Raw genomic sequence first — 56,638 nt, forward strand, 5'->3', positions numbered from 1 at the left:
TTCCCTCCTCCACTTTTGCCCTTCTCTCTTTTGTAAAAAACCTACACCTGTGAGATCCCCCCTGCTCCCCTGCTCCTCATCCCCCCTGCACCCCTGCTCCGCCGCACCCCTGCACCCCTGCACCCCCACACCCCTGCACCCCCGCCTTTATTAACTCCTGCGATTACGGGCAGAAAGTAGCAACTTCACCTGATAGGGGTCAGCATCTTTGCGCCAGTAGACGCGATGACCCCGGAGTTCGGCGCAGTGTTCTCGCAGACACTTCTGCCAGCCAAGATGGGTGCCAATAGTATGAGTGTTGTCGAAAAGCCCCCAGTTTTCTTCTTGGTGTGTGAGTTTTGCAAACTTCTCATACAAGGGATAATCTGGCATCACAAAGGTTTCTTTGCGGTGCAGAATCGGCGGATTAGGGGAGATGTCGTAGTTGTGGTAAACCACCTGTAAGTCCCTCAAATCAACTTGCATACTAGTGTGCAAGGCAGGATGGGGGGAATCGTCAAAGTCGGGATAAAACAGGTAAGAGATTTTTGGCTGATTAAAGTGGAACTTAATCAACGTCGCACCATCCAATCGTCCGATGGTACGGCTGGCGCAACCTTCGTAGAGCCGCAGGAGGGGATTAAGGGCTTCAAGGGCAGAAACATGGACATAGAGGGCTTGCGGTAAAAGTTTGCCCACAGCACTGCTTTTGCAGCACTTGGCAATCAATCGCAAATCTCCCACACTAAACAGCATCAAATCGGCAGCAGCACAGGCTTGTTTGTAGCTACCAAAAAGGGCTTTGATGTCGTTTTGGACGATGCTTGCCAAATGGCTGAATTTGGGGCGACGGCTGAATTGGGTCAGGGCGAGGTAAACCAGGAGGTCTTGACGGCGCTTTTCAGAAATTGCCTCCCACTCTGTGGGGTTTGTGGCTTGCAAAATGACTTGAAAGGCGCGGCGGAGGCTGCCAAATTCTGCCAGAAGGTCGGAGGTGCTGGTGAGTTCCGTTGCTACGGGGAGGCGTCCGCGTTCGGTGACAAAGGCTATTAAGGGAGCAAGAAGTTCCTGGTAGTCTTCAAAACGCTTAATGCTGAGGCGGATTCTGGGGGTAGTGGTGCGAGAGCGGAAGCGGGAGGCGCGGAAGCTCTCCGATTGAGCGGCGTCGCGGAAGACAAAGTAAATCCCTAAGGCAACGGGAACCGCATCAACGCCGAGAACCTGGTCAATATAGACTTTGAGTTCTTCTTGTTCGTAGTATTTTTGGAAGGTATTGCGGCGGGTGACAATGCCGTCACCGTAGGCAATTTGTCCGCTGCGGCGATCGTCAATCAGCACTTGGGCGGAGACGATAAGGACTGTTTGAGTGAGTTCCCAGGCATTGAGCAGGGCTTGACGGCGTTCAACGGGGTCTTCGATAACGTTGATCACGTAACCGAGGTTGACGATATCGGCGGGTTGTTGTTCGACGTCGGGATGGTAGTAGGGGTCCCAGCCTGCTGAGGTGTAGCCTTGTTTGGCAAGACGTTGGATATCGCCACCGTGACCGCAGCCGTAATCGAAAAAGGTTGTGTTTTGAGTGAGGAGGGCGCTCAATTGTGCCAATCGTACCGGCTTGGAAAGGTCTGTGCGGACGATCGCGGCTCTGTGACGCTCGATTTCAGGGGCTTCTGGGAGTGGAGCAACCATAGCTGAATCAAGATCATTTCAGTTACTATACTCCGCCGAGAAGGATTTCTCCCTTCCCTACATAAATAATTAGGTTGTCAACACACACAGAGGTGGACAGTCGCACTTAGATATCGGCTAGAAGTTGGTACTACGAGGGGGGTAATGCCAAAGCGATCAGGTCTTCGATTTTTTTAATATTAGGATCACCCGCCAAGTAGCCGATACCACGATGGAGGTGGAGGCGAAATTGGTGGGCGAGGGTTTCTTTATCGAGGCTGAAGCCGTCTTTGTGGCAGCGTTGTTTAAGAGCGATGAGGAGAATGTCTGACATTTCTCCCCCAAAGGTGCGCCAGGTGAGTTCGACGTTGCTATCGGCGGGTATGGGTACGGGTGAGGGAGGGGTGGGTTCGGCGAGGGAACGACAAAACGCCCAGCGACAGAGGATGTTCCACTGCTCAATTTTGGTACTACGTTTGAGTTTAGAAAGCTGGTCTTTGGCGGTTTGGGAAAGTTTGATGCGGTCGATGGGGGATTCCATAGGGTTTGATTGATGTGAGTTTTTTGAAGCTTTCCAGGAAGTCTTTCTCACCCTTACCAGAAATAGCCCTGTTCTACCACTGTCTGACGCTTTGAGGGATCGTACTTGAGCAGATATTCTCGCGCGATCGCTTTACTCTCTCTCAACTGTTCTACCTCCAAGGCACCAATTTCAGTATCTGTTGATAGCAAGATCACTTGGTGACTCGCATCAGGGAAGTAACGTTCAACGAGGTTCTGACGGTGAGAGGAATCAAGGCGTCCGAGGGGTGTATCAATCGCTACAGGTAACTTCCGTCCGGAAATACGGGCAAGTCCCCAAAGGAACGCGATCGCTAGTAACTGTTTTTCCCCCGCTGAGAGGCGATGTTTCGGGACTGGTGCCGATTGTAAGTTGTACAGGGAGAGGCTGTAGGTTTGACTATCAATAGCGACTCGATGAACTAAATCTGATTTGTGCAGGAGAAAGCGGAAACATTCCGTAACTTCTAGTTCTAATTTGTTGAGTTTGTGAAGGGTCAATCGCTCCCGGAATAATTTCAAGGTGTCTTGAACTGACGCCGCACGATTGATGATGTGTTCGTCACTTTTTCGGTCAATTGTCTGCTTACCGTACTGTTCTAGCTCTTTTTTAATTTTGGCGATCGCGTTATCTAAATCCTCACAGTGCCTCCTAATCGCCTCATAAGCCGCTTGCGCTTGGGCGAGTTCGGTTTGGGCTTTACTTAGGGCAACTTTCAACAGTTCAAACGCTTCCGGTGAAGCTGCTGTTAATAGCTGTTTTTCGGTAGAGGCGGTCTCTTCTTCTATATTTTTGAGTTTGTCCAGTTGCTCGGTTGTCACTTTTATCTGATTGAGTAACTGTGACCCAAGCAAACTAGCTAACTGATGAAGAGTTTCTGTATCTGCCCCTAACCAAGATTCTTCAGTCGATGCGATTTCTTTTTCTAGCTGGCGATTTTCAATAGCTAAAAAAGACTTTATTTTATCAATTTGTGCTGGCTTTAACGATAGCTCTGTGATGTAATCTATCAATCGCCCGTCTCGGGCTTTCAAGACATCCCGTGCCATTTCTGCTTGTTGACGTTTTAGCTCTTTTTCGCCTTGGGTTTGGGCTTCGGTAAGCAGGGGTTGAATGAGTACCAGAGGCAATACATCAGCCGCCAACCCGCGCAGGCGATCGCGGTTAGCTTCACCCTCCTCAGCCAAAGCCTGCCGAGTCTGCTCTAATTGAGAACTTTCTGCCGCAATTTTTCCCCCTTCGGAGGTGTATTTATCCAAGGTTTTTTGCAGATTATCTTGGGCAGTTTTTAAATCAACTTGCCGAGAAGCTAGCTCTTTATTTGCAGCTTTTTTCTTATCCTTGTGTTCCTGCAGCTTGGCTTCGATTGCTTCTATAGTCGCAAGTTCGCTTTTGCTAGCTAGAAGTTTCCGCTTACGATTAACAATAATTTCTAAATCTGTTGAAAGTCGTTGAGCAAGTTCTAGCCCCAAAAGAGATTGAATCGCATCGACAACCGAGGCAGGTGGGGCATCGAGTTCTGCTAATTCTTTAACCTGTTCTCCATCAAAAAGGAACAGATTAGAAATTCCCAAAGGCAGCACATCTTCTATCCGTTCTTCCCAAGTTTTAGTTAGCGCATCATCAAGCCATGTATCAATTGAAACTTCTAAATGGTCTTTGCCATTTTGAGGATTTTTTGTCCAGGTTCGTTTGATGCGACATACTACCTGGACGTTGTTTAAAACATGCTCAAAGGCGAGTTCAACGGCGGTTTCTTCGGTGGGTTTGGCATAGCTGTTAACACACTGAGCCAGAAAGTCGCTATAGCTCAAATTACCACGAGTAGAACATTGGGCACGAGGGCCATAAAAAGCCAGACGAATGGCATCCATTAATGTAGTTTTGCCCCCACCATTCATCCCGCCCAGGAGGATAATTGGGCGAAGACTACCATTCTCTTCTGGGCTGAGATTGATTACTTGACGTCCCTGATAGGGGCCAAAATTTTGTAATACAAGTTCTAGGAAAATCACGGAGATATTAGAGTTAATTGATAATATATGGCAACCTGATCAGGGTACGATATGCCGTACCCCTAACTATATAGGTTGTGTGTGGTGTGGGCATTACCCACCTAAATTATCTCTTCTTCGGTGTCGGAAGCATCTTTGGCTTGATACTTCATCTCCGCCCAGGTTAACTGTTTAACCTTGTCAACATTGCCATCACCAGCGGCATTTTTCAAATCTCGCATCTGGTGAGCTGCGGCGATCGCTTCTTCTTTTGAGCGGGAACTCGTCTCAAAGCACTTCTCTAGGGCTTCATAAATCCCGATGCGGCGAGATTTGGTGTGATACTGACGTTCGGTATCGAGGAGCTTTGCCATCAACTCCAGATGCATAGCATCGTCTTGGCAGATCTCTTCTAACACGTTCCACTCATCAGCACCGAGGAGGGTATTATCAGCACCAGGGCGAATGTCAATGAATTGTTCTCCCGTCACTTCTTGATAGATCCGGGGCAAACTATCATCAAATTCATGTTTTTCTTCCAACCAAATTCTCCGAATTTCACTCAATTCTTCTGGAGTAATTAAGGTGATATCGCGCACCATTTCTGGGCCTATTTTACGAATTTTAGTTTGTGCGCTGAGAACTTTTCTAAGCCAGGTTTCTCGCCATTCTTTAATATAGGGGCCAGGAATCGGTTCAACGGAGATTTCACCATCTACGTTACGCTCAAAGAGTTGAACGTTGCCCCACAGGCGGCGGAAGTCTCTCCTGTCCCGATCGTTTTCAACATCTAATTCATTGCGAATATTAAGCAGAGGCTGCATCCATTCCTTTTCTTCATCATTCTGAATCATTGCCTCCATTGATTTATCTTTATTAACTATTGTGCAAACCCAGCACCCAAAACGAGAATCACCGCAGCTAGGGGTGGAAGTATCAACTACGAGGGGACACTCGCTGTCTGCTGTTGCCCCTCGATACATAGCGAACAGCTCTTTATTACTTTGTCCCCAAGGGTTTTGCCACTGATTTAAATAAATCCAAACTTCATCTGTGCACCAGTCTTCAATAGGAAGGTAGATTAGAGAATTAGGTCGGCTAGGGTTAGTGTTCAAACGATCCCTCACTCGCCACTCTCTGTGTTTAGCCATATTTGCTGCCCGTTTAGCACTTTCAGCCTTGCGAGTACCTAGAATTAGAATTACTTCACCGCTAGTTCTAATCACTTCGCGAATAAAAGAGTCAGCAGGTTTAATTTTTAGACGTTCAGTACACCACCTAAAGCGATTTCTGGGGGTTGGGTAGCCTTTGCCAATTAAACACACCCAAAACGTATCTTTAATCGCGGGATAAGTTAAATAAGGTTTTATTGGCATTTCTTGCTCTTGGGCAGCAGCCTTCATTTGTTCTAGAGACTTGCGTACCCAGGCAGAGACGACAGGATTTTCGACAAGCGTATCATTTGTAATAACGTGGATCGTCTTGGTTCGTTTTTCTGGTGGAAGCGCCGCGATCGCATTCCATACTAGTTGCAATATTGCTGTGCTGTCTTTTCCTCCACTCCAGCCAACAACGAATGGTATCTCGTCTTGAGAATATAATTCTTGAATTTCTTCAGTTAAAACTTGTATATTTTCTACTAATTCAGCCACAGTACGCGGCGGGAACAGGGATATCTGGTTTTCTATCATGCTTGAAAATTTATATACTTTTCTAAGTTAGTAATAATAGTTGCCTAATCTTTGCAACTATTATACGCCCATTCTATAGTATCTTTAGGGAATAAATATATTTTTGCGATGCCACTGGAGTGATTCAATTCTAGGATGGTATTTTATTTCGTTTGGTAAGCTAATGATTTTTTTTTCAAAACTCTTCATCGGCTTAGCATGTGGTGATTCTTCCGTTAGTTGGCTCGAAATTATAATTTCGTAGCGATCATCTATACAAAACCATCCTCTATCAAATGCCCAATGATGATTTTTACAGAAGGATATTCCATTATCAATTCTACTGTCATAAAACCTTGAAAATGGTTTTATGTGTGCGCCATCTATTATACTTTGAGTAAGTGACATCATTACTTTCAAATTGCAAAAGGCACATTTGTAATCATAAAGATGCACAACTGCTTTACGGAAAAAAGAATTTCTAATAACTGATTTTTTTAAATAAAACTTTGGATCTTCGTTTAGAGTAGGTTGGTCATTAGTAACTTCTTCTTTAACTCCTACAGGATTATTTTGAGAAATCTGATTAACTTCTAAAATATCTTCTATATTTTTATTGCCAGATGCAAACCAAGCTGCTATCAGAGCATCAGTTAGCTCTTGTCTATAAATTTGATCTTGTAACAAGTGGAATAGTTCACCATCTAAATATGCGTAGTCAACGTCATTTCTTAATTTAGGAATTGACTGAGGACGCCCTCCATCATATTTAGAGCTGTACTGGAGATGCCAAAATTTACCATCCTCATTTTTGAGATGGAAAAATGGAAGGGCTAAATCACTACCTTTGAAAGTCTCAGAACCGAGTACATCCCAATACCTTTTAAAGGTATTTATCAACTCATCGGAAATAGGAATATGATTAGTTTGAATTAAACCTTGTGCAATTAGCTCAATTACAGATAAAAGTAATATAGGTTTATTAAGCGCTTCACCTCGTTTTTTGTTTCTGTTTACCTTGAGCTGAGAAAAAAGTTTACAGTATTCAGCTAGGTTTTGCCTGGATTTTTGCTGTTGTCTTTTCATCTCAATTTAGCGAAAATAGAAATTGTTTATAAATTTAGTAGTTGCCTATAATGTTTAGTAACTACTAGTGAAGAAACCGACTTAAATCAAAATCCTTTTCTTCAAAATTTCCCTTGAGTTTTTCAGAACTAAGAAACAACACAATTTGCTCAGAATAATCTACTGAACCACGTAATTCCTTCCGTAATATTTCAAGTCCAGCGTTTGCGTACTCTTCAAAAAGAAGAGTTTTTTTATCTTCGCGTTCATCATCATAAGATGAGAGAACATACTTATCTTTAGTTTCAGCAAGTGCTAAAAGTTTAATAATTAAATCATACCCTTTGGCGACAAAAGTCTCTTTATGAATTGGAGCTGGATCTCTTTTAGATACCTCCCCCAAAGGCAGCCGCTTCTTATGCTTTGCTCCTAATACCGCCGCAAACACCATCACATCAGCATAAGTTTGGAAAGCTCCCGTTGTGCCTTCTGATGCTGTTAATGCTTTGACTAAATCAGCCTTGTCTTTGGCAACCCTAATTCTTTTGGTATCGAACATTGTATGAATAATATTTAGTATCTAAGAGTTGAACTAAACGTTTAAAGCCACAAGCGATCGCCTTTAACTAAAACCTGATTACTTATAAACGACGCAGCCATACATAAAAACCTGCTCCCGCCCTTGGGCTGGTTTCTCCAACGCGTCAGCCTGCCACGCTGAAACTGGCACAATGCCCGGTTGCGTCAACTGCCATCGTCCCAGCAACGGTCGAATTGTTGTGGGATTACGCATATGTAGGGGCGCGCCCATGGAATTGAGTAGTTCTAACACTCTTTGATACTGCGCCAGTGCTTCACCATCAAAATCCAGTGCCAGGAAACTCCCCGCAGGTGCCCAATCATAGAGTTGATCGAGCATCTGGGCTAAAGTATCATCTGGGATAAAGGCTGAGACACCAACAAAGACCATCCCTAAGCGTTGGATCGTTCCCAACACTCGATCGATAACCGAGCGATCGAGGGTATCGAGGTTTGTTGCATCGCAAAATATGTAGTCGGCATGAGGATTATCCCTGAGGATTTTTTGTCCCAGTTCGATGTTCGCCGCATCGATATCCGTGTAGAGTACCTTAGCTTGCGGCACCGCTTCATGTACATTGCCACAAGTGGGCAATCCAGAACCAAAAACAACAAACTGCTCGATTCCCTGGGATTCGATGTAGCGAGTGACGCGACTAATATAGTCTCGTAAAGTACGAAAAACCATTGGAAAGTTGGGGTATAGCGATTCAAAAACTTTGGCGGCTTCTACATCAACTGGGTAGTGATGAAAACCACCAAGCCAATAATCAAGAATGCGGGCAGTGTTGGGAACAGGCGAAACAACCATAAAACTCCTTTTCTGCAATTAGTTTGAGCAATCGGCGATTATTCCGTCATCATCCTCAGTTTCACTCTTTTTGAGGGCTGCTTCTACAAACGCGATCGCCTCCATAACCTCAACACCTTCAAAATAACCACTACCAAACCCTCTCTTATCCCTTTGTATCAACCTCCCTTGCCCTCTGGGTTAAAAAATTATCCCTCAACCTTGGCTAAACATCTTCAACAGCCAAAGATTGATCTTCGTATCATCCTCCGTCTGGCTACGGCTCAGGGCTGATTCTACCGTCGCTATTTCCAAACCGGGTAAAACCCTCGACTGCTGAATCCGTCCGCTTTGCCCATCAGCAATTTTAAACGCAATCACTTCTCCAGAATTGAGGTCGTCCACCCAGTACTCCTGCACCCCTGATTGTTCGTACAGCAACCGCTTGCGCCCCAAATCATCCCCCACAGACTCCGCCCCAACTTCCACAATCAGCGTGGGTGGATCGGATAAGTCTAGCGCGATCGCTTCATCAATTAGCGGCGGTACTCTTAACCCAGAACCGATGTAGAACGCCAAGTCCGGTTGAAATTCCCCTACACCGAATTGCCGAAAGCTAGTATTAGCAAACTCAATAATGGGAATCTTCCTAACAGTTGCAAAAAAACTGACGGTCTTAGAAATAATTGAATTGTGACGACCATGACGAGAACCAAGGGGCGACATCTCAATTCTTACGAGTCCTTGATGATAGTAAAATCTGCCGTCGGCGTAGGCAGGATTTTCTACCAGTGCAATAAACTCTTCCCAGCTAGCCTCTGCCCACCAGGTATCTATGGCAAAATTTTCTATAAAAGATGAATCAAAAACCGTCATCCACCTCGATAATTTCTGTATATTCAAAGTCATTCGGGCTAGGCTTCACTAAGGAATAGCGATTCCCAGCTATCTCAATGGCATCTTCTTCACAATTTGGCTTCGGAGAGTTGTAAACCAACACATACTCTCTGCCAATATGATTGTCCATCTCCCTGGCAACTTCTCCTAGCCACTGGGTTTTCGTTACCAAAACCACTAATTGATTCGCTAACTGCGGCAGCGTCTTAGCAATTTGTCGGCGGTACACTTCATCTAAACTGCCGAAAGGTGAATCCATTACCACCGGGAAAGTGCTGCTATCGGGGCCGAGTAAAGTATTTTCTTGACTCCACTCCCGCACTCGGTCAATAATGCCGCCAATAAATGAGAGGCTTAGAATCTGATTTTCCCCTGTGGAAGCAGCAACCGTTGCCTCTTTTCCTGCCGTAGTTTCAATTAAAGATAGTTCGTATTTATCGCTCAGTTTGGGGAGATAAGGAGTAAAGGAAATTTCAGCAAATAGTTCCTGTACCCGTTTTTCTAGAGAGGAGCGAAACTGGGTATCGAGGCGGTTTCTTACTTTTTGTAATCGCGCGATCGCCTCCTCAGTGGCGCTAATCCTCCGTTGCGCTAACACTTGCTTTTCCTCATTCATTTTATGTTTAGCAACTTGCTTAACTTTTGCCTCAATATCTCCTTGCAAGCGCTCAATACTTTGCTGATTTGCTCCTTTTTCTAAAATCAAATCCTTGATTTTTAACTCCGTCTCATCCAGTCGCTTTTGTAATTGCTGAATATCTTCACTGGGAAAGCTTCGCAGCCTTTTTTTAATATCATCTAACTGCGTTTCAATCCGCGAAAGTTCAGCTCTCCCCTGAGCAAGAATTGCTTGTTGCCGATCAACTTCCTCCCAAAACTCCGGCACTTGCTTGTCAATTTCATCCACCTGGGCACTCATCCGAATTGCCGTTTCTTCCACATCCGCAATTCCTGCCTTATCCATCCAGGAAGACACCTGCTGATGAGCATGAGTTCCCTCAACTAACTTCTCTCCACAGATGCAGCATCCTTGATTGAGCAAATCACCGACAAATTGCCGTTTGATGCCTACGGGTAGCTCTCCTCTAGAGCGCATGTCATCGACAATTTCTCGAAATTCCACCGTCACATCAGAGAGCAAGACAGTATAGCCACGGGTAGAAATTGCCCGTTTCAGCGCCTCTTTCGATTGTTTGAGCTGTTCTCGAATCAGCGCTTCTTGAGTTTCCAACTCATCCCGCAGTCGCTGCAATTCCTCAGCCCCACTAAATTCTAGTAAGCGACTACCGAGGGTTTTCTTTAACTCCTCTTGGTGAGATACTTCTCGATCGATTTCTTTTTGACGATTTTTAAGGTAATAAATTTCCTGCTCTAGAGTTTGCTGCTCTTTTAAAAGCTTTTTAGTTTCCGAATCTCCAATAAAGGCTAATTCTGATTCTAAGATTTTCTTCGCATCTTTTAAATGAGTAATAGCCCGGTCTAAAACCTTAACGCCTAGTAAAGTTTTTGTAGCTTCAGCAATTTCTAACTTTTTATCAGAACGAACAAGTTGCTCAATGCGTTCGCCATCAAAGAAAAAGTATTGATGTAACGAAATCGGTAAAATTTGTCCGATGATATCATCAGGATGTTGCTGGGGCAGTGACCAGCGTCCATCATCTCCAGCGATTTGCAGGAGCAACTCACTTTTCGAGTGTTCCACTCCCGATTCGGTTTTATAGCCCCGACAGCGACGCTTCACCTGATAAAGTTTGTTGTAATGCTCAAAGCCGATTTCTACCCAACAGTCCACGGCTACTCCGGGGGAAGATTCAGCGATCGCCCGTTTATTTACTAACTGATCTTCTGAAGCAAAAGCGGGACTAAATTTTTCATATAACACCCAAGTAAAAGCATTTAATAGAGTGGTTTTACCCGCGCCATTATTACCATGAATAATAGTGGCATTGCGCTTTCCTATTGAAAATAAAATTTCGGGAGTTTTGCCATAAAACTGACGAAAGTTGCAAAGCCGGAGCGAGCGCAGCTTCATTGCACTTCTTCCTTAATAATTTTCACAATATCATCCTTAATGTTGCTTGGTCTTGTCATATATAGCTTGTCTTTTTCCGCCTGCAAGACTCGTTCAATAATTTGGCGGACTTCTGGTGGAGCGCTGGTAATTGGCTCCTGGACATCCTGAATACCCGGTTCTTCTGTCATAGCTAGAGATGCAAGTTGTGGCGTTTGAGCAATGCTGGCTAAATTTTATCGAGGTTCCCTTAGTCAGCTATCTGTAGGTTTTGGGGAGTAAAGAGGGAATGCCCTTTTTAAGATACGTTTATTCTAATTAGGCGATCGCTTTGAGGATGGAATAATGGCGGCAGTCTCAGGATTGCTTAGTCCCAGGTTTGACGCGGTTTTATCGGGGCGCTTTTAGGGGAGGTATAGCGGCGTACTCGCCCAAGTATTATCCCAGCTTCAGCCTACAAATCTAGCAATCCATAGCGCTGCTGCAATTCCAGTAACGCGATTCTGGCTTCTCCCGCATTGTCGGCTAAGTCGGCAAACTCTAAAAATCGCCTCAACTCTTTTCGCAATAGATTGCGTTCCACTTCCAGGGTTTCTCTCCCTAAATCTGGCGGTAAAACAATCATGTCAAATAGGGTTGCTCGTTCTTTACCGGGGTGGGGGCGCAAAATTCGTCCTCGTCGCTGAATAAACTGACGGGGATTGCCGCTACTGGCGAGAATTACGGCTGTTTGCACGGCGGGGATGTCAACACCTTCATCCAGACAGCGAATCGCGACTAAACCTTGCAGTTCCCCCGTTTCAAATTGTCGCCGCAAGTCTTCCCGTTCTGTTAAGGGTGTCTCGGCGGTGTAGGTGTTGACGCGATAACCCAGTTCGGCACCGAGTAAGCGAGTAACGGCGGCAATTTGATGGCGGCTTTCTTTACTTAGTGCTGTTTCTACAGAACCATCGCCGCAATAAAACAGGGTGTGGCTCGTCTCTAAACGCTTTGCCATCAACCGCTGCAAGGCTGGGAGTTTGTTGCTGGCTGCACCAATTAACCGGGCGCGTTGCATAAGTAAAGAGGTTAGAGTGTCATTGCTTTCAAAGTCTTCCTGATCCATTAACGCCCAGCCAATGCGTTTGGTTAATTTGGCGTAGGACTTTGCCTCTGTTTCGGTAAGTTCTACCAGAACGGGATAGTACAGGTAGCGAACAAGCGCCCCTTGACGAATCGCATCGGCGAGGGTGAGTTCTGGGGGTAAGACTGAACCAAAGTAGTCAAATAAGGCTTCCGTACCCTGTTCGTCAAAGTAGCGTTCTGGTGTGGCGGAGAGGGCGAGGCGCAAGCCGATGTTGCGCGGTAGGCTTTGTTCTAAGCGGGTGGAGCCTAAGTTGTGGGCTTCGTCACCAATAATTAGGGTTCGTTCCGGGAAATATTTGAGTTGCGATCGCAAACTCTCTGACATTAGTGTCGCATTCGTCGCGATGACGGTAAGAAAGGGCTGACTGCCAGAACGGACGTTATAAAGCTGCGTGGATAACTGACTTTGCCAGTTGCGGACATTCTCAAAGGCTAAGACAGGTTCGAGGTTAAATCGTTGGCATTCTCGCGCCCATTGAGTAACGAGATGGCGATAGGGGCAGATAACCAGTAAGACTTGCAGGTGAATTTTTTGATACAGCTCCGTGGCGATCGCTAATGCTGTAATCGTCTTCCCACTCCCGGTTGCCATCTTCAGCGTTCCCCGCCCCTGATTAGCAAACCAGTTCGCCACGGCTTCTTGTTGGTACTGCCGCAACTGCACCTCTGGCGGTACCCTAGGACATCCAGCTACCGGGGGTTCTGGTGGGGTGAGATGGTAGCTTCCTTTCGATGCGGCTACCGCCAGCAGTTTGTTGATCGGGTGATAGTCATCCCGTAAAGGCGATCGCTTTACATCGACACGTTGTTTTTCGACTTTGTAAGCATTCTTTGAACCCGTCACAGCACCCACCACCTCTGCCATTCAAGTTGTATCGAGTATAGTGGCAGTTTTAGGGTAGGTCGCCTTTAGAGTAGCTCTTATTAAGTTACCTTCATACCCGCTCTATTTAATTTATGAAAACTTTTTAAACGAACCACGCAGGCGAGATCCCCAACTCAGCACGTTGCTATCAGGATCAGTGTGGGAGCGATCGCCAAAAAATAAGCACTCCCTCTCCTTAGAAGCGAGTGCTCTCTACAAAATGTTGGTCTAGAAACGCGCTTTGGCACGTCTCTACATTAATAAGCGTCCTGTAACTCGTAAAAGTCAGGCGAGATGTAATCCTTCCGCAACGGCCAACCCACCCAATCTTCCGGCATCAACAGCCGCTTCAAATTCGGGTGTCCTTCATACACAATGCCATACATGTCGTAGGTTTCCCGCTCTTGCCAGTCGGCAGCTTTCCAAATCCAGTACACCGAAGGCACTTTGGGATCTTCTCGCGGCAAGAATACTTTCACCCGGACTTCTTCCGGTCGGTCAGCGTCGTCACTCAGTTTAATTAAGTGGTAGAAGCTGACTAGTTCTTGACCAGCACCCACATCATAGCCACCTTGACATTGCAGGTAGTTGAACCCGTAGGCATAAAGTGCAGTAGCGATCGGAATTAATACTTGCGGGTCAACCTTAATAATTTCTACGCCCAGGTGGTCAGCCTCTAAGGACTCTGGCTCAAAGCCATTTTCTTTTAACCACCCAGCGACTTTACCCACTTCTACAATTTGGGAAGCTTCCGAGTTTTCTTCTTCTTTTTCTTCTTCTTTTTCTTCTTCTACTTCTGGCGCTTGGGATTCTTCTTCAGCCACGACGCACCTCCTCCGTTTCTGAGGACTTCAATGCTGGGGGAACGGGCATACCAAAGGCTTCCATTAGTTCCTTCGGCGGCTGCTCGCGAGTCCCTGATTGCAGGTATTTTCCGGTCAAGATTTCCGGTACCGCATTCATCTTGTGAGGGCTGCTGTAGTAGCGGTGAGTTTGGGTAAAATTTGACCGCTCTTGGATAGACTCGTTACCCATTCTCTTGCGAAGCTTAATAATTGCATCAATAATCGCTTCTGGGCGAGGAGGGCAGCCAGGGATGTAGACATCTACAGGAATCAACTTATCTACTCCCCTAACAGAAGTCGTGGAATCGACGCTGAACATACCACCAGTGATGGTACAAGCCCCCATTGCTATGACGTACTTCGGTTCGGGCATTTGCTCATAAAGACGCACCAGTGCAGGTGCCATCTTCATCGTAATTGTTCCGGCAGTGATGATTAGGTCAGCTTGCCGAGGACTAGAACGAGGGACTAAACCAAAGCGGTCAAAGTCAAACCGCGAACCAATCAAGGCAGCAAATTCAATAAAGCAACAGGCTGTGCCGTACAAAAGAGGCCAAAGGCTAGACAGCCGTGCCCAGTTATAAAGGTCATCTACTGTTGTCAAAATCACGTTTTCTGACAACTCTTGAGTAACCGAAGACCGCTCCATTGGGTTGAGAATTCGTTCTTTTAGTTCTTGCTCTGTAGCAATATTTTCATTTGCCATATTAGGTTTCATGACCATTCAAGAGCTCCTTTGCGCCAAGCGTAAACAAGAGCAATCACAAGAATTGCAATAAAAATGAGGGCTTCTACAAATGCGAGTAGTCCTAGGCGATTGAAAGCAACTGCCCAAGGATAGAGGAAAACCGTTTCAACATCGAAAACCACAAAGACTAAGGCAAACATGTAGTAACGGATGTTGAACTGAATCCATGCGCCTCCGATGGGTTCCATACCTGATTCGTAAGTCGTACGCCGCTCTGGACTGCCTGTACTAGGTCGCAGAAGCTTGGATGCAGTCAGCGCCAACAGAGGGACTAAACTGCAAGCCAGTAAGAAGCCTAATAGATACTCGTAGCCGCTGAGGACAAACACAATTGGTAACTACCGCTATAAACTTGTGTATCACTTCTTAACATTATAAGGGCTAAGGGCTTTACACTGATTGCAGTTCCTCTATCTCAGGTATGACCCCCATCAAGTGGGAGCGATCGCCTTTAAAGGGGTGCTTTCTGGCGGGGCTAGCTAGATTTCCAGTAGTCCGAATCTGACTCAGGGAGGAAAGCTGTTCATTTATGCGATAATTTTTAACAGTTATTTTAAGATTTGCTGATTAATGCTTTTTTGTAGGAAGCGATGAGCGACCCAGCCAACGAACAAACCCTTGCGGAACAAGCGCCCGCTTGCTACGAATGCCGCGTTTGTGGCTATGTCTACGAGCCAAGTCGGGGGGATAGCAACAGTGGTGTTCCCTCAGGGACGCGATTTGAAGAGCTGCCAACTGACTGGCGTTGTCCAGTTTGTGGTGTTAGAACATCCCAGTTTGAAAATGTTGGTTCCAAAGGCACCCCATCAGGTTTTCAGTCAAACTTATCCTATGGCTTAGGGGTGAATCGGTTGACGCCAGGACAGAAAAATCTCTTGATTTTTGGTGCCTTAGCGATCGCCGTTTTATTTTTCTTAAGTCTTTACAGTCTGCACTAATTGCTGCGTACTTGGATTAGTGGAGTTCTTGTTGGTGTCCGGCGAGAGTGGCGGCGTCAGCAGGGCGTTATCTAAGCGGCTTAATCAGTACCCGACAATCGGGGAATTTACTGAATATAGGTTGAGTCGCTTTCACCAGTTCTGGACATTATGAGTATGAGAGTGAAAACGCTGAAACAAATCGTAACATTGTTGGCGATCGCCTTCTTTTGTGTCAGCTGCAGTCAGGTTTCTTCCTTGGAATCTAACCCCTGGCAGGTCGTTAAGGTGCCGACAGAATCCACCCTACAAGATATTGGTTTTACAGACGATCCCAACCATGGCTGGATCGTTGGTAGCGATTCTACCCTGCTAGAAACCACCGATGGCGGCAATACTTGGCAACCTAGAGAACTGGATTTAGGGAAGCAAGCCTATCGCTTTACTAGTGTCAGCTTTGCTGGCGCTGAAGGATGGATTGGGGGAGAACCTGGTATTTTGCTCCACACCACAGATGGCGGAGAGTCTTGGTCTCGCATTCCCCTGAGCGAGAAGTTACCCGGTTCGCCCAACACAATCGTCGCACTGGGGTCTCAACAAGCAGAGATGACGACCACGGTGGGGGCAATTTATCGGACGCAAGACGATGGCAAGACTTGGAAAGCTATGGTGGAAGAGGCTGTAGGCGTCGTTCGTAATATTTCCCGCTCTGAGGATGGTAAATACGTTGCCGTTTCCGCCCGAGGTAACTTCTACTCCACCTGGGAACCAGGACAAACCTCTTGGGTGCAACATAATCGCAACAGTTCTCAACGCCTCCAGAACATGGGATTTGGGAAAGACGGACGGATTTGGGTGTTAGCGCGAGGAGGAAAAATCCAATTTAGCGATGCTAACGACACTGATGTCTGGGAAGACCCTCAATATCCAGAGTTGTCTACAAGTTGGGGATTTCTGGATATTGCCTATCGAACACCCCAGGAAATTTGGCTGGCAGGTGGCAGTGCTAATCTTTTGGTTAGTCAGGATGGTGGAGAAACTTGGAGGAAAGACCGGGAGGTTGAAAACATTCCTTCAAACTTCTACAAAATTATCTTTGTCAAACCAGAACAGGGATTTATTATTGGTCAGAAGGGGATTTTGCTAAAGTACGAGCAGCCCAAAGAAACTGCTTAATACTATTGAAAATTGCTTGTATCAACACAAGCAGGTTTCGTATGATAGGTATTAGGTTTTCAACTATTGTCAAGAGGAGAAACCAACAATGTCAGGTACAACTGGAGAGCGTCCGTTTGGGGACATTATTACTAGCATTCGTTACTGGGTAATTCATAGCATTACTATCCCAGCGTTATTTATCGCCGGTTGGCTGTTTGTTCAGACAGGTCTTGCCTATGATGCGTTTGGAACCCCCCGTCCTGATGAGTATTTTACCCAACAACGGCAGGAAGTTCCCCTCGTGACAGACCGCTACGCAGGTAAGCAACAAATCGAGCAATTTACCAAGTAAGTGTTGTAAAACAGGTTAAAAATCATGACAAGTAATACCCCCAATCAACCAATTTCTTACCCAATTTTTACGGTAAGATGGTTGGCTGTTCATACGCTCGCTGTCCCATCAGTTTTTTTCTTGGGTGCGATCGCGGCAATGCAATTTATTCAACGATAGGACAAGATTATGCCAGAGCGTATTCCTAATCCCAATAAGCAGCCGGTTGAATTAAACCGGACTTCTCTTTACTTAGGTCTGCTACTTGTTTTTGTACTCGGCATTCTATTTTCCAGTTATTTCTTTAACTAACTGGCTCGAAAGACATCACATCATTGGATTGAATTAGGAGGTATAAGCTGTGTCTGGAAGTGGAAAAATTCCTTTGTGGATTGTTGCGACCATCGCGGGTACGGGTCTACTCGTTGTTTTGGGTATCTTCTTCTATGGTGCCTACGCTGGTCTAGGTTCCTCAATCTAAGCTCTGCACCTGCTGAAGCATTCAAACATGATTAGCGCTTGATTTGATAAGTTTGGCGCTGACAAAAGCAAGACCGCCTAAGACATTAACTCAGGCGGTCTTTTCGTTAGCATTTGTTAACGTTACATTTCAGTGGAGTCTTCGGACTCAATATAGAGGAACAAAAACGCCATGGCGATCGCGGGAAAGACCAAACCCGTTAAAGGGACGAGAATTGAAGGAAGAAATGAAGCTGGCATATCAAGATTCCTATTTAAACCACACAACAGATTTTACCTGACTTAGCTGCTCTGCCTGGGAATTGTTGCAAACTGTGAATCCCTAAATAACTAACGGCGGCGTCCTCATCTCACCCGACTAGACCAATAGATACGCCGCACTCCTTGCTCAACTGTCCAAATCATCTAAAAAGTTGGGTGACTCCGGCGGCAAAACCACACAATCTACAGCGACCTTACGACTCTCCTGTTGGGTGTCAGGAGCAACCGCGATCGCTTCTAGGCGAATTTCTACACTGCCAAACGGCACAATCATCTGCGTCAGCATCTCCCACTCCCCAGAAACATTTGACGTAAAATCGACCAACCAGCGGGGGCCATCCAACAATGCCCGACTCTGTCGGTCTTGCATCCACAGCTTGACATAAATAGAACCCGCCTCTGGTGGTAACTTCACCCGCACGATCAAGGTGTCGCCCGCCGTCAGTTCCCGCGTCGGGACAAAGAGGATTGGTTCTGGAATTGGCTCCTCTGACTCCAGAGGCGCGATCGCCAATGCTTCAGGTTGAGACGTAGTGAATGCCCTTGACTGAGAGATCTTTGTGACCTGGCGCTTGCTCGAAATAGCTTCAGGGACGCTTGCATCATCGTCTTCCACAACAATCTCTCGATTGACCCAGTTGTCCTCAACCTGTCTAACGGGAGCCAGGGAAATAGTATTATCCTCTGTCAGGGAATGACTTTCTTGAATTAACGTCCGCTCGTTATCAGCACCGTCAAACAAGTCACCGCTAAACTCTGCCGTTGCTTCCTCAATCGCAGGGGCGGTAGATGGCTCCCCTTTGCTATCCCACACTTCTTCTAACTCTACTGCCGACTGAGCTGCCACTGAGTCTTCAGAAACGGCGTTAGTATCTGAAAAAGACCGATCTTCAACCATCCCGCTCTCTACAACTGCCTCCGCCTCTGAAAAGTCCATCTCTTCCCATGAATCTTCAATCACCTCCTCCGTCTCTGAGAAGTCTGTCTCTGCAAATGTCTCTTCAATCACCTCCTCCGTCTCATCAGGAGTGTCCCAAGCCGTTAAATCAGTCCTGAGCCATTCCGACAACTCAGCATCTGTTGCCAAGGAATTCAACCGTGTCCAGAAACGATCTTGAATATTGAGGGCTTGAAAGGCATCATCTATTGGAGATGTCTCACTATTTGTTGGCGGTGTAAGTGAACTTTCTCCTGATTCGAGGGCGGGTTCAAGGGTTTCAGGCAAAGCCTCCGCCGTCGCGACAGTTGGCTGATCAATCTGGAGGTGAGCATCATCGGCATCAGGTGCCCCTTGAGTGACCTCTGGCTGCAATTGTGTCTGTGATGTTGCCGAGTGAGACTGTTCGCTGGGCACAGTATCGTCGGGTGTTGTCTCCGGAACCTTCTGATCTCCTTTCAAAGAACGGAGTGGCTTAGGAGTGTCTGCTACTGAGTCATCAGCCGCAACAACGGACTTAAATGTTGGCAGTTCGGGCAATTTGAGAGATATTGCCCTTGTCTGACTTAGAGCAGATTGATTAATTTGCGGCGGTAAAAGTTGACCGCGTGCGGGTTGTAGGGGCAGAGGTGGGCGCTTTTCCACTGCCTCAATTGCCTCAAGAAATGCCCCACTTAGCAGGGATGCCCGTTGTGATTCTGGCTCCTCTGCGGCGATGTTTTGAGGGGAATCAGTGGTTGGTTCTAGTGACCCTGACGTCGCTTCTGCCTCACTGCTGCCACGGGAAATGATACCGAGCAGCTGGCTTAAGTCAGCAGTAATGCTAAAGGGTTGAGTGGCTAAGGCAGTTTTGGTGCTGCTGTACAGCGCGATCGTGCCTAGAATCAGACGAGTTTCGCAGTTTGGAGGAATTTCTAGGTCATAGCTAAAGGTAAAAGGCAGTACCTGTTCTGGTAAGGGCTGTTGGACATCGAGTAAAACCCTGGAGGTCTGCGGATCGCGCAGCTCATAGCGTAGACTGCCTTGGAAAGTCGGGTCAGCACTATCGGCACTGATTGAGCCGTCAAGCTGATTGACATCCAATATGTCGATCTGCCCCGTAATCGTCAGAGGCTCTCCTGGAAGACTGATAAAGGCTTCTTCGTCGAGGGTCAGCATTAACCCGTGAGGCTCTGTCTCCAGCTCCAGCAAGGCTGGGGAGTGTGGGGGAGCCGTTGTGTCTTCAATTCCTACTTCTAGCTCCTGCAAGACAGGCTCAACGACCTGCTGCAAGACTTGCTCCAACATTTGCAGAGAGTGTTCTAGCAAGGGATTAACGGCGGTTGTCTCTGCTAAGTTGCCGATGGAGGGCGGCGCTGGCGGCTCTTCCCACTCAGTTACCTGAACATCTACGACCTCAGCCGTGACTGGTTCTGTTGCTGTCTCGCTGTTTTCCTCGGCGGGTGCAAAGTCAGCATGAAGAGAGGGTTCCAGCGTTTCCTCTGGCTGCGGCTCGTCGTGAGGGCTGGGGTGCTGGAGGTCAGGGGATGAGGGTGCAAAGTCAGTATGAAGAGAGGCTTTTAGCGCTTCCTCGTGAGGACTGAGGTGCTGGAGGTCAGGAGATGAGGGTGCAAAGTCAGTATGAAGAGAGGCTTTTAGCGCTTCTTCTGGTTGCGGCTCATCGCTGTGAAGGCTGGGGTGCTGGAGGTCAGGAGATGAGGGTGCAAAAGTTTCACTGTCTGATGGTTCTACCAAAGACGCAGAAACGGCAGGTTCGTTGTCTGCCGCTGATGCTTCTATGGGATGAGAGTCGATGCTGGGAATTGGAGGGGCTGTGGCAACGAAATCTGATGGCTCAGGAATAGCTGTCGTGTCGGATACGGGTAATGTCTGTTCTGCTGCTGGCTCAACGGCGATGGGAGAGATTTGGAACTGAACCTCTTGCTGCCACGATTCACCGAGGAAATCGGACATGACATCTCCACTACAGCGCAATTCCCATTCACCGGGATTGAGGTAGGTGAAGGGAATCACAACCATCAGCCCCTCTGGATTAGTGCGGCGCGATCGCTTTTGAAAACGGCGCTTGGGGGGTGTCTCTGTGGTGCTCTTATGAGTGACGCAAATTTCTACGTCAGTATTCGCTCGCGACGAGTGAGCAACCACCCGATACCGACCTTCTTGAAGGATGAGGCTTGGTTCTTTGAGCGGAAGCCAAGAGCGATCGCCTTCTTTTTGTAGTAGAAATTCCCAGTATTCCATAGGAGCGCTTCGGATCGTTGTTCGTTGTTGTTGTTATACCCCTTCAACCCCTCAAAAACCAGCTACTCCGCTACTTTATCTTTGTCATCGATCAGGACTTGGGACTGGCAAAGGGATAAGAGTCTTGACTAGATGGCATTTGCAAGATGATCGAGCTGCTGTCTGAGTTCGTCTGTTTTTGCCAGGAGTTCCGTTTGCGCGATCGCCTGCTGTTCTCCAGACTGGAGCCACTTGAGATTTACCGTGCCATTTTCAGCTTCGGCATCTCCCAATACTAAGCAAGCTGCCGCCCCACTGCGATCGCCTCGCTTAAATTGTTTACCAAACGCACTGCCGCTCAGATCGAGTTCCACGCTAAACCCGCATCGCCGTAATTTCGTCGCTAGTTCCAGAGCTTGGGCTTCTGCTCTTTCACCACGCGACACCATATAAAAATCCCGTTTTGGCACTGAGGGGGTCTGTAGCTGTTGGAGCAGCAAAATCAACCGCTCCAAACCAATTGCCCAACCAATGGCTGGGGTATCAGGGCCGCCCAATTCTGCTACTAGAACGTCATAGCGACCGCCACCACATACCGTTGCCTGTGACCCTAAATCATCCGATTGAATTTCAAACGCTGTATGGGTGTAGTAATCCAAACCACGCACCAAACGCGGATTAAGGTGGTAGCTAATGCCAATAGCCGTCAGGAGCTGCTGTACCGTCTCAAAGTGGGCCTTTGATTGGGAACTAAGATAGTCCAGAATACTGGGAGCATCCTCGGCAATTTCTTGCGTACGTTTGTCTTTACTATCAAGAATCCTCAAGGGGTTGCGGCTTAAGCGTTCTTGAGAATCAGCGTCTAACTCATCTTTATAAGGAGTTAGATACTCTACCAACGCCTCTCGATACTGCTGTCGGTCTTCATTATTACCGACTGAATTGAGGTCTAGCCTAAGATTTTTTAAGCCTAGGGTTTGCAGCAAATCCGTCGCTATAGCGATCGCTTCTACATCCGCTCTAGGACTATTGCTGCCCATCACCTCCAGCCCAATTTGATGAAATTGTCGCTGCCGTCCAGCCTGAGGATTTTCATAGCGAAACATCGGCCCGATGTACCACAGGCGTTGTACGCCCCCTTGGGCATAAAGGCTGTTTTCTATCAGCGCCCGCACCACCCCCGCTGTTCCTTCTGGACGTAAGGTAACAGAACGGGGTGGTGTCGCCCGGTCGTTGAAGGTATACATCTCCTTCCCAACTACATCGGTAGCTTCACCGATTCCCCGCTCAAACAATTCAGTGCGCTCAAAGATTGGCGTACGAATTTCCTGATAGGCAGCACGACTTAAAATCTCTCGCGCGACTGACTCTACCTGTTGCCAATAGCCAATTTCCGACGGCAGAATGTCTCGCGTTCCCCGTAAGGTTTTGATCGCTCCCATCAGTTTTTTTTGTCTCTCTACTTACTGCTTAGTGCGGAGAATTATCTTCCTGCCAAGCACCATAGCGATTCTGATAATACGCCAAAATCTCAGCGACTTGTTGTCGTTCTGCCTCCGCCACTTCTGAGCCATACTGAATCCATAAGCTGCCAATCTGACTTTGGCTGTAGTCAAACTGCCGCGATGTTTGGGGAACTAGACCCGTTTCCACCCCCGGCACTTGCCGCAAATGGGCAGCGACCTCTCGATATACAGCTAGGGGCAATCCAGCGCAACGGATTTGATTTTGTTGCTGTTGACTAACTGACTCCTGTACCACTGAACGTCCTTTTACCTAGCTTATGGAGATAGATTCGCGCTCACTAGCTGGGGAGCATTCAGCGCGGCTGTTGGTGAGTCAGCTTCGGGCGCATCGACAGGTAGCTCTCCTACGCGTCGGGCGACTTCAATGCCATATTGCTCCAAAATCACCACTGGAGTTGGGCCTTGGTTCATGTCAATCCGCTTGACCAGCACCTGTCCGTTGGATAAGCGCTCTCCTACCCGGACGTAGCGACTAGCCGATTCATTCGGGGCATCAACAATTGCACTCGGTACACCACCGACTTGTACGACTCCACTCACCCTGACATTCTTTGCCAAGGTGGGTTCTGGTAGCTGCGGCAGTTGCGGAATAAAGGGCGGTGGTAGAGCCGCACCAGAACCTTGAGCACCAGAACCGGGAATAGGTAAGCGTGTTGCTGTACCACCAGGACGGGCTGTTGTCGTTCCCGGACGAGCTGCTGTTGTCGTTCCCGGACGAGCTGCTGTGGTTGTTCCCGGACGGGCTGTGGGCAAGACATTTGCCCTTGCTCTTGACACGCCTTGAGGTGCTGTTGGTCTTGCGGCTCTCTGCGGTGCGACAGGAATCCTCGGCAATACGGGAACGGATCGGGTGGGAGCCGTCCCCGTAGCGGCAGGAGTTCCAGGCGAAATCACCACTTGTGGCTGGGTGGGAATTAGGGCAAACGGATCAACCCGTCCTCTGGGGATTTGATTGAGCCGCTCTCCTGGCGGGGGAACATTGAGAATACCAGGAGCGGCTGCAGATCCTCTGGGCTGTGAGGGCTGAACGGGATTTTGAAATGCTGTGGCAGCAGGAGGCGGTGAGGGTTTGGGTTGGACTGGGGAGACAATAGGAGAGGGAGAAGGACTTTCTTCTACTACAGCTTGCTCATCACTGGAGTCGCAGCCTCCCATCAAAAGAGCAAGTATCCCTACAAACGCAATCCATGAAGTTCGACGCATGACCAATCCCCCTACGCTTTACTAGCAGATACTGTAGAAATTACCCAAATCAAGCCTTAAGGACACTCAATACGCGGGTAGGTTCCCTAGTATATTTAATCCGTTTCTTTTATTGAGTTGTTAGTGAAGCTGTCGCCTTGCTGGTTAGTCAACCGGACTCGGCTTCAGTTCTCTGTTGGCAATATAGTCCTAAAGAGTTTAGGCGTACCTATCCCTAACAGTATCTTAGCTGACGGAGTATTGAATATACCGTTCGTCAAATGTTCGTAAGGGTGAAATCCTCTCCAGTTACACCTTTTCCTGACCGCGTTTAATCTTCTGTCCCACTCATTAACGTTTTGAGTAGGTTTAGCCCTTTTTTGACCCGACGGGAGACGGTTACCACACTAATGTCTAAGCGTTCGGCAACTTCTTTTTGCGTCAAGTCGTATAGAAAAACAAATTCTAAGACTTCGCGAGTGCGTTTTTCGAGGTGAACTAACGCCTGTTGCAGGCGAATTTGGTCTTCTTGGGCTAATTGAAAGCTGCGATAGCCGGGATCGGGGACAAGATCGCCTAAGCTAGTTGTTCCTTCTTCGGTATCCCGTACTGGGGTATCCAAACTTAGGGGTTCGCGATTTTGGTGAGCGAGTTTAATTTCTTGCCATTCCGAGAGGGGAATATCTAAGGCGACGGCGATTTGAGCATCAGTTGGTTGACGATTGTAGCGCGATCGCCATTCTTCAGTCACAATCACAGCCTGTTGTCGGAGTTCTAACCAACGGCGGGGAATACGGACACAGCCGCCTTTATCTCTAAGGTAATGCTGAATTTCACCGCGAATGTAAGGAATCGCAAAGGAGCTAAACGCGTGTCCCTTGGTCAAATCAAAGCGTTCGGTGGCTCTAATTAATCCAATACAGCCAACTTGAATTAGATCTTCATAACTTTCGTTGCACTGATTAACCCAATGGTGGGCTTCTTTTCTAACCAGTCCGAAGTTGAGTTGTACTAACCGATTACGAGTTTCTGCGCTGGAGAGTTGTTTGTATTCTCGTAAGAGTTGCAGGCTCTCCTGCTTCAAATCGTTAGTGGCATTAATAGGCATAGCTGATTGAGTCCGGTAGAGCAATCTAATTGCAGAAGAGCCAACTTAGTTTAATTCCCGCCTTTAGAAGATTGCTGTGACTTGGGACATAGGCATTGATTTGCCACTAAGCTTGCTGTGTGGGGAAAGATAGACACCTCTTGCCCGACAAACAGCTGGAATTTTTTCGTCCGTCTCAAGTCTGTGCTTGTGAATCTCCCAGGCATACTAGTTTAGTTTAGGTTTAACAATTGCTATTTACTACCGAGAATCCACTAGAAAATTGACTGTGACGCGATTAGACTACGTAATTTTAGCCCAGTCATCCCTGACCGCGCCTTAATTTGTCAAAAATTCCGGAGAAAGTACTATTTTTTTAGCTCAGAAGAGCCAAATAAAAAGGGGCATATGCCCCTTTTAACAACTAGTTTTCAGCAAAGAAACTCTTGGCTTGATATTGTGTTACCGAACTATATAGATTCAGGCTCAATGCGACTGTAAAAGATGCCGCGAATTTTAACTTCTTCTGGATCGTCAGCGCCTAAGTCGGTATCCGAAGGCTGTTCGCTCTCAAATGTCCCGGCAATTTCACCCGTGCGACTATCTACCTTCGCAACTTGGAGAGAGATTGTGCCAAAGCGAGTTTCCACGCGCTTTACGTTAGCACGAGTTAGATCTGCTCGGTCAGCTTGGGAGGGAAGAGCGATCGCGTTGTCGTAGCCAGACGCTACACCACGACCTTTCGGGTCTAGGAAAACTGCACCCCGGTAGGAGGGGACTTTGAACTCACCTTCAAAGTCAGTAGAGGTGTTAATGCTATCCAATCCAGGCTGAGACTTGGCAACTAAGCTCTTAATTGTGAAGAGGAACGGGACTTGCTCGCCTCCAGGTAACTGAACAGTGATTGCTTGAAAGTCGATCCCATCTTCTTCAATGAAGGTGAGGCTACCATCTTCCCCAACTTTCAACGGCCCACGTATTTGGTCAAGGCTAGATGTGTACCGTGTCAACAACTTACCGGGAACATACTCGGCTTCTTGACGCTTATTAACGGGTTCTTCCTTGACAAAAAATGTAGTTGGCTGTAGGCAGAGATCAGTCAGTCGGTAAGACTGGTTGGAATCGATGGCAAGAAAACCGCGACTTGTTTCTGCCAGTTGCGGACAGTTGTTTGCCAGACCGGTGTTTCTGATTTGGTCATAAGTTAATTGATCGCTGCTAGCTGCGCTAGCTGGACCCTCACTACAAGCTGTTAGTACCCCCAGGCATAAAGCCAGGAAGGCAACAATAAAACTGCGATACCTCATGGTCAACCTCAATTCAAAAAGAGCGGATATGAAAATGCTTGCGAGGGTGAAACTTGAATTGGGCTTCGGTCATAGAAGTGAAACCGCTGTTGTCCTTAAACCTTCAAAAGGAATGCCCACAAGTTGATTGCCACCCATGCTATATTTTGGGGCACAAGAGCGCTTGCCGTCGTGCGAAATCTTTTGAACCGCTGCGGTGGTTGAGCAAAGTTCGTCGGATGGCACCGAAGGCACAAGCCCCAGATCTCATAGAGCATTGTACACGGGCTTGTCCCCTCTTTTTCCTGAATCAAGCGGGCAAAAGAATCCCCCCTCGCTGTAACCCGAAGCGAATTTTTAGATAATTGGATAGCATGAACCACGACCCAGAGCTAGAGGAAAAACCGTTAGAAGACCAACTGCAAGCGATCGCCATCGAGGTTCACTCCCTAGCTACTAACCATCAGGGAAACGCTCTGGCACTTTTGGAACTACTGCGGGCTTTAGAGCAGTGGCATCGAGATATTCGTGAAGAGATGTTTCAATCCGCGTTACCCGACAATCGGCAAGCCCTCTACGCCCTACTCAGGGATATCGAAGAATCAGGAGGTTGGCCCTATATCGACCGCATCAAGCTGCGATCGCTCCTGAAAAAGCTTCAAGAAGAGATGTCCTACCCCCGCCATCGAAAGGCAGAAGCAGGGGAGCAACAGCTCGGTGGGAATGGGTTGATATGAAACGAGCTAGTGCAGCCGCGCCGAAATAAATCACTAGCTAAGTATCTTCCTGCAGGAACTGCGGCGTGATCAATGAAGGCGTTGAACTGCAAAAGCTTCTCAATCTCGAAGGCGATCGCCCTGCAACTCCCCGGCGTCGCCAATCGCCAGTCACAATGTTAGAATCCTGCGATGAGGATGAGAAAACCTGGTAAATAATTTTTTCTATGGCGGTTGCCGTGCAGTCAATTAAGTTTGGTACCGATGGCTGGCGAGGTCTTATTGCCGCCGATTTCACCTTTGAGCGTTTGGCATTAGTTGCCCCGGTGGCAGCAAAAGTACTGGCAGATGTTTTTGGCGCTAGCGCTGATAACCGGACAATAATTGTCGGTCATGACCGACGTTTTATGGCAGAAGACTTTGCCAAAAAGACAGCCGAAGTTGTGCAAGCTGCGGGCTTCGATGTCTTGCTAAGTGAGGATTATGCTCCAACTCCAGCGTTTAGCTGGGCAGCAAAGGAACGTAATGCTTTAGGGGCGTTGGTGATTACGGCGAGTCATAATCCCGGTAGCTATCTAGGCTTAAAGGTGAAAGGGGCGTTTGGAGGGTCGGTGTCTCCAGAAATCACATCAAAAATTGAAGCGCTATTGCCTCAAGGCGTGCCACCTGCTGCGACACCTGGCAATCTCCAAATCTTTGACCCCTGGTCGAGCTATTGTGAAGCCCTGCGAGCAAAAGTTGATATTTCCCGGATTCAAGAAGCGATTCGCCAGGGGAAACTTACGGTTTATGCCGATGTCATGCACGGCGCAGCGGCGGGGGGATTGAGTAAGATTCTTGATGTCCCGATTCAAGAAATTAACAGCGATCGCGATCCGCTCTTCAACGGTGGTGCCCCAGAACCTTTACCACGCTACCTGAGTAAGTTGTTCCGAGTCATGCGGACGCAGGGGCGGCGTGACAGTAGCGGTGTTGCTGTCGGGTTGGTATTTGATGGTGATAGCGATCGCATTGCCGCTGTTGATGGGCAGGGTAACTTCCTCAGTCCTCAAATTCTCATTCCCATCCTGATTGACCACCTAGCCTCGCGGCGTCACATGAAGGGGGAAGTCGTCAAAACAGTCAGTGGCTCAGATTTGATTCCCCGCGTTGCTGCCTTGCACCAGTTACCTGTTTACGAGACGCCCATCGGCTACAAATTCATCGCTGACCGGATGTTATCTAGCCCCGTCTTACTCGGCGGTGAGGAGTCTGGTGGCATTGGTTACGGCACTCATATTCCGGAACGGGATGCCCTGTTATCCGCGTTGTACTTACTAGAAGCGATCGCGGAGTCGGGATTGGACTTGAGCGAGCTTTACCAACAGTTACAAGAGCAAACGGGCTACTTTTGTGCCTACGATCGGCTGGATTTGCACCTGTCAGGAATGGACGTGCGATCGCGTCTAATCGAGCAACTGGAAAATCAACCCTTAAAAGAAATCGCCGATCAAGCGGTGGTCGATTGCCAAACCACAGATGGCTACAAATTCCGTCTGGCTAACGACAGTTGGCTGATGATTCGCTTTAGTGGGACGGAACCTGTACTGCGGCTGTACTGTGAAGCGCCGACAATTGAGCAGGCACGTCAGACCCTTGCCTGGACGAAAGATTGGGCAAATTCGGTTTAACTTAACCCATTAAAGGTTTGTTATCAGGGCTAAAGCCCTCAAAATCTGCTGTTTTTTCTTTGAGATTGCAGATAATAAACTATTGACAAAACTTAGTTAATCTGTATAAAAATCTGAAATGACAAAACTAATCGTAGCGACGGGGAATCCGGGAAAATTGCCAGAAATGCAGGATTATTTGACGGATGCTCGCTGGGAATTGCAATTGAAGCCGGAAGAGTTAGAGATTGAGGAAACAGGCGAAACATTTAGTGAAAATGCCTGCCTGAAAGCCTCAGGGGTAGCGAAAGCAACAGGAGAGTGGGCGATCGCTGATGATTCTGGATTAGAAGTCAATGCCCTAGATGGCGCACCCGGTATCTACTCCGCTCGTTACGGTAGGACAGATACTGAGCGCATTGAGCGCTTACTAATGGAATTGGGAAATGAATTGCATCGGGACGCGCAGTTTGTCTGTGTAGTGGCGATCGCTCGTCCCGATGGTTCAATCGCCGCCCAAGCCCAAGGAATTTGTCCCGGTACTATCCTCCATGCGCCGCGCGGTCTGGGGGGATTTGGCTATGACCCGATTTTTTACGTTCCAGAAAAACGCCTCACCTTCGCCGAAATGGCACCGGAGGTGAAGCGATCGCTTAGTCATCGTGGCAAAGCCTTTGCGGAACTCCTCCCGCAGCTAGAAAAAATGGCTGAGTCCTGAATCGTCCCTCAGTCCTCAGCACTTCTTCAGCCCTACACAGCTTCTAGGTTCTTTTCGCCAGTCCGAATGCGGATAACCTGCTCGACAGGGGTGACAAAAATTTTACCGTCGCCAATTTCCCCAGTACGGGCAGCGGAGATAATTTTTTCTACTACCATATCAACCTGAGCGTCTTCAATGACAATTTCCACCTTGAGTTTTTGCAGGAACTCAACGGTGTACTCAGAACCTCGATAACGTTCTGTTTGACCTTTTTGGCGTCCAAAACCCCGGACTTCCGATACGGTCATTCCCACAATTCCAGCGTTTACCAAGGCGATTTTAACCTCATCTAGTTTAAATGGCCGGATAATTGCTTCTACCTTCTTCAAGGTCTTAACTCCTCACGAAATTTTCTATCTATCTTTATAAGACCAGCATGACATTTTCTAGCACCGTCAAGATAGCAGGTAATGTAACTGCTGATACATTTGCTTGAGGAGCAAACTACTCAGACCTTGCCTCCTGTAAAAATGGGCAACGTTGAACGACATCTGAGGCTAGTCGCGTTCCTCGCATTTGCCGGATGGCGACTTCCATTTCGCTGAGTTTTTCTTGCAATCCGCAATACTGCACTTGGGTGACGTTGAGCGCTTCTGTCGCCATTTGCTGGCGCTCTTCCATTTGACGCATGTCGGTCTGAGAGGCTGTTAGTGAGGCTTCTGAAGTGCGGATTTCAGTTTGTAGAGCAGCTAAACGCTGTTGTACAGACTGGAGTTGACTTTGAGAAGCAGTTCGCTGCTCTTGGAGGGTTTTGATTTGGGCTTGCAGTGTTTGCATCTCTCCTCGTGCGGCTATGAGTCGGCTTTGCCAAGTTTCCAACTCCGTGCGGGAGGTCGTGAGCCGTTCTTCAGCGGTTTTGATTTCTCCACGCACAGCGACTAATCGTTGTTCTAGGCTTTGGCTTTCTTTTTTGAGTGCTTCTAGGCGATCGCGTGTTGCTTGCGTTTCGTTACGAAACGAGACTAACTGCTGTTGAGATTGACGAACTTCGACTTGGGAAGCTTCTAGCCGTTCTTCGGTGGTTTTAATTTCCTGCTGTATAGCCACCAGCCTCTGTTCTAAGCTTTGACGCTCTTTCCTGAAGGATGCCAGTTGGGATTGAGCGGTTTTAATTTCCCCTTGCACGGCAACGAGGCGCTCCTGAGATTGGCGCACTTCCCGTTGGGAGGATTCTAGTTGGGCTTGAATCGTTTTAATCTCTTCTCGGATCGCGACTAACCGCTGCTGAGATTGTTGCAGTTGGGATTGAGCGGTTTTAATTTCGGCTTGCACGGCAACGAGGCGCTCTTGAGATTGGCGCACTTCCCGTTGGGAGGATGCCAATTGCGCTTGAGTGGTTGTAATTTCTTGGCGGAGTGACACCAGACGTTGTTGAGAGGTGCGGACTTCCGCCTGAACTGTTTGCAATTCTTGGCGGAGTGCTACCAGGCGTTGTTGAGACTGTTGCACCTCAGTTCGAGAGGATGCTAGCTGGGTAGTGGCGGTTTTAATTTCTGAGCGTAAGCTAACCAGCGTTGCTTCTGCTGTACTGATATCACCACGGAGGGCAACGAGTTGCTGCTGGGAGGCGCGGGAATCGGTTTGGGAGGTGGTTTGCAATACGGAGAGGAGTCCTGCTACTTCTAGGTCGTCTGGTGCTAATCTAGCGGCTCGTTCAAACGCAACCGTCGCTTGTTCGTAACGTTCTAGGCGATACAGTGCCAGTCCCCGCCGCTTCCAAGCCAAGGAGTAGTCAGCGTTAATAGCGATCGCTTGATCAAAATCAGTCAGCGCTTTTTGGTATTGACCCAAGAGATAGTAGGCTGTGCCTCGGTTAAGCCAAGTTTCGGCACTTTTGGACTCAACTTCTAGCACTTCGTTGTAGAACGCGATCGCTTCCTCATATTCCTGCAAGTCAGAAACCAACACGCTGGCAATTTTTTGAGGAATAACCGTGCTGACGAGTTGTTGTTCGTACTCAGATTCTGCTCTTAGGGACAGTACCTGTTTCCATGAGGTGACGACGGCGTCATATTGTTGCAGTTCGTAAAACGCATTGCCTTTTTCAAACCAGGCTAAAAGGTAGTTGGGCTTGATTTTGATGGCTTCGTCGTAGGAGGCGATCGCTTTGTCGTATTGTTTTAAGCTACTGAGGGTAACGCCTTGCCAATACCAGGCTAAGAAGGAGTTGGGCTGGAGTTTGAGGACTTGTTCCAAAATAGCGAGGGCTTCTCGATACTTCCCAACCCCGCGCAACTCACTAACTTGTTGTAGCAAGCGATCGGTACTGCTAGCTTGAGCGGTAAGGGTTTGGGTGGGTTGCTGCAGATCGGCTGCCAGCAGTTGAGCCGGAGTACTGACAATGCTGGTGGCGATCGCGGTAGCCAGTGCAACCTTGAAACGAAGTTGGAAGTTTTTCATCTTAGCCTTGTAAGCGCTACTTACGTATTACATCCGCTTACACAGCATAGTCAGAGAAATCCGCAAAAAGATCGGCAAATTCACGCACTTTTTGGTTATTTTGGCAGGATTATTAGTTATTATTGCGGATTAATCGTTTTTTGATAGACCACAGAGGCGCAGAGGGCACGGAGGGAAGAGGTTAAGAGAGAATGATGCGGCGGATGCCGTCTTTGAGGAGGGGAACGTTGAAGTTGATGAGAAGAGCAAGAGGATAGCCTGTCATTTTGAGATAAGAGAGAACTTGGGCTTCATGGATTGGCGTTAGATTAACTACTGCTTTAAGTTCAACAATGAGGCTGTTGGCAACTAGTAAATCCAACTTGCCTTCACCAACTCTACGACCTTTATAATTCACAGCCACCACTTTTTGACGAATTACAGGAATCCTCCTCAACTCAAGTTCCGCAGCCAATGCCTCCTCATACACCACCTCCAAAAAACCAGGCCCTAACACCCGATGTACCTCAATTGCCGACCCAATTACCGCACCCGTCAACTCATTCATCTCTCTTTTTCCTCTCTTCTCTCCGTGTCCTCTGTGCCTCTGCGGTTCATTCCCTCTTTCCCCCTCATTCCTGGCAGTATGGCAAAATCTTAAGTAACCCTAACTGCCCTTAGCATTCCCCAATGACCGCAACAATTCCCACCCTTGCCACCAAATACGACCCCACTGCCACAGAATCCAAGTGGCAGCACTCCTGGGAAGAAAACCAAGTCTTCAAAGCCGACCCCAACCACAGCGGCGAACCTTACAGCCTCGTCATTCCGCCGCCCAACGTCACGGGCAGCTTGCACATGGGTCATGCTTTTGAGAATGCCCTGATTGACACCCTCGTCCGTTATCACCGGATGAAAGGCGGCAATACTCTGTGGTTACCAGGAACCGACCACGCTAGCATTGCCGTGCAGGCGATTCTGGAAAAACAACTTAAGGCAGAAGGCACCACCCGTTACGAGTTGGGACGCGAGAAGTTTCTCGAACGGGCTTGGCGGTGGAAGGAAGAATCGGGTGGCACAATTGTTAATCAGCTAAAACGCTTAGGTGTGTCGGCAGATTGGTCACGGGAACGCTTTACCCTCGATGAAGGCTTATCAAAAGCTGTACTGACTGCTTTTGTCCAACTGTATGAGGAGGGGCTGATTTACCGGGGCGAATACATGGTGAATTGGTGCCCTGGAACTCAGTCTGCTGTCTCTGATTTAGAAGTCGAAAATAAGGAAGTTAACGGAAATCTCTGGCATTTTCGCTATCCCCTTAGCGATGGCAGTGGTTATGTAGAAGTAGCAACCACTCGCCCAGAGACGATGCTAGGAGATACAGGGGTGGCGGTGAATCCTAAGGATGAACGCTACCAGCATTTAATTGGTAAGACCTTGACGTTGCCGATTATGGGGCGGGAAATTCCGATTATTGCTGACGAGTTGGTTGACCCCAGCTTCGGAACGGGGTGTGTAAAGGTGACACCTGCCCATGACCTCAATGACTTTGAAATGGGTCAGCGTCACGATCTGCCGTTGATCAACATCATGAATAAGGACGGCACGTTAAATGAAAATGCCGGGTCTTTCCAGGGACAAGACCGTTTTGATGCCCGGAAGAATGTTGTCAATCAGCTAGAAGCTGACGGGTTCTTGGTGAAGATAGAGGACTACAAGCATACGGTACCTTATAGCGATCGCGGAAAAGTCCCCGTCGAACCCCTCATCTCTACCCAGTGGTTTGTCAAAATTCGCCCCATGGCTGACAAGGCGATGGCATTCCTCGACGAGCAGAACTCGCCGGAGTTTGTTCCTCAGCGCTGGACAAAGGTTTACCGCGACTGGCTGGTGAATCTCAAAGACTGGTGTATCTCTCGCCAACTCTGGTGGGGACACCAAATTCCCGCCTGGTATGTGGTGAGTGAAACTGGGGGCGAGATTGCCGCCAACACGCCCTTTGTAGTTGCCCATAATCAGGAAGAAGCCCAACACAAGGCTGCTGCACAATTTGGAGAAAATGTCAAGCTCCAACAAGACCCGGATGTGCTTGATACCTGGTTTTCCTCTGGCTTGTGGCCCTTTTCAACCATGGGATGGCCTGATGAGACGGCGGACTTCAAGACTTACTATCCCACCACTACCCTAGTGACTGGCTTTGACATCATCTTCTTCTGGGTGGCTCGGATGACGATAATGGCAGGACACTTTACCAATCAGATGCCCTTTGAGACGGTTTACATCCACGGGCTGGTGCGGGATGAAAACAATAAGAAAATGTCCAAATCGGCAAACAATGGCATCGATCCTTTGTTGTTGATTAACAAGTACGGCAGCGACGCCCTGCGTTACACCTTGATTCGGGAAGTCGCAGGGGCGGGGCAAGATATCCGTCTAGAGTACGACCGCGAGACAGATGAGTCGGTGTCGGTGGAGGCATCACGGAACTTTGCCAACAAACTGTGGAATGCTGCCCGGTTTGTGATGATGAACTTAGATGGCAAAACGCCGCAGCAGTTGGGCGAACCAAGAGAGAATTTAGAATTAAGCGATCGCTGGATTATTTCTCGCTTTCACCAAGTCGCCAAACAAACTCGCGAAAACCTTGATGTCTACGGCATGGGTGAAGCAGCAAAGGGGCTTTACGATTTCATCTGGGGGGATTTCTGCGACTGGTATATCGAACTCGTCAAATCGCGATTGCGTGAGGATGCAACATCCCCATCACGGCAAGTCGCGCAACAAACCCTTGCCTACGTCCTCGAAGGCATCCTGAAACTGCTGCATCCCTTCATGCCCCACATCACGGAAGAGATTTGGCATACCCTGACGCAAAAATCTGAGGAATTTTTGGCGCTGCAACCTTATCCAGAAGCAGATAAATCTCACGCTGAAGCCGCCTCCTCCAATGCTGAACCGGAAAGTACTGAATCTTCTTTAGAGAAATACTCAACCCAAGCTCAACAACTCTTCAATCAAGGGGCAAGCTTGTTGTCGAGACTCCCCGCCTCGTTGGGCAAGTTTTTCAGCAATTATCAGCGCCCCCTACTCGTAGTGGGTCTGTTGTTTGCCACTTTGATTGCTTTTAGGGTGGCACAAGGCGTTGTCAATGGACTCAATAGCCTCCCCTTTGTGGCACAAACCTTTCAAGCTGTGGGTTTAGGATACTTACTTTGGTTTGTTTATCGCTATTTACTCTTTAGAAACAACCGCCAAGAATTAAAAGCCAAGACTCAATCCCTGAAAGAAAAGGTTGTAGGCTCTCCAGAACCCCAGCCTCAGAGCTTGCCAAGCGCTCCCCAGACAACAGCCCTAATGCCTAAGGAATCATCCCAGCCCCTCCTTTTGGACGGCAAGGCAACGCTGATCGATCCAGACCTTGAGCAAAAGTTTGACCTGATCATTGGTACAATCCGCATCATCCGCAACCTCCGGGCAGAAGCAGATGTTAAGCCAGGGGTGAAGGTGCCGATTATTTTGCAAAGTGCCAAGGATGAAGAACGTCAAATTCTAGAAGCTGGAGAGTCTTACATTCAAGATTTGGCAAAAGTAAATAATTTAACCATTACTCCTGCTTTAGAGGAAGAACTGAGGAATTCAATGGCAGGAGTTGTTGGTACAGTGCAAGTGTTAATGCCCCTAGCTGGAATTGTGGATGTCGAGGCTCTGCGCGCTAAGTTAGAGAAAGGTTTAAATAAAGTGCAAGCCGAGGCGAAAGCGTTATCAGGGCGTCTAGAAAATCCCAATTTTGTCAATAAAGCCCCAGAAACAGTCGTGCAGGGTGCAAAAGAGGCACTGGCAGAGGTGGAAAAACAAGCTGAAATTCTCAGCAATCGGCTGACTCGTCTTAGTTAACCGCTAAAGGATTCCCATTACGAGAATGATGTTACACCTAGCCCAAGTACAACATAATGAGAGTTCCGGCGGGGTGGAACTGCGATTGCTGGCTTGCCAACAATCAGAAAATTCCTGGACAGTACTGAATCCAGAACCGATCATTCCTGCCGTTCACGGAGACGCCCTGAGCGACGGTGTGTTAGTGCTGCTAGAACTTTCTAATACTTACGAAATTCTCAGCATTAAGTCGGCAAAGGACTGGGTTCTGGACTTACTTCAGAAGTACCTGACCACAGGTGTCACCCCCAGCTTCTTACAACAGGAAGCAGAACGTACAGAACAGTGGCGGCAAGACTTAACCTTACAAAGTCAAGATTTAACTCGCCGCCATCTAGAAATGGAAGCCCGTCGCGAGCAAATTCAAATTCTCGAAGAAGACCTCAAGCGAGAAAAGCAACAACTCGAATCAACGGCAGCGCAGTTAAAGCTCAAAAGTGAGGTGGAAAGCGAGTAAGAGCATCGTTGCCGACTTTAGCCCTAGCGTCAACTTTCCTATGAGGCTCTAGGGTTGGTTTTGCTGTTAGCGAAAATATCTGAGGGTGCCCCTTGGGTTTCTCCGAGCATGACGACTGAGCAAGTAAGTTGTTTGACTAGGGGTGCGGTGACTTCGCCGATTGCCAAGCCGTCGGCACCGACACGACGCCGGAGCGATCGCAACACCACCAAGTCATAAGAGGTCGCCGTTGCCAAAATCGCCTGCGTCACGTTGTCCTGCCGCAGGATCTGAATCTCAATCAAGGGATTTTGGGGAGCAAACTGAGAAACGATGATTTCTAGCTGGGCGCGAGTCCAGGCCATTTTACTTTCAGATACTCTGGAGTCGCACACATGCAGCAAGGTAACTTGCGCTTGATTGACTTCCGATAAAATCTGGGCAAACCGCACCGGACGCACAGCGGAGGTGGTTAAGTTTTCCACAGGTACTAGGATGCGCCGAGTTTTAAGCGGTGAATCCAAAAGACGAGTGACGGCTACTAAGCAATGAGCTGACCACAGAACCGAGTCCGTCAGGTTACCAAATACACGGGCGCGAAACCCTTCCCGTCCACCCCAACCCAGCACAATCAAACTAGCATTTTGTTCGCGACTGGTATGACTAATGCCTTGAGCGACATCGTACTCAATTCGTAGTTGGGGTGATGCCTCAACTCCTAACTCTCGACTCAGTTTTTGCGCTTGATCCAGTAAGCTTTGGCTCTTAGCAACCGCCTGATTTAGCTCTGGCGAATCCATGTGAGCATGAGCTTGTGCGATCGCCAACGGCACAATCCGACCTTCTTCGTGTCGTGCCAACAACGTCGCCAGTTCCATTAAGTAGCGCTCAGTCTTAGGGTTATAGACAGGCACCACGACAGTAAATTCCCCCTTTTCGTTGGCTATCCCTGACGTCCATCCCAAGTCTGGGGGTGCCTCTACCCCTGACAAATTTTTGCTGGCTATATCCAATTGAGGGGCGAACCGGGAAGTCAGAATGGGGCCTAGGGTGGCAGTCACCAGCATCAAGACAATCACGCTGTTTAAAACGGATTCATCCAGCACTTGCGCTCGGTAACCTACTAGTGTTGCTGCCAATGTCGCTCCGACTTGGGGGATCGACAGCGACCACATCGTCAGCATTTCCTGGAGGTTGTAGCGGTAGACTACCTTTGCCAGCAGTGCGGCTAACAGTTTGCTACTAATCAAACCCACCACAATGGCAGCCGTTAGACCGATAGCATCAATGCTCTTGATAAAAGCTGGGATATCGATCAGCAAGCCTAGATCAACGAAAAAGATGGGGATAAACAGCACGCTGCCAACAAATTCAACTTTTTCTTTGACAGGGCCATTCCCAACTACGTCGTTTACCGCCAAACCAGCGAGGAAGGCACCAATAATCTTTTCTACACCGATTAGCTGGGCACCTACAGAGGCGAGAAACAGTGCTAAGAGGATAAATAAGAATTGGTTGCCTTGATCATCTTTAGAACGACGGAAAAATTCCTTCCCTAACCAGTCGAAGCCAAATAGAACAGTGGCGGAATAAATCGCCAGGGAACCTAGCAAAATTGCTAGTCGCGTCACAGAGAATTCCCCAGCATCAATCGCCACACAAATGGCTAAGACCAAAAGAGCGCCAATGTCGGTAAAAATTGTGGCACCAATGGTGACTACTACCGATTCGTTGTTGACGACTCCCAATCGTCTGATAATTGGATAGGCAAGGAGGGTATGGGAGGCAAATAAAGAACCAATTAAAACTGAGGCGTTCCAGCTAAAGCCAAACAAGCGCCCCACTAGTAGTCCCATAAGTAACGGGATGGCGAAGGTGAAGCTACCAAAGCCCATGGAACGATTCTTGGTGCGGCGGAACTGCTCCATGTCCACTTCCAAGCCAGCGACAAACATCAGGTAAACTAACCCAATATCCGACAGAAGCCGCATTGTTGGGAGTTCTGTCTGAAGCAAATTTAAGCCATTTGGGCCGAGGACAATTCCTGCGGCTAATAACCCAACCAAACCAGGAATTCGCAACCGCTCAAATAAGGCGGGTACTGTGAAAATGACCACCAGCAAAACTGCAAACGGAACAATGGGTTCCTTTAAGACTTCGGAAATTGGTTCCATAAAAATATGTTTGTGGAATCTTCCACTCAGGAGTTGAGAACAGGGCGTTTTGAGGCAAGACACATTTAGGTCGCCTCCCGGAATGGCAGATGCGATCGCCACTGCATCCTTGGCAAATTTAAAAGATTATGATAATTGTAAAAACTATTTTCTAGGATTAGTCATTAATCCTTAGGTTGATAAGGCGTAGCTCAATAGTGAAGCTGGCTCAAAATATACCGTAAGCGGTCATAATCATCCTTAAGTAAGATGCTCAAAGTACGTCCGGCTTTAACTAACCAATCCCGGTCTGCCTGACGTAATTGGTACACCTCGCGCACCGCTGCGGCGATTAGGGCTTCGACGGGGGCACCATTGACCTGTAAGAGCGTCCGCAAAAAATCTAGTTGCTCGCTAAAGTAGATAACTTCGTCGGGTTCGCACTGATAGACGGCTTGATGAATTTGTGGCGGACGGGGCGGCAGGTACTGGTAGACCTGACCATTGGTGTGTCCCTTCCCATTCATTCCCGGATAGGGAGGCTGGAAACCGACGATTGCCGCCCGAAACTCAGTTTTGAGCATGGCAAAAATCTGAGGTTGTTGCTCGCGCAAGTCTGAAAGGGACAGCCCCAAAGCCCGCGCCCGGTGAACCGAGTCAATCGGGCTAGTTGTGGCATAGTAAACCACAGCCAAAACTTGATTGCCTGACTCTTCATCAACAGACTTTACCCAACTGCCAAAGGGCGGCATGACAGGGAAGCTTAAATCTTCCGGCTCCAAACACTGCGCCAGAAATTCGGTGGTGGTTGTTTCGATGACCTCGGCAATGTGATTCGAGGAGCGATCGCCAGTGGCAAACTGGGGTAAGGGAAGACGCATGTTAGGTTACATCCGTTTATTCGTTGATGATGGGTCGTGTTTAGTCATTACTGGGTTTGACCAACACCGTAAGCAATGTGAAGGGATGAGAAATGCGCGATGACCACTGACGCGCTCAACGCTACCCCTCAAACCAGCGATCATTTTTATTTCTTCCCGGCTGTTGCCTCTAGTGGTTCAATTTCTGAGAGTCGGAAGGTGACTAGTTTATCCCAATTACCTCCCTCAAATAAAACCGCCGCCTTTCCATCACTAACCCGTTGGACTAATCCTTGAAACCCGTAGTAGATATCGTCGGCATTGATGACGCGAACTGTTGATCCTGGCAAAATCATCGATTTCTTGCACGTAAGGAATACTTTTAATAGTTTACAAGCGGTTGCTAGATTGACGAGCTTGCAACTTGAGCAGAAGACAAATTTTCATCGGCTCGTTCCACAAGCTTTGGCTCGTGGCGTCTCAACTCTTAGAACTTTAACCGATGTCGGAAATTGGCGACAGATTCCACCAGTCCAATCGCCAGAAAGCTCTTGAGCATTGCCGAGCGACCGTAACTCATCCAGGGAAGAGGAATACCCGTCACTGGTGCTAAACCAATCGTCATACTAATATTGACAATCACCTGAAACACAATCATCGACAATACGCCAATGGCAAGCAACGAGCCAAAATTGTCTTTGGCATTTTGGGCAATCATTACCAGTCGCAGACAAATTAACCAAAAAACCGCAAGCAGAACTATACAGCCAACAAAGCCAAATTCTTCCCCAACCGCACTAAAAATGAAGTCTGTATGCTGCTCTGGCACAAAATTCAGTTGGGTCATCGGTCCATTATTGAGACCCCGCCCCAAAAGTCCGCCGCCGCCAATCGTGATGCGAGATTGAATTAGGTGATACCCTCCACCAAGGGGGTCTTTATCCGGGTTGAGAAAGAGAATCAGTCGGTCTTTTTGATAGTCTTTCAAAATTCCCCAAAAGACTAGTCCCAAACTTCCCGAAATCAAGTTAACCGTAGCGGCTCCAAAGCTCCCTAACCAGGGCCAAGGCAGAGTACGCCAGGCAATGAAAGCCATCAAGGCTGTCCAGGCAAACCACCCCGGAAGAAACAGGCTAAACAAAATCGCCGCTACCAACGGAGAAACCATCAATACCAACCAACCAGGATTGGCATTGCCCCAATAGAGCATTCCGATAACAATCGCACCAAATACCAGAGAGGTACCTAAGTCAGGCTGCAAGAAGACCAACGCCCAAGGCACTGCTGTCACTGCCAATGCCCTGAGAAACGAGGGAATCGTTGAGGCGGGGCGAGTGTGGAGCAAAGCCGCTAGCGTAATAATTACCCCTAACTTGGCAAACTCTGACGGTTGAATGTTAAAGCTACCAACGGTAATCCAACGTTGAGCCCCCTTAGCGGTGGTACCAATGATCATCACTCCAATTAGGGAGAGGTTGGTGATGCCATAAATAATCCAGTGCCACTGCAGTAAGCTTTCATAGCGCGACCGGGCAATCCACAACGCTAGTACCAAGCCGATGCCGCTCATCAGCCAGTGCCACCACCAGTCAGTTAGGGCATTGTTGAGTTCGGTACTGCGGATCATCACCCCCCCAAAAACGGACAAACCAATGACGAAGGCAAATAGCAGCCAATCGACCTCTTGCCAAGGATTGAACAGTGATTTCCAGCGAATACCAGTGAAGGACTTTTGCAACATTTTGTCGGGGAGTAGAGACTAGTCGTCTATCGCAATAGTTTTGACAAGTTGTAGAGACGTTGCCGACAACGTCTCTACAGGTTCTGAATTTTTTTCCTTGGCTCTATTTTAAGCAAGGGCAGCTACAGAAACTTTAGCCGCAATGGCTTGGGCGATCGCTACCAAGGCTTTGGCAGACGCGGAGTCGGGTTGACCCACCACAATCGGTATTCCTTGGTCGCCTCCTTGCCGCAGGGAAATTTCTAAAGGAATACAACCAAGTAAGGGAATATCCAGCTCCTTAGATGTCTTTTCACCGCCGCCAGAGCCAAACAGGTCATATTCGCGGTCTGGCATGTCCGGTGGGATGAAGTAGCTCATGTTTTCCACAATTCCCAACACAGACACGCCCATCTGCTGGAACATTTTCAATCCTCGACGGGAGTCTAGTAATGCCACGCTTTGGGGAGTTGTTACAATCACAGCCCCAGCCATGGGTACTGCTTGCGCCAGGGTGAGTTGGGCATCGCCCGTTCCCGGTGGCATATCCACGATCAGATAATCAAGTTCCCCCCAATTCACCTGGTAGAGAAACTGGCGGATAATCCCATTTAGCATCGGTCCTCGCCAAACAACGGGTTGGTCTGGGTCAATCAAAAAGCCCATCGATACCAACTTGATCCCGTGGTTAAAGGCGGGTTCCAGAACCTGCCCTTTTGCCCCGTCCTGCACCATCACCTTTGCCGATGATAAACCCAGCATTGCCGGAGCATTTGGCCCATAAATATCGGCATCAATCAAACCCACTCTGGCACCCAACTGCGCCAATGCCACAGCCACATTTACAGCCACAGTACTTTTACCGACACCGCCCTTACCACTAGAAATCGCCACAATATTTCTCACCCCGGCAATCCCTGTGCGATCGGGTAGGGATTTTTGCTGAGGTGTTTCAGCCGTTACATCAACTACCACCTCCTCAACGCCTGGTAACTGCTTGACGGCCTTCTGGCAATCCTCAACGATAAATTCCCGCAAGGGACAAGCCGGAGTCGTCAAGACCAAGGTGAAGCTAACAGTACCATTGTCGATTTTGACATTCCGGATCATGTTCAATTCCACCAGACTCTTGCGGAGTTCGGGGTCTTGGACGGGTCGCAATACTTCTAGGACGGAACTGGCATCGAGCATAATACAACTACATTCCTTGCCTCAGCGCTGCAACACTCAGGCAACTTCCCCTATAAATTTCTTCATCGATCTTAACGGGTTGCTGGTCTTATAGCTGGATTGAATGAGGCATTGTCACCTCAGCTTTACAGAGCGACGGCTTGCTCGGCAGCCTGAGCCAACTCAGACGCCACCCGGGCTGTATAAGGTTTGATCAGCCACCACAACAGAGGAGACAACCAACCGCGCAGGGTCACTGAGTAGGAAACATAGGTTCCGCAGACTGTTGACTCGACCTGGTAAGTCACCCGTTTCTCAACACCCGGGATAGTCAGCACGCGAACACTGAGCAACTCCCCAGGTCGTACCCGCTCTACAAAAATTCGTACAGGAATTGGGATTAAACGCGTTACTACCTGGTAAATTAGACCGGGTTTAGCAATTAATCCCCGTGGTGCATTGGTGCTGGAGAGTAAAGGATGCCAGGAAACATCCGCTAAATTCATCAATTTTTGCCAAAGGACATCCACAGAGGCACTACTCAAGGCACGATACCGCCGATCCAGATAAAACTGACACGAAAGCCCTTCAGGGCGAGCGTCTAATTTGAAGGAAAAGTTGAGAATCACAACACTTACTCCCACGAGCGCGACTCAGGCAAGTCATGAAAAATTTGTGAGATGTTGATGAGGTTGCGGGTAGAATCCTTCTAACAGGATATAATTGCCACTGCCTCCTCAACGTCTTAACGCCCGATTCCAGCCACTCAGCTTTGAGATGAACCAATTCAAGCTAACCTAAAAGAGGACGGTGACACTGGCACTAAGCCTTTGTACTCATCCCTGGTTAAGGATGCCCTTTACCCCCCTAAGGCAGCTAGTTTGCTTTGCCTCTTTTTATAAAAGCCATTGAGCTGCCAAACGCGATCAAAATTCTCAGTCGCTGCAATCAGCTTTTGAGTTCAACCACATTGAATTGAGATTATGACAGCTTTTAAGCCGGACGTAACAACAAAGAGTAATTCTTTACCCGCTGAGAATTCCAGGGAGAGAGTCAAGCAGTTTATGCAACAACTGCAAGACGAAATCTGTCAAGAGCTGGAAAACTTAGATGGCGTCGGTCGCTTCGCAGAAGAGAGTTGGGAACGCGCTGAAGGCGGTGGCGGTCGTTCCCGAGTCATACGTGAAGGGGCGATCTTTGAGCAGGGTGGTGTTAATTTTTCTGAAGTTTGGGGGACGCAGTTACCGCCCTCAATTCTCCAGCAACGTCCAGAGGCAGCCGGACATGGCTTTTTTGCTACAGGAACCTCGATGGTGCTGCATCCTCGGAGTCCTTATATTCCTACCGTTCATCTCAACTATCGCTACTTTGAGGCAGGCCCAGTTTGGTGGTTTGGGGGAGGGGCAGATTTAACTCCCTATTACCCCTTTGCTGAAGATGCTGCCCATTTTCACCGTACTTTCAAGGAAACCTGCGATCAGCACCATCCGGAATATTACCCAGTATTTAAACGCTGGTGTGATGAATATTTTTACTTGAAGCACCGCGATGAGACACGGGGCGTTGGTGGGTTATTTTTTGACTACCAACATGGTCAAGGAGAAATATACAAAGGTCCAGACCCGCAGGGAACCGCTGCTAACTATAGCAAAAACCTAGGCGCGGTAGAACCGCGAAGCTGGGAAGAATTATTTGCGTTCGTGCAAGGCTGCGGTAGAACCTTTTTACCAGCTTATATCCCGATCGCCAAAAAGCGTGCTTCGATGGACTATGGCGATCGCGAACGCAATTTCCAACTCTATCGTCGGGGACGCTATGTAGAATTTAACCTGGTTTATGACCGGGGGACAATCTTTGGCTTGCAGACCAACGGACGTACAGAGTCAATTTTGATGTCTCTTCCGCCGTTAGTTCGGTGGGAATACGGATATCAGCCGCAACCGAATACGCCTGAAGCCCAGTTATATGAAACTTTCTTAAAGCCTCAAGACTGGGCGAACTGGACACCTGAAACCTCAGATATCTGAGTTAGAATACGTTCGGTGTGTAGCCGGGTGCGGCAATTCAAATAATTAAGAGGCTTTGTAAAATAAGCTGTTTAATATTTCAGTTGATGCACCATTTATGCAAAGACAACATCACTCCTGTCTTTAAGTTAAGGAAGTCGCTGCTGCAAGGAGGTACTGGTGATCCATATCGATCAAAAGATCCACACGACACAAGATGGTACGACCGTCATTGTTTTGGCACCCACTGGACGCCTAGACATCACGACGGCTTGGCAATTCCGGCTGAAGTTGCAGGAGTGTATCTCTAAGCTCAGTCGCCACGTCGTTGTTAACTTGAGTCAGGTTAACTTTATTGATAGCTCTGGCTTGACTTCCCTGGTAGCGGGGATGCGGGATGCAGACAAAGTTAAAGGCAGTTTCCGCATTTGCAATGTGCACCCGGAAGCCAAACTGGTGTTTGAGGTGACGATGATGGATTCGGTATTTGAAATTTTTGATACCGAGGAAGAAGCTTTAGAGGGGGTTCCTCGGAGTATGGCAACTTAACCATTGGTCAGCGCTCGCGGGATCAATATCTGTTGTTCAGATTGGGAAAAGTTGACGACTACACAGGGATTTCTGTCGAAAAATCGTGACGTTTGGTAAAGCGGTAGGGGCCGAGTAAGGCTCCCCAAATCGCTTTGCCTGTGTCAGGGTTGACGCCTTTGTCGTAGCTGCGAAATTCTTCAGCCGTTGCCTCAAAACCTAGAGAAACCTGGATAGTTTTGCCTTGATAGCAAAAGCGACAACAAGTATCAGGTGGCGGTACGGCTGCAAAAACAGAGGAATCGGGTGCAGTTTGGCGTTGCTCAATGTTGAGAATGCAGCCAGGGAGAAATTCCAAATCATCTGGAGTTAAAGATTTTAACCGTTCTGGGTGGCGTCCTGCCCCTTGAAAGGCAGCAAGCTCTTTAAATCTGTAATACTGCACCTCAAGAGACTCAGGTGCGGCTTTGCTGTGCCGGAGGCGCAGAATTCGCGAACGGTAAGGTTTATCTAAGTTGACAATATTAGCTTGTTCGGCAAAGAAGGTCAGGCTGTCGGCGGTAAAGAGGGGAACAGGTCGCTGCCAAAAGTGCAGGTGAACATACCAAGCAGGCTCCGCTGCGGCTTGCTGCTGGTTGTCGAATTCCCCTGCCATATACTTTGCTAAGGTCAGGAGTTCAGGAGAAACGCTCATAGTAGTCAGTGGCGATCGCTATTGGTCGAATTAGTATTCAGCAAGGTTAAACAGGAAAGATACTAAAGATCAAGTTACCAGGGTAGCGATCGCTACTATCAACATGTAGGGTTTGGGGGAAACTATAGAACCCCATCCTCGTTACTCTCAATTGTAGATAGAGCGTGGCGCTGTGTGGTCTATAGATGATGGAATCAGCAGGAGTCTTAGTGCTGATGGCGAGCAGGTTCGGGGCAATTTTCCCCGCTCATTGTCTCACTTCCCTAGGCAAAACCTAACTCAAGCTGTGCGCCGGAGCGATCGCATTTCTTGGCAAAGGACGTGATTAGCGAGACAATGGGAAATAGTTGCCCATTTTATGTCTCCACCCGTGAATAACGTTCGCACTGTCTCGGATACCAAGCGGGATTTTTATAAATACCATACCCGTCCCATTAACTCGATCTACCAGCGAGTGGTAGAAGAATTAATGGTGGAAATGCACTTGCTTACAGTTAATGCTGATTTTCACTACGACCCCATCTATGCCTTGGGGGTTACCACATCCTTTAACCGCTTTATGCAAGGATATCGACCGGAGCGGGACAAGGACTCGATTTTTAATGCCTTATGTAAAGCGGTAGGAGATGATCCCGAACGCTATAAACAAGACGCCGAGAAAGTTCAGTCTTTAGCAAATAGCTTGACAGAACAGGAATTAATCTCTTGGCTGAGTAATCCTACCCCTAGAGATGATACGGGGAACTTGTATGAGTCTATACAGGAGATCGCCAACAATCCGCACTTTAAGTACAGCCGTCTCTTTGCCGTTGGTTTCTATACCCTACTAGAAACAGCAGACTCAGAGAGCGTCAAAGACGAAAAGGAACGGAATCAGGCGATCAAACAAGTTGCGGAAGCATTGCATTTACCCCAGGAAAAAATGCAAAAAGACTTAGAACTGTATCGCAGTAACCTAGAAAAATTTTCTCAGGCACAACTAGTTTTGCAAGAAGCCTTAAATGCTGACCGCAAAAAGCGGGAGAAGCTTGCTCAAGAAAATAATCAAGCCACACCATCAGCAGACAATTCTCAGGAATCCGGGGCTTCTAAAAATGAAGCACCCTCTTCCTAAGTGACTTTTAAAGTAGGCTCTGTAGACGCTGAATAAGTTGTTCTGCTGGGATGACGCCCTCAAACCGCTCTACAGGTCGTTGATCTTTAAAAAGCACTAGAGTTGGTAGGGCATGAATTTCATACTGACTGGCGAGGTCAGGATACTTATCTGTGTCAATTTTCACCACTTGTAAACGGTCTTTCATTTGAGCATTTACCTGCTCCAAAATCGGACTCATCATCTGGCAAGGGCCACACCAAGTTGCGTAAAAATCGACTAATACAGGCACAGTAGAGCCAGTCAGTAAATCGGGGAAACTATTGAATTGCTTTTTGGTTGCCATATCAAACGATGGGTGATTTCTTCTTACAGTTTAAGGTTGGGACTGGAGATTAAGGCTTGGGGTGTGGAGATTGGCAAGAGCGCTTAGCGATGAACCCTGATTTTAGGAGTAATGTTTGCCTAGCCAACCATCACTAACTAGTGACTCAGGGCTAATCTCAGCGGACAATAGACAACTGACAAAGAGCAAAGAGGAATTGTTGATGAACGCACTAGAAGCAGGTCAAGCACGATTAAACGACCGCGTCGCGATTGTCACGGGGGCTTCGCGAGGTATTGGTCGGGCGATCGCCATGGCATTGGCAGCTGAGGGAGCAAAGGTTGTGGTGAACTATGCCAGTTCCAGTACAGCAGCGGATGAAGTGGTAGCCGCGATTGGGGACATGGGAGGAGAAGCGATCGCCCTGCAAGCCGATGTTTCCCAAGCCGAGCAGGTCACTGCCTTGCTCAATACAGTGATGGAAAAGTACAGCCGTGTCGATGTGCTGGTGAACAATGCCGGGATTACCCGCGACACGCTGCTGCTGCGGATGAAACTGGAAGATTGGCAGGCGGTCATTGATCTGAACCTAACAGGCGTTTTTTTGTGTACCCGTGCTGTTAGTAAAGTGATGCTGAAGCAGCGCAGTGGACGGATTATCAACATTACTTCTGTTGCTGGACAAATGGGCAACCCTGGTCAGGCAAACTACAGTGCCGCCAAAGCTGGTGTGATTGGATTTACCAAGACGGTTGCCAAAGAATTAGCCAGCCGCAACGTTACCGTTAATGCGGTTGCACCCGGCTTTATTGCCACTGACATGACCAAAGATGTGAAATCAGAAGAAATTCTGAAATTTATTCCTCTGAGTCGCTTCGGTCAACCGGAAGAAGTCGCCGGGATGGTGCGTTTTTTGGCGGCTGACCCTGCGGCGGCTTACATTACTGGGCAAGTCTTCAACGTCGATGGCGGCATGGTCATGGCGTAGCGATCGCTGCTGTGCTGAGTGAGGTTAAACTCGCCCACCCAGGGAAAATCTTTGTGTAACCTAACAAAGTTTACGCCTATATAGGAGTGTCCATTTGTGGTTTCATCTTTTTAGCCTCCACATTTTGGATCGGTTTTTAATGAAATTTCGGCGAACTCGACGGCAACGCTTTAAATTCTTGCCTTGGCTGGGGCTATTCCTGCTGTGCTGCTTGCTGACGGCAACAACACCGACGTTAGCTCAAACAGCAGAATCTCCCTCTGTTGATACCTTACGAGAGGTACAAAAGCATCTTGACCAAGAGCGAGCCATATTCTCCAAAGAAAGCGATCGCCTCACAGATATCGAAAAAGCCGCCCAAGGCTATCTAAACAACCTAGGAAATCAAGTCCAAGCCACAGAGACGCAAATCCAAGACTACAACTTTCAAATTGAGCTAGCCAATAAACAGATACAGGAAATCCAGGAAGATTTAGCGATCGCCGAACAAGTATTTTCCCAAAAACAAACTGCAACCATTGCCCGCCTGCGTTTTCTGCAACGCCAACAACTATCAACCCAGGGTTGGGACATTTTGCTCAAAAGCCAAAACTTCAATGAATTCCTCAATCGACGAGAACGCTTAAAGCGAGTGTATCAAGCCGATCAGGAAATTTTGCTCAACTTAAAAGCGGCGGCGAATGACATTCAAATCCAAAAGCTGGCAATTGAACAACAAAAAAATCAAATTGCCCTCCTTAACCAACAACTCCTGGCACAAAAAGCCGAATACGAAAAACAGTTTGTTGTCCAGCAGCAGCTCATTGAACGTCTCAACTCAGACCGACTTGCTCTTGATGCCGCACACGCTCAACTCGTCAAGGATTCACAAAACATTGGCATCTTGATTCAACAAAAAGTTACAGCGGCAAACAAAGCCAGGTTGCCTGGAGGGATAATTATTCGCGGGACAGGTCAGTTAAGCTATCCCAGCGACGGCACAATTACCAGTAGCTTTGGCTGGCGGAATCATCCCGTTTTGGGCTACGGACGCTTTCATGCAGGTCTTGACTTTGGTGCCAGCTATGGCAGCACGATTCGCGCCGCAGACAGAGGAACGGTAATTTTTTCCGGTTGGTATGGGGGCTACGGTTATGCGGTGGTAATCGACCACGGTGACGCCATAGCGACGCTTTATGGTCATGCCAGTAAGCTTCATGTGAGTGAGGGACAAACTGTGGAGAAGGGGGAAGCGATCGCCGCTGTCGGCTCTACAGGACTATCGACTGGCCCCCATCTTCACTTTGAGGTGCGCCAAAATGGGGAACCTGTCGATCCACTGAGTTACCTCTGACCGCGTTGTTTCCAAAAATGCTATGATGGCAAAGACCAACAAGGGCACGTAGCTCAGGGGATAGAGCACCAGATTCCGGTTCTGGGTGTCGGGGGTTCAAATCCCTCCGTGCTCGTTAGAAATATCAAATTAGGGTTTTGGACATCCTTCCGTCGCTAGTCGTAGGTTAGCCTATTCCTGTAGGTTTAGCTCAAAACTAGAGCGGGAAAAATCTTCCGTAGCGCCGATATTCTGCCTGCGTTGCAGGTTGAGGTGGCTTTACAGGGCAAACAGCGCCTTTGTAGAGCCTCAGGCTCCGACGGAGGTAATATTCGCCTCTACTCATTCCCTTTCTCTCGGACTCCCTGAACAATGCGAGAAAGTTCATTCTTTTCGCTCACGGCAATGCGAGTGGGAGAACCGCTAATAATCCGTTCGTAGTTGCGGAAAGAATCTTTAATTTCTGGCCCAGCCTCGCTGATGGTGTACTCGCGAATGCCTTTGTCATGCCAAGAACCGCGCATCTTGAAGACATTGATTGCCCTAGACATTTCCCCGCGAATTTCTACATATTGCAACATCAAAATTGTGTCGGTAATGGTAGAAATATGAGAATCAGTAATGGAATGAGAGCCTAAAAACTGGTCTGTGGTGTTTGTAAAAAATCCTGTAATTTCCTCTTGCTTGGCATAACCCGTTACCCCAATCACAAATTGCCGAAAAGCGTTATGACTCACCCCTCGCGCTAACGCAGAAAGCGAGTCAATAGCAATGCGAGAGGGTTTGAACTCGGAAATTGCGGATTTAATAATTTGCAAATGATCTTCTAATCCCGATGATTCCGGATAAGAACAAAGCAGCTTCAACAAGCCTTTTTGTTCCATTTCTTCAAAATCAATTCCCCAAGAGTAAGCATTACGAGAAAGCTGGGCACGAGATTCTTCATAGGCGAAGAGAATGGCGCGTTCTCCTCGAGCACAGGCTTCTTGCAAAAACTTACTGACGAGGAGAGTTTTACCTGTACCTGTGGCACCTGTGGCAAGAATAATAGAGTCTTTAAAGTAGCCACCACCGCACATTTCATCTAATGTTTTTACGCCTGAAGATACGCGGATATTAGAAGAACGCTGGGTCAGTTGCATCGCGCCTAAGGGGAAGATATTAATACCTTCTTGAGTAATGGTAAAAGGATATTCTCCCTTCATATGGGTGGTGCCGCGCAGTTTCAAAATCTCGATGGTGCGGCGTCGGCGTTCCCCCTCCAAAACATTGCGGACAACAGCAACGTTGTCGGAGACAAATTCTTCTACCCCAAAACGGGCAACTTGACCGTATTCCTCAATTCTTTCGGTTGTCATCACGGTTGTCACCCCAATTTGCTTGAGGCGTGCAACTAAGCGAAAGATTTCCCGGCGGACGACTGACGCGGCCTCGTATTGTTGAAAGACAGCGGTGACAGAATCTATGGAAACCCGTTTGGCTTTATATTTCCGAATAGCGTATTGAATGCGTTCAATTAAGGCAGAAAGGTCAAAGTTTCCTACAACTTCTTGCCCTTCTGGATCGGGAGATGCATCGAGGATAAATAGCTTACCTTCGTCAATTAATTCCTGTAAGTCCCAACCAAAACTATGGGCATTTGTAATAATGTCTTGGGGAGACTCTTCAAAGGTAATAAATATGCCTGGTTCGTCAAAATAGTTAATACCGTTGTAGAGGAATTGAACGGCTATTAAGGTTTTTCCGGTACCTGATGTTCCACTTACTAAGGTTGTTCTGCCGAGCGGTAAGCCACCATGACTAATATCATCGAAGCCTTCAATCATGGTACGGATTTTTTTGATGCCTTTGAAAACCGCTTTTTCTTTGTTCTGATCAGTGGGATTAATTTGAGTCATTATTAGGCGCTAAAATACGTTATTAAGAAGTCTCGATATAACTACTGAATTGATGCAAATCCAGTTATCATAATAGCTCAAAAGTTATAATTGAAAATTAGTAAGGATTTAAGAACCTGTTTCATTTTCACGCAACTCTTCATAAAGTAAATCTAAACCGATCAAGACTTTTTCCCGATCGGAAAGGTCACCAATAATTTTATGAACTGGCGGCGGCAAAACTTTTGATAAAGTTGGAGTTGCCAATATTTTATCTTCTTCAGCGAGTTGAGGGTTTTTTAGGACATCAATAACTTTCAAGGCATAAACTCCTTGAAACTCCTGTTCAAGGATATCTTTGAGTGTTTTTAAAGCCCGTACAGAGTTGGGAGTGTTCCCAGCCACATAGAGTTTGAGAACGTAAGTTTTCTTTAGCGGACTCATACTAAATTTAAGGTTTGGATTTATTGTTTTTAATTAGCTGTTTTTGAAGTTTAGTTCGTCACTCATTGGCTGTTCTCTAGGAATTGAGCGGCGGTACATTTCACACAGGTGAGCAATTATATCAATTAATGTTAAGCGATAGTCCAGCAATATGTCTTCGCTTCTGTTTTCTAGTTGAAGCTGCTTAGAAAATTCCTCGATCAATTCCATGTGAATTTCTACAATATGAGAAACTGGAACGTCGGCAAAAAATATCCTATCGACGAAATTATCAATTTTTTGGTTTAGAGCATTATCTGGCAAGAAGTACTCAAGCAGGATTTGTCGATACTCAGCTTCTAGATGCTCTAAAAGCTGTTGCTTTTCGCTATCAGGCAGATGACGTAAGAATTGTTGGGGATTTCTCTTGTAGTACACACCTAGGTATCCTAGTCGCTCTTGCAGTTTGTCTGACAGCCGACGCTGCTGCTGTTGGATGAAATTTTGGGTTGAGAGCGATCGCTGCAAATCATCAGTATCGTCGAACTTAGGAAGGATACAGGTGGGTGCGAGATTGAGAAATTGCGCGATCGCCTGATCAATAAAAGACTTAATGTCACTCCCTTGCGTCTGATCAAGGCGCACCTCTGCTGAGTGAAATAGATGGGTTGCGGGCTTGGGAGAAGTATGAGGTTGGGCGGTGGAGAGCGTCAACAAAGAGGATTTACCAAAATCGCTGCCCGTGGTTGGAGTGAAAATTACGACAGGTAAGAGGATACCTTGCTCCTGTAGGTAGTTGAGCGTCGGTAGGAGCGAGCGATCCTCCTGCACAACTAAACAATCAAGCTGTTGCTTATATTGCTCAACAGTCTTAAAAAAATCCTTTTCCGATTCAGTGAAGTGTAACTGATAACGATCGCCATGCAAGCACTGCCTCAGAGATTGAGCCAGTGACCCAGAGTACACAAAACTACAGATGGTAAGTTGAGAAGGCAAAGTAAGAACCGACCAAGAAACAAATAAGTGGCTGGCAACATCAGATCATGTAGAAGCGATCGCTTCAGATGAAAATCAGTGTTGTAATACTTAACATGATTTCAAATCATCTCAGAAATGTAAGTAATTGTAATTGCTTTGTCCTATCCCCCCCCGATCGAGAGCAATAATTAAGCAGTAGTTTGTAAAAGTGAGCTGAAAGACCGTCTTCCAAATTGGTTAACTATTTATCAAACTTTTAATAAGGATGTGCAACTGCATTAGCGCTTCCTATCACGTATAACCCAATCGATCATGCCCACATCCACTCTCAGTCTAAAAGAATTTACTAAACCCGTTGCTTATGCCGAGCCAACAACTAGGCTAGCTGACGCGCTGGAAATTCTGCGCTCCTCTGGGTGCGACACTTTGGTTGTGGTAAGCAAGCCGCGACATCCATTGGGAGTATTAAACCTCCACAGCCTCCTGATTGATCTGCTACCCCCTCACCCTGGTCAGGCAGAGGCTATCGATGTTCAGGCTCCCTTGTCTGAACTCCAGTCGCCTCACATCGAGACTTTAGCAATTTTATCAGCCCAGCTCCCGTTGAGTCAGTTTTGGTCAGAGGTTCAGAACCGTCCCGAGCTAGCAACAAACCAGCCTTGGGGAATCATCAATCCCGACGGCAGTATTGTGGGGCTTTTAGATAGCAAGCGCTTATTGCAGTATCTAGCAAAAACCCAGCGCGATCGCTCCCCCATAGCCACCCCAGCAATTGAGGAGGGTGAATCATCCCCAATCCCGCTTCTCAATCCCCTAATGCAACTGCTGGAACAACTGCCTCTACCCCTCATGCTGCACACCAGTACAGGGCAGTTGCTAACTCGCAATCGCCTTTGGCGACAAGAAATTGGACTGATACCAGAACTAGAATGGCTCGATCGTCAGGCGGCGGAGGTTAATCTTACCCCGTTGGAATCATCGGCTAACGAGGGCTATGAAGCAGCAGAGCCTTTAGAGCCGCCTTATGGCATGAGGGACGATGCGCCTACGGCAACCGCGTCCAGACTCAGGGTGATGACATCCGTATCAAGACTCACCCCCACAAGTAGTCCGACCTACTGGGAAGCCTCAGCGGTCATATCTGACACCCAAAACCCCATCGGCAAGCGTACCTGGCAATTCGTCAAAGTACCACTATCGGATTGGGTTGCCAAACAAGCAAGCCAATTTAGCCTGCCTCTGAGTCCTAACTCTCCTTCCCTAACGCCTGACCTTTACCTGGTGATGGCAACAGACATTACAGAGCAGCAGCAGCTTGCCAAAGAATTGGCGGCAAAAAATGCCGATTTAGTCCAACTCAATCGCTTTAAAGACGAATTTTTAGCCTGCATCAGCCACGAACTCAAGACTCCCTTAACCGCAGTACTCGGTTTGTCCCAGTTGCTCAAAGAGCAAATGCTGGGCAAACTCAACGACCGTCAAGCCCGCTATGCACGTCTGATTCATGAGAGCGGGCGTCAGTTGATGGGCGTCGTCAATGACATTTTGGATTTGACTCGCATGGAGACGGGACAACTGAAGCTGACGCTGGAGCCTGTGCAGATTCGGCAAGTATGCGATCGCGCCTATACCCAGGCACTGCAACGATTGACGGAAAAAGACTCCCACTCTCAACACTCACCAATTGACACCCCCTTCACCCTGGAAGTAGAACCGGGTTTGGAGTCAATCGTGGCAGATGAATTGCGCTTGCGCCAAATACTCGTGCATTTGCTCTCCAATGCCATCAAGTTCACCGATCTGGGAGGCAAAACTGGATTAAAAGTCAGCCGTTGGCAAGGGTGGATTGCCTTTACCGTGTGGGACACAGGTCTGGGCATCCCCCCCGAAAAACAGCACCTCATCTTTCAAAAATTCCAACAGCTCGAAAATCCCTTAAACCGTCGCTTTGAGGGCACAGGCTTAGGGCTGGTGCTGGCTCAACGCTTGGCACACTTGCACGGTGGCGATGTCTCCTTTGTGTCCCAAATCGACAAGGGCAGCGAATTCACTCTGCTTTTGCCACCTTGTCCCCCCCCATTAGCGGTGACGCCTGAAGCTAATGGCGATCGCAAAAGAGCCAACCATCGCCTTAGTAGTAGCAGTAGTAACCGCTTAGTCTTAATTGTCGAGGCGGTGCCGCAGTACATCGAGCAATTGACCCAACAGCTCAAAAACTTGGGCTACTGGGTAGTCGTTGCCCGCTCCGGGACAGAAGCAATCGAAAAAGGACGCCAATTACAACCTTGCGCCATCTTGCTCAATCCCCTACTGCCCCTGCTTTCTGGCTGGGATGTCCTCACCCTCTTCAAATCTGACCCTCAAACTCGCCATATTCCCATCCTTGTCACGGCAACCCAGGCAGAAAAACAGCGGGCGCACCAAAACAAAGCCGATGGCTTCTTGAGCTTGCCTGTTCGGGAAGATGCCTTACTGCAAAGCTTGAACCGCATCACCAAGCACCAGCCTAGCTTGCATAATAGTTTGACGATTTTGTATCTCACTAACGGCGACAGCAAAACTCCTTACCTATCCCGTACCTCAACTGAGCCAGTTGCTGTTGGTGTGACGGAGGTTGGGGAGGCTGTAGCTCCGACATTACAGTACGATAACCGCCCCGACTTATACGAAGCCCTCGATCATCAGCCTTCTCCTTTGAGTTCTCATTGTCGAGTTCTCGAAGCTGACGATTTAGAGCAAGCCGAATTGTTAGCGCGGGTGTGGCATCCAGATGTGGTGGTATTGGAGAACGTGGGTCACTTCGATCCCGTGAGTTATCTAGAACAGTTGAGCCAGTATAGCGGTTTAGCCTCTCTTCCCCTGGTGACCCTGGACTATCAAACGACAGAAGCCGCCAATCACGTCACAGGTCTTGCGGTGTTTCCCTGTTTAGCCCCCAATGATCAACAAAAGACTTCTGCCTTGTTGCAGGTTATCCAAGTAGCAGCAGGTATCAGTTGGCAACCCAGTATCTTAGTCTTGGAAGCGGGAACACTGCCCGTTTCCGTCCCGACTCTGGAATGCGACCTGCTCCCAGAAAATCTAGAATTGAGCGATCGCCAACCAAGCTGCACCACGCTTGACAGTTTCCATCCGGCTAGTGAGTGGCTGCAAGCCCTGACTCACTACCTGCAAACTGCTGGTTATCGAAGTTCCTTGTCGCGCTCTTGGGCGGAAGTGTCCCATCAACTGCAAGAGCAAAATGTTGACTTGCTACTGATTGATTTAAAAGACACTCCCACCCATCCCGATTTGTTGGAGGAGCTAATTTCACTGATTCAGCTCCCTAAGCGACCGCCTATTCTTGTCCTCGATCGCCGCTTGGATGCCCAACCGTTGGTGCTTGCTAAGGCAACTCCTTCTTCACCGGAGTTAGAGCCGTTGTTGAACGCTGTCGCTACCCAAATTCTGCGAGGACATTCTCAGTCAATGGCAGAGTTGTTAGAGGTGATCAAGCAGATGTTGAATTGACGTGATGGTAATGAGCGTAACTACCGTTCATGCAGTTGTCGGCATCCATAACTTTATCTTGGTCGTGTTTTACACGGGTCAGACTCAGGTTTGGCAGTTCCGAGTCGTCTCTGCTGGTGGCGCTGTATTTGGAGAGCAAAAGATTTACTTTAGTGCCGAAGCTGCATTAAAAGCCGGACGGGAGTGGATTGAGGCGGGAAATTGAAAAGCGATCGCTCTGTTGGGTTTTCCTGAAGAAAGAGCGATCGCTTTTTCATTGACTAATATTTGGGTTGTATGTGGGCAAGTTCGACAATTGGAGTCTGTAACCAATCTTGAGAATCGAACGATTACAGCCTTGGCATGGGATGGCAACGCCAGCAGTTTGTGGGTTGGGACAGATTTGGGGTTATTTCGCCTGGTGAGTCAGGATAATGGCTGAAAGATAGTTAATGAATTCAACGTCCACAACAGTGGCTTAGGGGCAAATCGAGTGAATGCGATCACGATTAGCACGGGTGAATCTGGCGAGACTAACTTGTGGGTAGGAACGCCTTGCGGATTGAGTTGTTACAGCTATTAACGTGAGTATGGTGTAGCGCACAACAAGATAATGTGTTTTCATAGGTAAACTAGGCTTGACTCTTGAAATGAGCTAATTTAAGCATCTCCCCTTGCTAGGAAAATGCGGATTGGCGACGAGCCTTATTCTTGATATTTGAAGCCAGATTTCGGAAAATATGGAAGTTTTGTTCAGTGCTGAAGTTATAGGAAACATTGTTGGAGCAATTTTGTCGTTCTTGTTCGGCATTCTTGTTGCCTATGCATCACAAATTTTAGGAGATAGGCGTCGAAGAGTACAAATTACGTACTCTAGAAAGATAGAAATTCCATTAACATTAGCAAGAGAAGAGCTTAAAAACAAACTTAAGATTTATTATGAAAACACAGAAGTTGACACTCTTT

At 47.9% G+C, this 56,638-nt stretch carries 56 protein-coding genes and 1 tRNA gene (1 of these 57 cut by a window edge); 22 read left to right on the plus strand and 35 right to left on the minus strand.

Annotated elements, in window-relative coordinates; all coding sequences use genetic code 11:
- Positions 1–150: 150 nt before the first annotated feature.
- The 14 genes from AC5JR3_RS05675 to ndhC all read right to left on the minus strand — a co-directional run bounded on the left by AC5JR3_RS05675 (position 151) and on the right by ndhC (position 15,127).
- The gene (locus AC5JR3_RS05675; RefSeq protein ID WP_495843878.1) at positions 151–1,668 is read right to left on the minus strand and encodes a DNA phosphorothioation-associated putative methyltransferase; all 1,518 of its coding nucleotides are present in this window, start codon (positions 1,666–1,668) and stop codon (positions 151–153) included.
- 130 nt (positions 1,669–1,798) lie between these two features.
- Entirely contained in the window at positions 1,799–2,188 is a 390-nt protein-coding gene (gene dndE / locus AC5JR3_RS05680) for a DNA sulfur modification protein DndE (protein ID WP_495843880.1), read from the minus strand.
- Positions 2,189–2,241: 53 nt separating this feature from the next.
- Positions 2,242–4,224 carry a DNA sulfur modification protein DndD gene (gene dndD, locus AC5JR3_RS05685; protein ID WP_495843882.1) on the minus strand — a complete coding sequence of 661 codons (1,983 nt, stop codon included), beginning with the start codon at positions 4,222–4,224 and terminating at the stop codon, positions 2,242–2,244.
- A 101-nt stretch (positions 4,225–4,325) separates the two neighbouring features.
- Positions 4,326–5,894 (minus strand): DNA phosphorothioation system sulfurtransferase DndC, encoded by a 1,569-nt coding sequence (gene dndC, locus AC5JR3_RS05690; RefSeq protein WP_495843884.1) that lies wholly within the window; start codon positions 5,892–5,894, stop codon positions 4,326–4,328.
- Between the two features lie 84 nt (positions 5,895–5,978).
- On the minus strand, positions 5,979–6,959 hold the full coding sequence (locus AC5JR3_RS05695) for an HNH endonuclease (RefSeq protein WP_495843886.1): 981 nt from the start codon (positions 6,957–6,959) through the stop codon (positions 5,979–5,981).
- A 64-nt stretch (positions 6,960–7,023) separates the two neighbouring features.
- On the minus strand, positions 7,024–7,497 hold the full coding sequence (locus AC5JR3_RS05700) for a DNA phosphorothioation-associated protein 4 (RefSeq protein ID WP_495843888.1): 474 nt from the start codon (positions 7,495–7,497) through the stop codon (positions 7,024–7,026).
- Positions 7,498–7,575: 78 nt separating this feature from the next.
- Positions 7,576–8,328 carry an SAM-dependent methyltransferase gene (locus AC5JR3_RS05705; protein WP_495843890.1) on the minus strand — a complete coding sequence of 251 codons (753 nt, stop codon included), beginning with the start codon at positions 8,326–8,328 and terminating at the stop codon, positions 7,576–7,578.
- 195 nt (positions 8,329–8,523) lie between these two features.
- A complete protein-coding gene (locus AC5JR3_RS05710; RefSeq protein WP_495843892.1) occupies positions 8,524–9,183 on the minus strand; it encodes a Uma2 family endonuclease in 660 nt (219 codons plus the stop codon).
- On the minus strand, positions 9,170–11,236 hold the full coding sequence (locus tag AC5JR3_RS05715) for an AAA family ATPase (RefSeq protein WP_495843894.1): 2,067 nt from the start codon (positions 11,234–11,236) through the stop codon (positions 9,170–9,172). The genes AC5JR3_RS05710 and AC5JR3_RS05715 overlap by 14 nt, the downstream gene beginning before the upstream one ends.
- Positions 11,233–11,406 carry a hypothetical protein gene (locus AC5JR3_RS05720; RefSeq protein ID WP_495843896.1) on the minus strand — a complete coding sequence of 58 codons (174 nt, stop codon included), beginning with the start codon at positions 11,404–11,406 and terminating at the stop codon, positions 11,233–11,235. The genes AC5JR3_RS05715 and AC5JR3_RS05720 overlap by 4 nt, the downstream gene beginning before the upstream one ends.
- Positions 11,407–11,669: 263 nt before the next feature.
- A complete protein-coding gene (locus tag AC5JR3_RS05725) occupies positions 11,670–13,205 on the minus strand; it encodes a DNA phosphorothioation system restriction enzyme (protein ID WP_495843898.1) in 1,536 nt (511 codons plus the stop codon).
- A 257-nt stretch (positions 13,206–13,462) separates the two neighbouring features.
- The gene (locus tag AC5JR3_RS05730) at positions 13,463–14,029 is read right to left on the minus strand and encodes an NAD(P)H-quinone oxidoreductase subunit J (RefSeq protein WP_495843900.1); all 567 of its coding nucleotides are present in this window, start codon (positions 14,027–14,029) and stop codon (positions 13,463–13,465) included.
- Positions 14,022–14,768 carry an NADH dehydrogenase subunit K gene (locus AC5JR3_RS05735; protein ID WP_495844008.1) on the minus strand — a complete coding sequence of 249 codons (747 nt, stop codon included), beginning with the start codon at positions 14,766–14,768 and terminating at the stop codon, positions 14,022–14,024. Before AC5JR3_RS05735 ends, AC5JR3_RS05730 begins: the two co-directional genes overlap by 8 nt.
- Positions 14,765–15,127, minus strand: a complete 363-nt coding sequence (ndhC, locus tag AC5JR3_RS05740) for a photosynthetic/respiratory NAD(P)H-quinone oxidoreductase subunit C (RefSeq protein WP_495843902.1) — start codon at positions 15,125–15,127, stop codon at positions 14,765–14,767. The genes AC5JR3_RS05735 and ndhC overlap by 4 nt, the downstream gene beginning before the upstream one ends.
- A 261-nt stretch (positions 15,128–15,388) precedes the next feature.
- Between ndhC and AC5JR3_RS05745 the strand changes: the two genes are divergently transcribed.
- The 6 genes from AC5JR3_RS05745 to AC5JR3_RS05770 all read left to right on the plus strand — a co-directional run bounded on the left by AC5JR3_RS05745 (position 15,389) and on the right by AC5JR3_RS05770 (position 17,685).
- Complete coding sequence (locus AC5JR3_RS05745; protein WP_495843904.1) at positions 15,389–15,736, plus strand: rubredoxin; 348 nt, start codon at positions 15,389–15,391, stop codon at positions 15,734–15,736.
- Positions 15,737–15,892: 156 nt separating this feature from the next.
- Entirely contained in the window at positions 15,893–16,891 is a 999-nt protein-coding gene (locus tag AC5JR3_RS05750; RefSeq protein WP_495843906.1) for a photosynthesis system II assembly factor Ycf48, read from the plus strand.
- Between the two features lie 88 nt (positions 16,892–16,979).
- The gene (gene psbE / locus AC5JR3_RS05755) at positions 16,980–17,225 is read left to right on the plus strand and encodes a cytochrome b559 subunit alpha (protein WP_495843909.1); all 246 of its coding nucleotides are present in this window, start codon (positions 16,980–16,982) and stop codon (positions 17,223–17,225) included.
- A gap of 24 nt (positions 17,226–17,249) precedes the next feature.
- Positions 17,250–17,384 carry a cytochrome b559 subunit beta gene (gene psbF, locus AC5JR3_RS05760; RefSeq protein WP_495843911.1) on the plus strand — a complete coding sequence of 45 codons (135 nt, stop codon included), beginning with the start codon at positions 17,250–17,252 and terminating at the stop codon, positions 17,382–17,384.
- Positions 17,385–17,393: 9 nt separating this feature from the next.
- Positions 17,394–17,516 (plus strand): photosystem II reaction center protein PsbL, encoded by a 123-nt coding sequence (gene psbL, locus AC5JR3_RS05765; protein WP_495843913.1) that lies wholly within the window; start codon positions 17,394–17,396, stop codon positions 17,514–17,516.
- A 49-nt stretch (positions 17,517–17,565) separates the two neighbouring features.
- On the plus strand, positions 17,566–17,685 hold the full coding sequence (locus AC5JR3_RS05770; RefSeq protein ID WP_495843915.1) for a photosystem II reaction center protein J: 120 nt from the start codon (positions 17,566–17,568) through the stop codon (positions 17,683–17,685).
- A gap of 122 nt (positions 17,686–17,807) precedes the next feature.
- Here AC5JR3_RS05770 and psaI read toward each other — a convergent pair whose 3' ends face one another.
- From psaI to AC5JR3_RS05805, 7 genes are all read right to left on the minus strand, one after another.
- Positions 17,808–17,924, minus strand: a complete 117-nt coding sequence (psaI, locus tag AC5JR3_RS05775) for a photosystem I reaction center subunit VIII (RefSeq protein ID WP_495843917.1) — start codon at positions 17,922–17,924, stop codon at positions 17,808–17,810.
- Between the two features lie 148 nt (positions 17,925–18,072).
- Positions 18,073–21,123 carry a hypothetical protein gene (locus tag AC5JR3_RS05780; protein WP_495843919.1) on the minus strand — a complete coding sequence of 1,017 codons (3,051 nt, stop codon included), beginning with the start codon at positions 21,121–21,123 and terminating at the stop codon, positions 18,073–18,075.
- 128 nt (positions 21,124–21,251) lie between these two features.
- Positions 21,252–22,544, minus strand: a complete 1,293-nt coding sequence (gene hisS / locus AC5JR3_RS05785) for a histidine--tRNA ligase (RefSeq protein WP_495843921.1) — start codon at positions 22,542–22,544, stop codon at positions 21,252–21,254.
- Positions 22,545–22,572: 28 nt separating this feature from the next.
- A complete protein-coding gene (locus AC5JR3_RS05790; RefSeq protein WP_495843923.1) occupies positions 22,573–22,863 on the minus strand; it encodes a hypothetical protein in 291 nt (96 codons plus the stop codon).
- Between the two features lie 20 nt (positions 22,864–22,883).
- A complete protein-coding gene (locus tag AC5JR3_RS05795; RefSeq protein WP_495843925.1) occupies positions 22,884–23,831 on the minus strand; it encodes a hypothetical protein in 948 nt (315 codons plus the stop codon).
- A gap of 310 nt (positions 23,832–24,141) precedes the next feature.
- Positions 24,142–24,918 carry an RNA polymerase sigma factor SigF gene (locus tag AC5JR3_RS05800; RefSeq protein ID WP_495843927.1) on the minus strand — a complete coding sequence of 259 codons (777 nt, stop codon included), beginning with the start codon at positions 24,916–24,918 and terminating at the stop codon, positions 24,142–24,144.
- A gap of 449 nt (positions 24,919–25,367) precedes the next feature.
- Positions 25,368–26,204, minus strand: coding sequence for a photosystem II manganese-stabilizing polypeptide (locus AC5JR3_RS05805; RefSeq protein ID WP_495843929.1), 837 nt, complete (start codon positions 26,202–26,204; stop codon positions 25,368–25,370).
- A gap of 353 nt (positions 26,205–26,557) precedes the next feature.
- Here AC5JR3_RS05805 and AC5JR3_RS05810 point away from each other — a divergent pair, with 353 nt between their 5' ends.
- The 4 genes from AC5JR3_RS05810 to rdgB all read left to right on the plus strand — a co-directional run bounded on the left by AC5JR3_RS05810 (position 26,558) and on the right by rdgB (position 29,266).
- Positions 26,558–26,920, plus strand: coding sequence for a hypothetical protein (locus AC5JR3_RS05810; protein WP_495843932.1), 363 nt, complete (start codon positions 26,558–26,560; stop codon positions 26,918–26,920).
- A 65-nt stretch (positions 26,921–26,985) separates the two neighbouring features.
- A complete protein-coding gene (locus AC5JR3_RS05815; RefSeq protein WP_495843934.1) occupies positions 26,986–27,114 on the plus strand; it encodes a hypothetical protein in 129 nt (42 codons plus the stop codon).
- 12 nt (positions 27,115–27,126) lie between these two features.
- The gene (locus AC5JR3_RS05820) at positions 27,127–28,569 is read left to right on the plus strand and encodes a phosphoglucomutase/phosphomannomutase family protein (protein WP_495843936.1); all 1,443 of its coding nucleotides are present in this window, start codon (positions 27,127–27,129) and stop codon (positions 28,567–28,569) included.
- 118 nt (positions 28,570–28,687) lie between these two features.
- Positions 28,688–29,266: an RdgB/HAM1 family non-canonical purine NTP pyrophosphatase gene (gene rdgB, locus AC5JR3_RS05825; RefSeq protein WP_495843938.1), complete on the plus strand. Its 579-nt coding sequence runs from the start codon at positions 28,688–28,690 to the stop codon at positions 29,264–29,266.
- 32 nt (positions 29,267–29,298) lie between these two features.
- Here rdgB and AC5JR3_RS05830 read toward each other — a convergent pair whose 3' ends face one another.
- From AC5JR3_RS05830 to AC5JR3_RS05840, 3 genes are all read right to left on the minus strand, one after another.
- Complete coding sequence (locus AC5JR3_RS05830) at positions 29,299–29,637, minus strand: P-II family nitrogen regulator (RefSeq protein WP_495843940.1); 339 nt, start codon at positions 29,635–29,637, stop codon at positions 29,299–29,301.
- 115 nt (positions 29,638–29,752) lie between these two features.
- Positions 29,753–31,708, minus strand: a complete 1,956-nt coding sequence (locus tag AC5JR3_RS05835) for a tetratricopeptide repeat protein (RefSeq protein WP_495843942.1) — start codon at positions 31,706–31,708, stop codon at positions 29,753–29,755.
- 181 nt (positions 31,709–31,889) lie between these two features.
- The gene (locus AC5JR3_RS05840) at positions 31,890–32,255 is read right to left on the minus strand and encodes a GxxExxY protein (protein ID WP_495843944.1); all 366 of its coding nucleotides are present in this window, start codon (positions 32,253–32,255) and stop codon (positions 31,890–31,892) included.
- Between the two features lie 122 nt (positions 32,256–32,377).
- On the opposite strand from AC5JR3_RS05840, the gene AC5JR3_RS05845 reads away from it, so the two are divergent.
- Positions 32,378–35,581, plus strand: a complete 3,204-nt coding sequence (locus tag AC5JR3_RS05845) for a valine--tRNA ligase (RefSeq protein ID WP_495843946.1) — start codon at positions 32,378–32,380, stop codon at positions 35,579–35,581.
- A 28-nt stretch (positions 35,582–35,609) separates the two neighbouring features.
- Positions 35,610–36,077, plus strand: coding sequence for an HmpF-related protein (locus AC5JR3_RS05850; RefSeq protein WP_495844010.1), 468 nt, complete (start codon positions 35,610–35,612; stop codon positions 36,075–36,077).
- A gap of 38 nt (positions 36,078–36,115) precedes the next feature.
- Here the strand turns inward: AC5JR3_RS05850 and AC5JR3_RS05855 are convergent, their stop codons facing one another.
- The 6 genes from AC5JR3_RS05855 to AC5JR3_RS05880 all read right to left on the minus strand — a co-directional run bounded on the left by AC5JR3_RS05855 (position 36,116) and on the right by AC5JR3_RS05880 (position 42,588).
- On the minus strand, positions 36,116–38,230 hold the full coding sequence (locus tag AC5JR3_RS05855; protein WP_495843949.1) for a cation:proton antiporter domain-containing protein: 2,115 nt from the start codon (positions 38,228–38,230) through the stop codon (positions 36,116–36,118).
- A 191-nt stretch (positions 38,231–38,421) separates the two neighbouring features.
- On the minus strand, positions 38,422–39,090 hold the full coding sequence (locus AC5JR3_RS05860) for an HAS-barrel domain-containing protein (protein WP_495843951.1): 669 nt from the start codon (positions 39,088–39,090) through the stop codon (positions 38,422–38,424).
- A 146-nt stretch (positions 39,091–39,236) separates the two neighbouring features.
- A complete protein-coding gene (locus AC5JR3_RS05865; RefSeq protein ID WP_495843953.1) occupies positions 39,237–39,425 on the minus strand; it encodes an NAD(P)H dehydrogenase subunit NdhS in 189 nt (62 codons plus the stop codon).
- Positions 39,426–39,556: 131 nt separating this feature from the next.
- Positions 39,557–40,810 (minus strand): rod shape-determining protein RodA, encoded by a 1,254-nt coding sequence (gene rodA, locus AC5JR3_RS05870; RefSeq protein WP_495843955.1) that lies wholly within the window; start codon positions 40,808–40,810, stop codon positions 39,557–39,559.
- 108 nt (positions 40,811–40,918) lie between these two features.
- Entirely contained in the window at positions 40,919–41,980 is a 1,062-nt protein-coding gene (locus AC5JR3_RS05875) for an Mrp/NBP35 family ATP-binding protein (RefSeq protein WP_495843958.1), read from the minus strand.
- Positions 41,981–42,105: 125 nt separating this feature from the next.
- Complete coding sequence (locus AC5JR3_RS05880) at positions 42,106–42,588, minus strand: SRPBCC family protein (RefSeq protein WP_495844012.1); 483 nt, start codon at positions 42,586–42,588, stop codon at positions 42,106–42,108.
- A 354-nt stretch (positions 42,589–42,942) separates the two neighbouring features.
- Here AC5JR3_RS05880 and hemF point away from each other — a divergent pair, with 354 nt between their 5' ends.
- Both hemF and AC5JR3_RS05890 read left to right on the plus strand, forming a co-directional pair.
- Positions 42,943–43,986 (plus strand): oxygen-dependent coproporphyrinogen oxidase, encoded by a 1,044-nt coding sequence (hemF, locus tag AC5JR3_RS05885; protein ID WP_495843960.1) that lies wholly within the window; start codon positions 42,943–42,945, stop codon positions 43,984–43,986.
- 159 nt (positions 43,987–44,145) lie between these two features.
- Entirely contained in the window at positions 44,146–44,514 is a 369-nt protein-coding gene (locus AC5JR3_RS05890; RefSeq protein WP_495843962.1) for an STAS domain-containing protein, read from the plus strand.
- Positions 44,515–44,572: 58 nt separating this feature from the next.
- Here AC5JR3_RS05890 and AC5JR3_RS05895 read toward each other — a convergent pair whose 3' ends face one another.
- Positions 44,573–45,187 (minus strand): chromophore lyase CpcT/CpeT, encoded by a 615-nt coding sequence (locus AC5JR3_RS05895; RefSeq protein WP_495843963.1) that lies wholly within the window; start codon positions 45,185–45,187, stop codon positions 44,573–44,575.
- A 370-nt stretch (positions 45,188–45,557) separates the two neighbouring features.
- Here AC5JR3_RS05895 and psb29 point away from each other — a divergent pair, with 370 nt between their 5' ends.
- A complete protein-coding gene (gene psb29 / locus AC5JR3_RS05900; protein ID WP_495844014.1) occupies positions 45,558–46,301 on the plus strand; it encodes a photosystem II biogenesis protein Psp29 in 744 nt (247 codons plus the stop codon).
- Between the two features lie 7 nt (positions 46,302–46,308).
- On the opposite strand, the gene trxA is transcribed toward psb29, so the two are convergent.
- Positions 46,309–46,626, minus strand: coding sequence for a thioredoxin (trxA, locus tag AC5JR3_RS05905; RefSeq protein WP_495843965.1), 318 nt, complete (start codon positions 46,624–46,626; stop codon positions 46,309–46,311).
- 202 nt (positions 46,627–46,828) lie between these two features.
- On the opposite strand from trxA, the gene fabG reads away from it, so the two are divergent.
- From fabG to AC5JR3_RS05920, 3 genes are all read left to right on the plus strand, one after another.
- Positions 46,829–47,593: a 3-oxoacyl-[acyl-carrier-protein] reductase gene (fabG, locus tag AC5JR3_RS05910; protein WP_495843968.1), complete on the plus strand. Its 765-nt coding sequence runs from the start codon at positions 46,829–46,831 to the stop codon at positions 47,591–47,593.
- A 139-nt stretch (positions 47,594–47,732) separates the two neighbouring features.
- A complete protein-coding gene (locus AC5JR3_RS05915; protein WP_495843969.1) occupies positions 47,733–48,926 on the plus strand; it encodes a murein hydrolase activator EnvC family protein in 1,194 nt (397 codons plus the stop codon).
- Between the two features lie 42 nt (positions 48,927–48,968).
- Positions 48,969–49,041: transfer RNA gene (locus tag AC5JR3_RS05920), tRNA-Arg, on the plus strand.
- 202 nt (positions 49,042–49,243) lie between these two features.
- Here AC5JR3_RS05920 and kaiC read toward each other — a convergent pair.
- The 3 genes from kaiC to AC5JR3_RS05935 form a co-directional block, all read right to left on the minus strand.
- Positions 49,244–50,803 (minus strand): circadian clock protein KaiC, encoded by a 1,560-nt coding sequence (kaiC, locus tag AC5JR3_RS05925; RefSeq protein WP_495843971.1) that lies wholly within the window; start codon positions 50,801–50,803, stop codon positions 49,244–49,246.
- Positions 50,804–50,911: 108 nt separating this feature from the next.
- Positions 50,912–51,226, minus strand: coding sequence for a circadian clock protein KaiB (kaiB, locus tag AC5JR3_RS05930; protein WP_495843973.1), 315 nt, complete (start codon positions 51,224–51,226; stop codon positions 50,912–50,914).
- A gap of 33 nt (positions 51,227–51,259) precedes the next feature.
- Positions 51,260–52,201 carry a circadian clock protein KaiA gene (locus AC5JR3_RS05935; RefSeq protein WP_495843975.1) on the minus strand — a complete coding sequence of 314 codons (942 nt, stop codon included), beginning with the start codon at positions 52,199–52,201 and terminating at the stop codon, positions 51,260–51,262.
- Between the two features lie 294 nt (positions 52,202–52,495).
- On the opposite strand from AC5JR3_RS05935, the gene AC5JR3_RS05940 reads away from it, so the two are divergent.
- The 4 genes from AC5JR3_RS05940 to AC5JR3_RS05955 form a co-directional block, all read left to right on the plus strand.
- Complete coding sequence (locus tag AC5JR3_RS05940; protein ID WP_495843977.1) at positions 52,496–55,693, plus strand: ATP-binding protein; 3,198 nt, start codon at positions 52,496–52,498, stop codon at positions 55,691–55,693.
- A gap of 4 nt (positions 55,694–55,697) precedes the next feature.
- The gene (locus tag AC5JR3_RS05945) at positions 55,698–55,898 is read left to right on the plus strand and encodes a hypothetical protein (RefSeq protein WP_495843979.1); all 201 of its coding nucleotides are present in this window, start codon (positions 55,698–55,700) and stop codon (positions 55,896–55,898) included.
- A gap of 15 nt (positions 55,899–55,913) precedes the next feature.
- Complete coding sequence (locus AC5JR3_RS05950; RefSeq protein ID WP_495843981.1) at positions 55,914–56,114, plus strand: hypothetical protein; 201 nt, start codon at positions 55,914–55,916, stop codon at positions 56,112–56,114.
- 298 nt (positions 56,115–56,412) lie between these two features.
- On the plus strand, positions 56,413–56,638 hold the beginning of the coding sequence (locus AC5JR3_RS05955) for a hypothetical protein (RefSeq protein WP_495843983.1). It continues 596 nt past the right edge of the window; the window shows 226 of its 822 coding nt (coding positions 1–226); it begins with the start codon at positions 56,413–56,415; its stop codon lies off the right edge, out of view.

Source organism: Kastovskya adunca (assembly GCF_059505785.1).

What these genes read in the sequence shown, in the direction of transcription:
- AC5JR3_RS05675 (WP_495843878.1), bottom strand. Translation starts at nt 1,668, where the DNA reads ATGGTTGCTCCACTCCCAGAAGCCCCTGAAATCGAGCGTCACAGAGCC.
- dndE (WP_495843880.1), bottom strand. Translation starts at nt 2,188, where the DNA reads ATGGAATCCCCCATCGACCGCATCAAACTTTCCCAAACCGCCAAAGAC.
- dndC (WP_495843884.1), bottom strand. Translation starts at nt 5,894, where the DNA reads ATGATAGAAAACCAGATATCCCTGTTCCCGCCGCGTACTGTGGCTGAA.
- AC5JR3_RS05695 (WP_495843886.1), bottom strand. Translation starts at nt 6,959, where the DNA reads ATGAAAAGACAACAGCAAAAATCCAGGCAAAACCTAGCTGAATACTGT.
- AC5JR3_RS05700 (WP_495843888.1), bottom strand. Translation starts at nt 7,497, where the DNA reads ATGTTCGATACCAAAAGAATTAGGGTTGCCAAAGACAAGGCTGATTTA.
- AC5JR3_RS05705 (WP_495843890.1), bottom strand. Translation starts at nt 8,328, where the DNA reads ATGGTTGTTTCGCCTGTTCCCAACACTGCCCGCATTCTTGATTATTGG.
- AC5JR3_RS05710 (WP_495843892.1), bottom strand. Translation starts at nt 9,183, where the DNA reads ATGACGGTTTTTGATTCATCTTTTATAGAAAATTTTGCCATAGATACC.
- AC5JR3_RS05715 (WP_495843894.1), bottom strand. Translation starts at nt 11,236, where the DNA reads ATGAAGCTGCGCTCGCTCCGGCTTTGCAACTTTCGTCAGTTTTATGGC.
- AC5JR3_RS05720 (WP_495843896.1), bottom strand. Translation starts at nt 11,406, where the DNA reads ATGACAGAAGAACCGGGTATTCAGGATGTCCAGGAGCCAATTACCAGC.
- AC5JR3_RS05725 (WP_495843898.1), bottom strand. Translation starts at nt 13,205, where the DNA reads ATGGCAGAGGTGGTGGGTGCTGTGACGGGTTCAAAGAATGCTTACAAA.
- AC5JR3_RS05735 (WP_495844008.1), bottom strand. Translation starts at nt 14,768, where the DNA reads ATGAAACCTAATATGGCAAATGAAAATATTGCTACAGAGCAAGAACTA.
- AC5JR3_RS05745 (WP_495843904.1), top strand. Translation starts at nt 15,389, where the DNA reads ATGAGCGACCCAGCCAACGAACAAACCCTTGCGGAACAAGCGCCCGCT.
- AC5JR3_RS05750 (WP_495843906.1), top strand. Translation starts at nt 15,893, where the DNA reads ATGAGAGTGAAAACGCTGAAACAAATCGTAACATTGTTGGCGATCGCC.
- psbE (WP_495843909.1), top strand. Translation starts at nt 16,980, where the DNA reads ATGTCAGGTACAACTGGAGAGCGTCCGTTTGGGGACATTATTACTAGC.
- psbF (WP_495843911.1), top strand. Translation starts at nt 17,250, where the DNA reads ATGACAAGTAATACCCCCAATCAACCAATTTCTTACCCAATTTTTACG.
- psbL (WP_495843913.1), top strand. Translation starts at nt 17,394, where the DNA reads ATGCCAGAGCGTATTCCTAATCCCAATAAGCAGCCGGTTGAATTAAAC.
- psaI (WP_495843917.1), bottom strand. Translation starts at nt 17,924, where the DNA reads ATGCCAGCTTCATTTCTTCCTTCAATTCTCGTCCCTTTAACGGGTTTG.
- AC5JR3_RS05780 (WP_495843919.1), bottom strand. Translation starts at nt 21,123, where the DNA reads ATGGAATACTGGGAATTTCTACTACAAAAAGAAGGCGATCGCTCTTGG.
- hisS (WP_495843921.1), bottom strand. Translation starts at nt 22,544, where the DNA reads ATGGGAGCGATCAAAACCTTACGGGGAACGCGAGACATTCTGCCGTCG.
- AC5JR3_RS05795 (WP_495843925.1), bottom strand. Translation starts at nt 23,831, where the DNA reads ATGCGTCGAACTTCATGGATTGCGTTTGTAGGGATACTTGCTCTTTTG.
- AC5JR3_RS05800 (WP_495843927.1), bottom strand. Translation starts at nt 24,918, where the DNA reads ATGCCTATTAATGCCACTAACGATTTGAAGCAGGAGAGCCTGCAACTC.
- AC5JR3_RS05805 (WP_495843929.1), bottom strand. Translation starts at nt 26,204, where the DNA reads ATGAGGTATCGCAGTTTTATTGTTGCCTTCCTGGCTTTATGCCTGGGG.
- AC5JR3_RS05810 (WP_495843932.1), top strand. Translation starts at nt 26,558, where the DNA reads ATGAACCACGACCCAGAGCTAGAGGAAAAACCGTTAGAAGACCAACTG.
- AC5JR3_RS05820 (WP_495843936.1), top strand. Translation starts at nt 27,127, where the DNA reads ATGGCGGTTGCCGTGCAGTCAATTAAGTTTGGTACCGATGGCTGGCGA.
- rdgB (WP_495843938.1), top strand. Translation starts at nt 28,688, where the DNA reads ATGACAAAACTAATCGTAGCGACGGGGAATCCGGGAAAATTGCCAGAA.
- AC5JR3_RS05835 (WP_495843942.1), bottom strand. Translation starts at nt 31,708, where the DNA reads ATGAAAAACTTCCAACTTCGTTTCAAGGTTGCACTGGCTACCGCGATC.
- AC5JR3_RS05840 (WP_495843944.1), bottom strand. Translation starts at nt 32,255, where the DNA reads ATGAATGAGTTGACGGGTGCGGTAATTGGGTCGGCAATTGAGGTACAT.
- AC5JR3_RS05845 (WP_495843946.1), top strand. Translation starts at nt 32,378, where the DNA reads ATGACCGCAACAATTCCCACCCTTGCCACCAAATACGACCCCACTGCC.
- AC5JR3_RS05850 (WP_495844010.1), top strand. Translation starts at nt 35,610, where the DNA reads ATGTTACACCTAGCCCAAGTACAACATAATGAGAGTTCCGGCGGGGTG.
- AC5JR3_RS05855 (WP_495843949.1), bottom strand. Translation starts at nt 38,230, where the DNA reads ATGGAACCAATTTCCGAAGTCTTAAAGGAACCCATTGTTCCGTTTGCA.
- AC5JR3_RS05860 (WP_495843951.1), bottom strand. Translation starts at nt 39,090, where the DNA reads ATGCGTCTTCCCTTACCCCAGTTTGCCACTGGCGATCGCTCCTCGAAT.
- AC5JR3_RS05865 (WP_495843953.1), bottom strand. Translation starts at nt 39,425, where the DNA reads ATGATTTTGCCAGGATCAACAGTTCGCGTCATCAATGCCGACGATATC.
- rodA (WP_495843955.1), bottom strand. Translation starts at nt 40,810, where the DNA reads ATGTTGCAAAAGTCCTTCACTGGTATTCGCTGGAAATCACTGTTCAAT.
- AC5JR3_RS05875 (WP_495843958.1), bottom strand. Translation starts at nt 41,980, where the DNA reads ATGCTCGATGCCAGTTCCGTCCTAGAAGTATTGCGACCCGTCCAAGAC.
- hemF (WP_495843960.1), top strand. Translation starts at nt 42,943, where the DNA reads ATGACAGCTTTTAAGCCGGACGTAACAACAAAGAGTAATTCTTTACCC.
- AC5JR3_RS05895 (WP_495843963.1), bottom strand. Translation starts at nt 45,187, where the DNA reads ATGAGCGTTTCTCCTGAACTCCTGACCTTAGCAAAGTATATGGCAGGG.
- trxA (WP_495843965.1), bottom strand. Translation starts at nt 46,626, where the DNA reads ATGGCAACCAAAAAGCAATTCAATAGTTTCCCCGATTTACTGACTGGC.
- fabG (WP_495843968.1), top strand. Translation starts at nt 46,829, where the DNA reads ATGAACGCACTAGAAGCAGGTCAAGCACGATTAAACGACCGCGTCGCG.
- AC5JR3_RS05915 (WP_495843969.1), top strand. Translation starts at nt 47,733, where the DNA reads ATGAAATTTCGGCGAACTCGACGGCAACGCTTTAAATTCTTGCCTTGG.
- kaiC (WP_495843971.1), bottom strand. Translation starts at nt 50,803, where the DNA reads ATGACTCAAATTAATCCCACTGATCAGAACAAAGAAAAAGCGGTTTTC.
- kaiB (WP_495843973.1), bottom strand. Translation starts at nt 51,226, where the DNA reads ATGAGTCCGCTAAAGAAAACTTACGTTCTCAAACTCTATGTGGCTGGG.
- AC5JR3_RS05940 (WP_495843977.1), top strand. Translation starts at nt 52,496, where the DNA reads ATGCCCACATCCACTCTCAGTCTAAAAGAATTTACTAAACCCGTTGCT.
- AC5JR3_RS05945 (WP_495843979.1), top strand. Translation starts at nt 55,698, where the DNA reads ATGGTAATGAGCGTAACTACCGTTCATGCAGTTGTCGGCATCCATAAC.